The organism is Sphingomonas sp. RB1R13, assembly GCF_036663775.1.
Taxonomy (GTDB): domain Bacteria; phylum Pseudomonadota; class Alphaproteobacteria; order Sphingomonadales; family Sphingomonadaceae; genus Sphingomicrobium.
Genome location: NZ_JAXOJM010000001.1, coordinates 940,645 through 994,935, shown reverse-complemented (window position 1 = coordinate 994,935; position 54,291 = coordinate 940,645). Strand labels below are relative to the sequence as shown.

At 66.0% G+C, this 54,291-nt stretch carries 63 protein-coding genes and 1 tRNA gene (2 of these 64 cut by a window edge); 39 read left to right on the top strand and 25 right to left on the bottom strand.

Annotated features, from left to right (window positions below; all coding sequences use genetic code 11):
* The 9 genes from U1700_RS04800 to hemE form a co-directional block, all read right to left on the bottom strand.
* Nucleotides 1–683 carry the 5' portion of a ParA family protein gene (locus U1700_RS04800; RefSeq protein ID WP_332750609.1) on the bottom strand. The gene continues 103 nt to the left of window position 1, outside the view, so the window shows 683 of its 786 coding nt (coding positions 1–683); it begins with the start codon at nt 681–683; its stop codon lies beyond the left edge, outside the window.
* Nucleotides 680–1,222 carry a 16S rRNA (guanine(527)-N(7))-methyltransferase RsmG gene (gene rsmG, locus U1700_RS04795; RefSeq protein WP_332750607.1) on the bottom strand — a complete coding sequence of 181 codons (543 nt, stop codon included), beginning with the start codon at nt 1,220–1,222 and terminating at the stop codon, nt 680–682. Before rsmG ends, U1700_RS04800 begins: the two co-directional genes overlap by 4 nt.
* 68 nt (nt 1,223–1,290) lie before the next feature.
* Entirely contained in the window at nt 1,291–3,093 is a 1,803-nt protein-coding gene (gene mnmG, locus U1700_RS04790; protein WP_332750605.1) for a tRNA uridine-5-carboxymethylaminomethyl(34) synthesis enzyme MnmG, read from the bottom strand.
* A 60-nt stretch (nt 3,094–3,153) separates the two neighbouring features.
* Entirely contained in the window at nt 3,154–4,431 is a 1,278-nt protein-coding gene (gene mnmE, locus U1700_RS04785) for a tRNA uridine-5-carboxymethylaminomethyl(34) synthesis GTPase MnmE (RefSeq protein WP_332750604.1), read from the bottom strand.
* Nucleotide 4,432: 1 nt separating this feature from the next.
* Nucleotides 4,433–5,065 carry a TerC family protein gene (locus tag U1700_RS04780; RefSeq protein WP_332750601.1) on the bottom strand — a complete coding sequence of 211 codons (633 nt, stop codon included), beginning with the start codon at nt 5,063–5,065 and terminating at the stop codon, nt 4,433–4,435.
* A gap of 54 nt (nt 5,066–5,119) precedes the next feature.
* Nucleotides 5,120–5,779, bottom strand: a complete 660-nt coding sequence (locus U1700_RS04775) for a YjbE family putative metal transport protein (protein ID WP_332750599.1) — start codon at nt 5,777–5,779, stop codon at nt 5,120–5,122.
* 67 nt (nt 5,780–5,846) lie between these two features.
* Entirely contained in the window at nt 5,847–7,103 is a 1,257-nt protein-coding gene (gene rho / locus U1700_RS04770; protein ID WP_332750597.1) for a transcription termination factor Rho, read from the bottom strand.
* 178 nt (nt 7,104–7,281) lie between these two features.
* Nucleotides 7,282–7,734, bottom strand: a complete 453-nt coding sequence (locus U1700_RS04765; RefSeq protein WP_332750595.1) for a CopD family protein — start codon at nt 7,732–7,734, stop codon at nt 7,282–7,284.
* Nucleotides 7,731–8,783 carry a uroporphyrinogen decarboxylase gene (gene hemE / locus U1700_RS04760; protein ID WP_332750593.1) on the bottom strand — a complete coding sequence of 351 codons (1,053 nt, stop codon included), beginning with the start codon at nt 8,781–8,783 and terminating at the stop codon, nt 7,731–7,733. The genes U1700_RS04765 and hemE overlap by 4 nt, the downstream gene beginning before the upstream one ends.
* 297 nt (nt 8,784–9,080) lie before the next feature.
* Here hemE and U1700_RS04755 point away from each other — a divergent pair, with 297 nt between their 5' ends.
* The 9 genes from U1700_RS04755 to U1700_RS04715 all read left to right on the top strand — a co-directional run bounded on the left by U1700_RS04755 (nt 9,081) and on the right by U1700_RS04715 (nt 14,746).
* Nucleotides 9,081–9,674, top strand: a complete 594-nt coding sequence (locus U1700_RS04755; protein WP_332750591.1) for a Maf family protein — start codon at nt 9,081–9,083, stop codon at nt 9,672–9,674.
* Nucleotides 9,671–10,480, top strand: coding sequence for a shikimate dehydrogenase family protein (locus U1700_RS04750; RefSeq protein WP_332750589.1), 810 nt, complete (start codon nt 9,671–9,673; stop codon nt 10,478–10,480). Before U1700_RS04755 ends, U1700_RS04750 begins: the two co-directional genes overlap by 4 nt.
* Nucleotides 10,477–11,073: a dephospho-CoA kinase gene (coaE, locus tag U1700_RS04745; protein WP_332750588.1), complete on the top strand. Its 597-nt coding sequence runs from the start codon at nt 10,477–10,479 to the stop codon at nt 11,071–11,073. Before U1700_RS04750 ends, coaE begins: the two co-directional genes overlap by 4 nt.
* Before the next feature lie 7 nt (nt 11,074–11,080).
* Nucleotides 11,081–11,773 carry a DNA polymerase III subunit epsilon gene (dnaQ, locus tag U1700_RS04740; protein WP_332750587.1) on the top strand — a complete coding sequence of 231 codons (693 nt, stop codon included), beginning with the start codon at nt 11,081–11,083 and terminating at the stop codon, nt 11,771–11,773.
* Nucleotides 11,774–11,804: 31 nt separating this feature from the next.
* Entirely contained in the window at nt 11,805–12,395 is a 591-nt protein-coding gene (gene hpf, locus U1700_RS04735) for a ribosome hibernation-promoting factor, HPF/YfiA family (protein ID WP_332750586.1), read from the top strand.
* A 78-nt stretch (nt 12,396–12,473) separates the two neighbouring features.
* Complete coding sequence (locus U1700_RS04730; RefSeq protein ID WP_332750585.1) at nt 12,474–12,938, top strand: PTS sugar transporter subunit IIA; 465 nt, start codon at nt 12,474–12,476, stop codon at nt 12,936–12,938.
* 15 nt (nt 12,939–12,953) lie between these two features.
* The gene (locus U1700_RS04725; protein WP_332750583.1) at nt 12,954–13,292 is read left to right on the top strand and encodes a DUF1491 family protein; all 339 of its coding nucleotides are present in this window, start codon (nt 12,954–12,956) and stop codon (nt 13,290–13,292) included.
* Nucleotides 13,293–13,500: 208 nt separating this feature from the next.
* Nucleotides 13,501–14,142 carry a cell wall hydrolase gene (locus tag U1700_RS04720; RefSeq protein WP_332750582.1) on the top strand — a complete coding sequence of 214 codons (642 nt, stop codon included), beginning with the start codon at nt 13,501–13,503 and terminating at the stop codon, nt 14,140–14,142.
* A 103-nt stretch (nt 14,143–14,245) separates the two neighbouring features.
* A complete protein-coding gene (locus U1700_RS04715) occupies nt 14,246–14,746 on the top strand; it encodes an MmcB family DNA repair protein (RefSeq protein WP_332750580.1) in 501 nt (166 codons plus the stop codon).
* 14 nt (nt 14,747–14,760) lie between these two features.
* On the opposite strand, the gene U1700_RS04710 is transcribed toward U1700_RS04715, so the two are convergent.
* Nucleotides 14,761–15,363, bottom strand: coding sequence for an ankyrin repeat domain-containing protein (locus tag U1700_RS04710; RefSeq protein WP_332750579.1), 603 nt, complete (start codon nt 15,361–15,363; stop codon nt 14,761–14,763).
* A gap of 69 nt (nt 15,364–15,432) precedes the next feature.
* Between U1700_RS04710 and U1700_RS04705 the strand changes: the two genes are divergently transcribed.
* Together U1700_RS04705 and U1700_RS04700 are read left to right on the top strand one after the other, a co-directional pair.
* Nucleotides 15,433–15,870: a YcgN family cysteine cluster protein gene (locus U1700_RS04705; protein ID WP_332750577.1), complete on the top strand. Its 438-nt coding sequence runs from the start codon at nt 15,433–15,435 to the stop codon at nt 15,868–15,870.
* Entirely contained in the window at nt 15,851–16,555 is a 705-nt protein-coding gene (locus tag U1700_RS04700) for a M48 family metallopeptidase (protein ID WP_332750576.1), read from the top strand. Before U1700_RS04705 ends, U1700_RS04700 begins: the two co-directional genes overlap by 20 nt.
* Here U1700_RS04700 and U1700_RS04695 read toward each other — a convergent pair.
* Nucleotides 16,505–18,637 (bottom strand): transglycosylase domain-containing protein, encoded by a 2,133-nt coding sequence (locus U1700_RS04695; RefSeq protein ID WP_332750575.1) that lies wholly within the window; start codon nt 18,635–18,637, stop codon nt 16,505–16,507. The two genes, U1700_RS04700 and U1700_RS04695, sit on opposite strands and share 51 nt — an antisense overlap.
* 73 nt (nt 18,638–18,710) lie before the next feature.
* On the bottom strand, nt 18,711–19,133 hold the full coding sequence (msrB, locus tag U1700_RS04690) for a peptide-methionine (R)-S-oxide reductase MsrB (RefSeq protein ID WP_332750573.1): 423 nt from the start codon (nt 19,131–19,133) through the stop codon (nt 18,711–18,713).
* A 72-nt stretch (nt 19,134–19,205) separates the two neighbouring features.
* Between msrB and U1700_RS04685 the strand changes: the two genes are divergently transcribed.
* The 6 genes from U1700_RS04685 to U1700_RS04660 all read left to right on the top strand — a co-directional run bounded on the left by U1700_RS04685 (nt 19,206) and on the right by U1700_RS04660 (nt 26,446).
* A complete protein-coding gene (locus tag U1700_RS04685; RefSeq protein ID WP_332750570.1) occupies nt 19,206–19,721 on the top strand; it encodes a DUF4402 domain-containing protein in 516 nt (171 codons plus the stop codon).
* 154 nt (nt 19,722–19,875) lie between these two features.
* Nucleotides 19,876–20,406, top strand: a complete 531-nt coding sequence (locus tag U1700_RS04680; protein ID WP_332750568.1) for a DUF4402 domain-containing protein — start codon at nt 19,876–19,878, stop codon at nt 20,404–20,406.
* 224 nt (nt 20,407–20,630) lie between these two features.
* Nucleotides 20,631–21,146, top strand: a complete 516-nt coding sequence (locus tag U1700_RS04675; protein WP_332750566.1) for a DUF4402 domain-containing protein — start codon at nt 20,631–20,633, stop codon at nt 21,144–21,146.
* A gap of 160 nt (nt 21,147–21,306) precedes the next feature.
* The gene (locus tag U1700_RS04670) at nt 21,307–22,137 is read left to right on the top strand and encodes a molecular chaperone (protein ID WP_332750564.1); all 831 of its coding nucleotides are present in this window, start codon (nt 21,307–21,309) and stop codon (nt 22,135–22,137) included.
* Between the two features lie 27 nt (nt 22,138–22,164).
* Nucleotides 22,165–24,879: a carboxypeptidase-like regulatory domain-containing protein gene (locus U1700_RS04665; RefSeq protein ID WP_332750562.1), complete on the top strand. Its 2,715-nt coding sequence runs from the start codon at nt 22,165–22,167 to the stop codon at nt 24,877–24,879.
* A gap of 142 nt (nt 24,880–25,021) precedes the next feature.
* On the top strand, nt 25,022–26,446 hold the full coding sequence (locus U1700_RS04660; protein WP_332750560.1) for a hypothetical protein: 1,425 nt from the start codon (nt 25,022–25,024) through the stop codon (nt 26,444–26,446).
* Between the two features lie 31 nt (nt 26,447–26,477).
* On the opposite strand, the gene U1700_RS04655 is transcribed toward U1700_RS04660, so the two are convergent.
* A tRNA-Leu gene (locus U1700_RS04655) sits at nt 26,478–26,563 on the bottom strand.
* Between the two features lie 161 nt (nt 26,564–26,724).
* Here U1700_RS04655 and U1700_RS04650 point away from each other — a divergent pair.
* Nucleotides 26,725–26,958: a hypothetical protein gene (locus U1700_RS04650; RefSeq protein ID WP_332750559.1), complete on the top strand. Its 234-nt coding sequence runs from the start codon at nt 26,725–26,727 to the stop codon at nt 26,956–26,958.
* A gap of 126 nt (nt 26,959–27,084) precedes the next feature.
* On the opposite strand, the gene U1700_RS04645 is transcribed toward U1700_RS04650, so the two are convergent.
* Nucleotides 27,085–27,912, bottom strand: coding sequence for a zinc-ribbon domain-containing protein (locus U1700_RS04645; RefSeq protein WP_332750557.1), 828 nt, complete (start codon nt 27,910–27,912; stop codon nt 27,085–27,087).
* A gap of 90 nt (nt 27,913–28,002) precedes the next feature.
* Between U1700_RS04645 and ftsE the strand changes: the two genes are divergently transcribed.
* The 4 genes from ftsE to U1700_RS04625 are packed head-to-tail and all read left to right on the top strand — an operon-like array spanning nt 28,003 to nt 30,789.
* Nucleotides 28,003–28,713, top strand: coding sequence for a cell division ATP-binding protein FtsE (ftsE, locus tag U1700_RS04640; RefSeq protein WP_332751133.1), 711 nt, complete (start codon nt 28,003–28,005; stop codon nt 28,711–28,713).
* On the top strand, nt 28,710–29,582 hold the full coding sequence (locus tag U1700_RS04635; protein WP_332750555.1) for a hypothetical protein: 873 nt from the start codon (nt 28,710–28,712) through the stop codon (nt 29,580–29,582). The genes ftsE and U1700_RS04635 overlap by 4 nt, the downstream gene beginning before the upstream one ends.
* Nucleotides 29,579–30,109, top strand: coding sequence for a YdcF family protein (locus tag U1700_RS04630; protein WP_332750553.1), 531 nt, complete (start codon nt 29,579–29,581; stop codon nt 30,107–30,109). The genes U1700_RS04635 and U1700_RS04630 overlap by 4 nt, the downstream gene beginning before the upstream one ends.
* Nucleotides 30,106–30,789, top strand: a complete 684-nt coding sequence (locus tag U1700_RS04625; protein WP_332750551.1) for a lysophospholipid acyltransferase family protein — start codon at nt 30,106–30,108, stop codon at nt 30,787–30,789. The genes U1700_RS04630 and U1700_RS04625 overlap by 4 nt, the downstream gene beginning before the upstream one ends.
* 39 nt (nt 30,790–30,828) lie before the next feature.
* On the opposite strand, the gene pheT is transcribed toward U1700_RS04625, so the two are convergent.
* Genes pheT through U1700_RS04610 form a run of 3 tightly spaced genes read right to left on the bottom strand, consistent with a single transcriptional unit; the run spans nt 30,829 to nt 35,717 of the window.
* Nucleotides 30,829–33,198, bottom strand: a complete 2,370-nt coding sequence (pheT, locus tag U1700_RS04620; RefSeq protein WP_332750549.1) for a phenylalanine--tRNA ligase subunit beta — start codon at nt 33,196–33,198, stop codon at nt 30,829–30,831.
* Nucleotides 33,195–34,253: a phenylalanine--tRNA ligase subunit alpha gene (gene pheS / locus U1700_RS04615; protein ID WP_332750547.1), complete on the bottom strand. Its 1,059-nt coding sequence runs from the start codon at nt 34,251–34,253 to the stop codon at nt 33,195–33,197. Before pheS ends, pheT begins: the two co-directional genes overlap by 4 nt.
* Nucleotides 34,254–34,304: 51 nt before the next feature.
* The gene (locus U1700_RS04610) at nt 34,305–35,717 is read right to left on the bottom strand and encodes a helix-turn-helix domain-containing protein (protein WP_332750545.1); all 1,413 of its coding nucleotides are present in this window, start codon (nt 35,715–35,717) and stop codon (nt 34,305–34,307) included.
* 131 nt (nt 35,718–35,848) lie between these two features.
* Between U1700_RS04610 and U1700_RS04605 the strand changes: the two genes are divergently transcribed.
* Nucleotides 35,849–36,052: a DUF4170 domain-containing protein gene (locus tag U1700_RS04605; protein WP_332750543.1), complete on the top strand. Its 204-nt coding sequence runs from the start codon at nt 35,849–35,851 to the stop codon at nt 36,050–36,052.
* A gap of 75 nt (nt 36,053–36,127) precedes the next feature.
* Here the strand turns inward: U1700_RS04605 and U1700_RS04600 are convergent, their stop codons facing one another.
* The 4 genes from U1700_RS04600 to U1700_RS04585 all read right to left on the bottom strand — a co-directional run bounded on the left by U1700_RS04600 (nt 36,128) and on the right by U1700_RS04585 (nt 38,368).
* Nucleotides 36,128–36,604, bottom strand: a complete 477-nt coding sequence (locus U1700_RS04600) for a GNAT family N-acetyltransferase (protein WP_332750541.1) — start codon at nt 36,602–36,604, stop codon at nt 36,128–36,130.
* A 75-nt stretch (nt 36,605–36,679) separates the two neighbouring features.
* Nucleotides 36,680–37,069 (bottom strand): 50S ribosomal protein L20, encoded by a 390-nt coding sequence (gene rplT, locus U1700_RS04595; RefSeq protein WP_332750540.1) that lies wholly within the window; start codon nt 37,067–37,069, stop codon nt 36,680–36,682.
* A 13-nt stretch (nt 37,070–37,082) separates the two neighbouring features.
* Entirely contained in the window at nt 37,083–37,286 is a 204-nt protein-coding gene (gene rpmI / locus U1700_RS04590; RefSeq protein ID WP_332750539.1) for a 50S ribosomal protein L35, read from the bottom strand.
* 146 nt (nt 37,287–37,432) lie between these two features.
* Nucleotides 37,433–38,368 (bottom strand): ribose-phosphate pyrophosphokinase, encoded by a 936-nt coding sequence (locus tag U1700_RS04585; protein ID WP_332750538.1) that lies wholly within the window; start codon nt 38,366–38,368, stop codon nt 37,433–37,435.
* A gap of 121 nt (nt 38,369–38,489) precedes the next feature.
* Here U1700_RS04585 and U1700_RS04580 point away from each other — a divergent pair, with 121 nt between their 5' ends.
* The 8 genes from U1700_RS04580 to ribH all read left to right on the top strand — a co-directional run bounded on the left by U1700_RS04580 (nt 38,490) and on the right by ribH (nt 46,044).
* Nucleotides 38,490–40,151 (top strand): NAD+ synthase, encoded by a 1,662-nt coding sequence (locus U1700_RS04580; protein ID WP_332750537.1) that lies wholly within the window; start codon nt 38,490–38,492, stop codon nt 40,149–40,151.
* On the top strand, nt 40,151–41,476 hold the full coding sequence (locus tag U1700_RS04575; RefSeq protein WP_332750535.1) for a glutamate--tRNA ligase: 1,326 nt from the start codon (nt 40,151–40,153) through the stop codon (nt 41,474–41,476). Before U1700_RS04580 ends, U1700_RS04575 begins: the two co-directional genes overlap by 1 nt.
* A gap of 188 nt (nt 41,477–41,664) precedes the next feature.
* Nucleotides 41,665–42,339 (top strand): energy transducer TonB, encoded by a 675-nt coding sequence (locus U1700_RS04570; protein WP_332750533.1) that lies wholly within the window; start codon nt 41,665–41,667, stop codon nt 42,337–42,339.
* Nucleotides 42,340–42,360: 21 nt separating this feature from the next.
* Nucleotides 42,361–42,681: a hypothetical protein gene (locus U1700_RS04565; RefSeq protein WP_332750531.1), complete on the top strand. Its 321-nt coding sequence runs from the start codon at nt 42,361–42,363 to the stop codon at nt 42,679–42,681.
* The gene (ribD, locus tag U1700_RS04560) at nt 42,678–43,682 is read left to right on the top strand and encodes a bifunctional diaminohydroxyphosphoribosylaminopyrimidine deaminase/5-amino-6-(5-phosphoribosylamino)uracil reductase RibD (RefSeq protein ID WP_332750529.1); all 1,005 of its coding nucleotides are present in this window, start codon (nt 42,678–42,680) and stop codon (nt 43,680–43,682) included. The genes U1700_RS04565 and ribD overlap by 4 nt, the downstream gene beginning before the upstream one ends.
* Nucleotides 43,682–44,281 (top strand): riboflavin synthase, encoded by a 600-nt coding sequence (locus tag U1700_RS04555; RefSeq protein ID WP_332750527.1) that lies wholly within the window; start codon nt 43,682–43,684, stop codon nt 44,279–44,281. The genes ribD and U1700_RS04555 overlap by 1 nt, the downstream gene beginning before the upstream one ends.
* A 45-nt stretch (nt 44,282–44,326) precedes the next feature.
* Nucleotides 44,327–45,628: a 3,4-dihydroxy-2-butanone-4-phosphate synthase gene (ribB, locus tag U1700_RS04550; protein ID WP_332750525.1), complete on the top strand. Its 1,302-nt coding sequence runs from the start codon at nt 44,327–44,329 to the stop codon at nt 45,626–45,628.
* Nucleotides 45,628–46,044: a 6,7-dimethyl-8-ribityllumazine synthase gene (ribH, locus tag U1700_RS04545; RefSeq protein ID WP_332750523.1), complete on the top strand. Its 417-nt coding sequence runs from the start codon at nt 45,628–45,630 to the stop codon at nt 46,042–46,044. Before ribB ends, ribH begins: the two co-directional genes overlap by 1 nt.
* Here the strand turns inward: ribH and U1700_RS04540 are convergent.
* Nucleotides 46,041–46,688: an SOUL family heme-binding protein gene (locus U1700_RS04540; RefSeq protein ID WP_332750521.1), complete on the bottom strand. Its 648-nt coding sequence runs from the start codon at nt 46,686–46,688 to the stop codon at nt 46,041–46,043. The two genes, ribH and U1700_RS04540, sit on opposite strands and share 4 nt — an antisense overlap.
* A 31-nt stretch (nt 46,689–46,719) precedes the next feature.
* The gene (locus tag U1700_RS04535; protein ID WP_332751131.1) at nt 46,720–47,808 is read right to left on the bottom strand and encodes an alkene reductase; all 1,089 of its coding nucleotides are present in this window, start codon (nt 47,806–47,808) and stop codon (nt 46,720–46,722) included.
* Nucleotides 47,809–47,888: 80 nt separating this feature from the next.
* Between U1700_RS04535 and U1700_RS04530 the strand changes: the two genes are divergently transcribed.
* The 5 genes from U1700_RS04530 to ssb are packed head-to-tail and all read left to right on the top strand — an operon-like array spanning nt 47,889 to nt 52,179.
* Nucleotides 47,889–48,812 carry a DMT family transporter gene (locus tag U1700_RS04530; protein ID WP_332750519.1) on the top strand — a complete coding sequence of 308 codons (924 nt, stop codon included), beginning with the start codon at nt 47,889–47,891 and terminating at the stop codon, nt 48,810–48,812.
* Between the two features lie 5 nt (nt 48,813–48,817).
* Nucleotides 48,818–49,468, top strand: coding sequence for a COQ9 family protein (locus U1700_RS04525; protein WP_332750517.1), 651 nt, complete (start codon nt 48,818–48,820; stop codon nt 49,466–49,468).
* Nucleotides 49,469–49,513: 45 nt separating this feature from the next.
* Nucleotides 49,514–49,768 (top strand): FeoA family protein, encoded by a 255-nt coding sequence (locus U1700_RS04520; protein ID WP_332750515.1) that lies wholly within the window; start codon nt 49,514–49,516, stop codon nt 49,766–49,768.
* A gap of 10 nt (nt 49,769–49,778) precedes the next feature.
* Nucleotides 49,779–51,632 (top strand): ferrous iron transporter B, encoded by a 1,854-nt coding sequence (feoB, locus tag U1700_RS04515; protein ID WP_332750513.1) that lies wholly within the window; start codon nt 49,779–49,781, stop codon nt 51,630–51,632.
* 28 nt (nt 51,633–51,660) lie between these two features.
* Complete coding sequence (gene ssb, locus U1700_RS04510; RefSeq protein WP_332750512.1) at nt 51,661–52,179, top strand: single-stranded DNA-binding protein; 519 nt, start codon at nt 51,661–51,663, stop codon at nt 52,177–52,179.
* Nucleotides 52,180–52,325: 146 nt separating this feature from the next.
* On the opposite strand, the gene U1700_RS04505 is transcribed toward ssb, so the two are convergent.
* Complete coding sequence (locus U1700_RS04505; protein ID WP_332750510.1) at nt 52,326–52,589, bottom strand: DUF3572 family protein; 264 nt, start codon at nt 52,587–52,589, stop codon at nt 52,326–52,328.
* Nucleotides 52,590–52,625: 36 nt separating this feature from the next.
* Between U1700_RS04505 and U1700_RS04500 the strand changes: the two genes are divergently transcribed.
* Nucleotides 52,626–53,105, top strand: coding sequence for a response regulator (locus tag U1700_RS04500; RefSeq protein WP_332750509.1), 480 nt, complete (start codon nt 52,626–52,628; stop codon nt 53,103–53,105).
* A gap of 1 nt (nt 53,106) precedes the next feature.
* On the opposite strand, the gene rpmG is transcribed toward U1700_RS04500, so the two are convergent.
* On the bottom strand, nt 53,107–53,274 hold the full coding sequence (gene rpmG / locus U1700_RS04495) for a 50S ribosomal protein L33 (RefSeq protein ID WP_332750507.1): 168 nt from the start codon (nt 53,272–53,274) through the stop codon (nt 53,107–53,109).
* A 212-nt stretch (nt 53,275–53,486) separates the two neighbouring features.
* Between rpmG and U1700_RS04490 the strand changes: the two genes are divergently transcribed.
* Nucleotides 53,487–53,795 carry a hypothetical protein gene (locus U1700_RS04490; protein WP_332750505.1) on the top strand — a complete coding sequence of 103 codons (309 nt, stop codon included), beginning with the start codon at nt 53,487–53,489 and terminating at the stop codon, nt 53,793–53,795.
* Between the two features lie 280 nt (nt 53,796–54,075).
* Nucleotides 54,076–54,291, top strand: the 5' portion of a protein-coding gene (locus U1700_RS04485) for a TPM domain-containing protein (RefSeq protein ID WP_332750504.1). It continues 315 nt past the right edge of the window; only the first 216 of its 531 coding nucleotides appear in the window; it begins with the start codon at nt 54,076–54,078; its stop codon lies off the right edge, out of view.

The following is a 54,291-nucleotide window of genomic DNA, read 5'->3' as shown; positions in this document are numbered from 1 at the left end:
GGAAGCCCGTGACTGGGGGCTTCTGACAGCCGCACGTTGCGCGGCACGACGGTGTCGAACACCGCCACACCAAGGCAGGCGCGAACGTCTTCGGAGACGGCCTGGCTAAGGTTGTTGCGACGGTCGAACATGGTCAGCGCGACCCCGAGGATGGCGAGCCCGGGATTGAAGGCGACGCGAATTCGCTCGACCGTCTGCAACAGTTGCGACAAGCCTTCGAGCGCAAAAAACTCACACTGCAATGGGACGAGCAACTGCTGCGCCGCCACCAGCGCGTTGACCGTGAGCAGCCCGAGGGACGGCGGACAGTCCATCAGGCAGATATCCCATCGCCCCAGCGGGACGGCGTCGAACGCCTTGGCGAGGAGGTGAGTCCGTTCCGCCATCCCGACCATCTCGACCTCGGCACCTGACAGGTCGACCGTCGCGGGGAGGAGATCTAACCGCGGAACCTTGGTCGCGATGACCGAATCGACGATGCTCGCCTCTCCCATCAGCACATCGTAACTCGACCACTCGCGCGCCGATTGCGGGACGCCGAGCCCAGTCGAGGCATTGCCCTGCGGATCAAGGTCGGCGAGCAGCACTTTCCAGCCGATCGCGGCGAGCGCGGTGGCAAGGTTGATCGCGGTCGTGGTCTTGCCGACCCCACCTTTTTGATTGGCGATTGCAATCCGGATCACCGTCTTCCCCTCGGCCTGATGCCGCTGGCGAGCAGGATCGACGCATCAGGGTCGGTCAGGCTCGGCTCCAGCCGGATGCTACCCTGCCATGCGCCGCGCACTTCATCCAGTTCCTTCTGCGCATTGCGACCCTTGGGAAGCACCCAGACGGTCTCGGGACGGGACAAATGGCGTGACATGGTGAGGAGCTCGCTGGCGGAGGCAACCGCGCGGGCAGTGATGTGGCGATATTTGGTGGTCAGGACGGTGGTCTTGCCCTGGACGAGCGTAACGTTGGCGAGCGCAAGGCGATCAATCACCGAGGCGAGGAATTCCACGCGCAGGCGGCGGGGTTCGAGCAGGGTGACGGGGCCCGGGTCGAGGATCGCGATGACAATGCCGGGGAGCCCCGCCCCTGCCCCGATGTCCAGCCAGGAGCGGCTTGGTTCTGCAAACCTAAGCAGTTGAGCACTATCAATAATGTGGCGCTCCCACACTTCATCGACGGTCGATTTTGCGATGAGGTTATGGGTCGCGGATGCCTCGAGCAGAAGCGCCACATAGGCCTCTAGACGGCCAAATGTTTCACGTGAAACACTGCGACCGCTGACGTGCTCGAGTCGATCGATCACGCGGCTTTGGCGATGGCGAAGTGCAGCGCGGACAGGGCTGCCGGGGTTATGCCGCGCACTCGCGCTGCCTGGTCGATTGTCGCGGGGCGCGCGTCAGAAAGGAGTTCGATCATCTCGGTCGAAAGACCCGGGACCGCAGCGAAGGAGAAGGCCGCTGGAAGGGCCAGCGCGCGGTCGCGGTCGAGCGATTGCCATTCGGCGCGTTGGCGTTCGAGATAAGGGGCGTAATCGGCATCGGCGATCGCCTCGTCGAGCGCGTCGTCGAGAGGGCCGAGCCGGTCGAGTGCGGCATGGCGGGTAGCGGGACGGCGGAGCCACTCGGCAAGTGAACGCTTGTCCGCGCCCGTACCGCCCAATTCATGCTCGGGGGCGAGGATAGTCAGACGGTCATGCGCGAGTTTGATCGCGCGCGCGGTCGCCTCGATCGCATTGCGGCGTGCATCGCTGATGCAGGAGGCCGCGATCGCGGCGGCGCCGAGGCGGGTCATGGCATTGTCGGCGCGCAAATGGAGGCGGAATTCGGCGCGGGCGGTCATCATTCGATAGGGTTCGGTGACGCCATGGAGAGTCAGGTCGTCGACCATGACGCCAATATAGCTTGATGCCCGGTCGAAGATGACCGGCGCAAGGTCGATCGAGTGGGCTGCGGCGTTGAGCCCGGCAACAAGTCCCTGCGCCGCGGCCTCCTCGTAACCGGTTGTGCCATTCACTTGGCCGGCGAGGAACAGGCCCTCGACGTCGCCATGGCCGAGCCGGGCATCGAGCCGCCGGGGATCGCAATAGGCATATTCGACGGCGTAGCCGGGCTTGGTGATCGTGGTCCGTTCGAGGCCGGGGATGGTGCGGACGAACGCTTGCTGAACGTCGGCGGGGAGCGAGGTCGAGATGCCGTTGGGGTAGACGTCTGACGAGCCAAGTCCCTCGGGTTCCAGGAAAATCTGGTGAGACTCGCGCTCGGCGAAGCGTTTGACCTTGTCCTCGATCGACGGGCAATAGCGCGGACCCCGCCCCTCGATCACGCCCGCGAACAAGGGCGACTTATCGAAATTCGCGGCGATCAGCGCGTGGGTTTCGCTGGTCGTGCGGGTCACGGCACAATCGACCTGCGGGAGACGACGGGCTGGGCGCAGCGCCGACATCGACCAAGTAGCAGGCTCCGACGTCTGGCGCTCAAGCACCGCCCAGTCGATCGTCCGTCCGTCGAGGCGCGGCGGGGTGCCGGTCTTGAGCCGTCCTTCGGCAAGGCCAAGCTCGGCAAACTGGTTGGCGAGGCCCAAGGCCGATCGCTCGCCCACTCGCCCGCCCGCGACCCGGTGCATCCCGCAAAAGAGCGTCGCGCCGAGGAAGGTTCCGGTGGCGATGACGAGTGCCCGACAAGCAAGATGGTCGCCAGTCGCAAGATCGACCCCGACGATGTGGCTGCCGACGACGACCATGCGCGCGACTTCGCCTTCGACATTGGTGACCCCTGCCTCGTCGACCATCCTGGAAATGGCTGAACGGTAAGCCGGGCGATCGGCCTGGACGCGAGGGCCGAAGACCGCGCTGCCCTTGCTGCGGTTCAGCATTCGCCGGTGGATGGTCGCTTCGTCGGCGGCGCCAGCCATGAGACCATCGAACACGTCGAGTTCGCGGACGAGGTGCCCCTTCCCGACTCCGCCGATCGACGGATTGCACGACATTTGCCCAAGGTTGGTGGCGTCGAAGGTGACCAGTCCGACGCGCGCGCCTCGCCGCGCCGCTGACGCCGCCGCCTCGCAGCCGGCGTGGCCTCCACCAAGGACGATGACGTCGAACATGCCGCGCCCTACCCTACCGACGGGCCTGCGGACAAGCGCGGCGATGTTTCACGTGGAACATCATTTGCCGAGGCAGAAGCGCGTAAAGAGCGCGTCGATCGCGTCCTCCACTCCTGCGCGGCCAGTCAGGCGGTCAAACGCAAGCCGGGCGCTGCGAAGTGTTTCCGCAAGGAGGACGATGTCGGCGGGGTCGCTTCGCAGAAAGGTGGACGCCTGTGCTATGGCTTCGGCCTGGCGACGGTTGAGGGGCAGACTGCCATCGGACGGGAGCAGCTGGGCGCCAGTGTCTCGCAACGTGATGATCAGGGCACTCATCCCTGCCCCCGTATGCGCGGATACCGGTAGGCCGGGCGCTTCGCCGCTGTTCGCAAGATCGGCCTTGGCGCGGATGAGGACTGCGCGCGAGTGTGGCGGACAGTCATCGGGGTGACCGAGCCAAAGAAGGATGTCGGCGAGCGCCGTCTCGCCGTGCGCACGCTCGACACCGAGGCGTTCGACGAGATCATCCGAATCGCGCAGCCCAGCAGTGTCGACCAGGGTAAAAGGCATCCCGTCGATCGCCAGCGGGACTTCGATCGTGTCCCGCGTCGTGCCGGCAATATCGGTTACGATGGCGCGCTCACTTCCGGACAAGCTATTGATCAGGCTCGACTTACCGGCGTTGGGTGGCCCGGCGATGACGACGCGAATTCCCTGTTTCAGCGGTTCGGCGCGCGGGCGGGCAAGCCACGCATCGAGTTCATCGGCGAGCAGGTGAGCCTGGGCGATCAGCCGGGCCGTATCGGTCGCGGTCTCATCCTCGTCGCCGACATAATCGATCGCGGCCTCGGCCTGCGCCGACAAGGCTAGCACTCGCCCCTGCCATTGTTCAACCACACGCGACAGGCCACCGCTGGCGAGGGCAAGCGCGGCGCGACGCTGGGTCTCGGTCTCGGCCTCGAGCAGGTCGGCCAGCCCCTCGGCCTCGGTCAGGTCAATCCGGCCATTGCCAAGCGAACGGCGCGTGAATTCCCCCGGTTCGGCGTGCCGAAGTCCGCATGACGTCAAGGCGTCAATTACGGCGGCGACCACCGCACGACCTCCATGGCACTGATATTCAACGATATCTTCACCCGTTGAGCTGTGCGGTGCATCGAAGCGGATAACCAGCGCCGAGTCGATCGGCTGGCCATCTCGGGGATCATGCAAGATCCGCAACGCCGCGAAACGTGCCTCAGGAAGCGACCCCGCCAGCCGCTCGCCAACGCTGTGCGCCATCGGGCCACTGGTCCGGACGATCGCAACGGCTGCTGGGGGGCGGCCGCTGCTCAGCGCGACGATCGTGTCGCCCGGCCGCATGTCAGACGAGGTGGGGAGCGACTTCGTGCCAGCCTTCCCAGATCATCTTGCCTGCGACATAGACAATCACGGCCAGCCCGACCCAGGCAATCCAGCGGAATCGCTCGATATATTTGGCGATGATGTTGGCCGCCACACCCATGAGGATGACCGAAAAGACGAGCCCGAAGGCGAGGATCCACGGATGATCGCGCGCTGCGCCCGCCACTGCGAGGACATTGTCGAGACTCATCGAGACGTCGGCGAGCGCCACTCCCCAAGCGGCGGCAGCGAAGGTCTTGGCGGGCTTGACCCCGCTACGCTCGTCGCCCGCGACCTCGGGCGAACCCGGGCTTGTCGTGGCATGGCGCAGCTCGCGGTACATTTTCCACGCCACCCACAGGAGGAGGAAGCCCCCCGCGAGGATGAGTCCGACAATCTGGAGCAGTTGCGACACGAGCAGCGCGAAAACGATCCGCAGCACCAGAGCCGCCGCGACGCCGATCGCGATGACCTTTTTGCGCTGGTCGGTCGGAAGCCCGGCGGCGAGCGCCCCGACGACGATCGCATTGTCGCCGGCAAGGACGATGTCGATGAGGAGAATCTCGACCAGCGCAGTGAGCGCGGCAGGAGTGATCAGCGAGGCAAAATCCATCGCCACGTCATGGGCGAGCAGGCCGCGTCATGCAAACCCCATCGCGCATGGAAATCAACCCAGCAGGCTGGTCAGCCCCTTGATATGGGCGTCGCCGACCCAGCCATCGTGGATCATGTTGCCCGCGACCCAGATGATCACGACAAAGCCGATCCAGCTGATCCAGTGGTAACGCTGGACGAGCCTGGCGACGAGATTGGCGGCGAGGCCCATCAGCAGGACCGAAAAGGTCAGCCCGATGAACAGCAGCGCAGGATTGTCGCGCGCGATCGAGGCGACGAGCAGGACATTGTCGAGGCTCATCGACAGGTCGGCCAGCGTGATCTGGATCGCTGCCTTGAGGAAGGATTTGCTTTGCGGCGGACCCTCGATGGCGGCCGTATTGGGATCGTCGGCGATCACCGTCTTCTTCGGTCGAAGCTCGCGGTACATGTTGAACGCGACCCACAGCAGCAGCAGCCCGCCGGCGAACAGCAGTCCGGTAACCTTGAGCAATTGCGTCGCGATCAGCGCAAAGCCGATCAGGAACACCAGCGCGATCGAGACGCCGAGGAGGAGTACCTTGCGGCGCTGCTTGTCCGGCAGGCCGGAGGCGATCGTCCCCATGATGACGACATTGTCGCCCGCCATGGTGAGGTCGCCAAGGATGATCTGGCCGAGGCTGGCGAGCCCGGTCGGGGTCAGTGCGGAGGCGAAATTGAGGGTCGGGAGCATCGAAGGGCCTTAGCAAGAAACCGGCAAACCGACACGCATGAAGCGTGCCGGATTTGCCGGCTCAGCTCTATTGGTTCATGCTCGCGAAGAAGTCCTCGTTCGACTTGGCGTCCTTCATCTTGTCGAGGAGGAACTGCATCGCGTCGATCGTGCCCATCTGCATGAGGATCCGGCGCAGCACCCACATCTTGGAGAGCGTAACCTGGTCGACCAGCAGCTCTTCCTTGCGGGTGCCCGACTTGCCGACGTCAAGGCTCGGGAAAATGCGCTTGTCGCTGACCTTGCGGTCGAGGACGATTTCGGAGTTGCCGGTGCCCTTGAACTCTTCGAAGATGACCTCGTCCATCTTGGACCCGGTATCGATCAGCGCCGTGGCGATAATCGACAGCGATCCGCCTTCCTCGATGTTGCGCGCGGCACCGAAGAAGCGCTTCGGCCGCTGCAGCGCATTGGCATCGACGCCTCCGGTCAGGACCTTGCCCGACGATGGCACGACGGTGTTGTAGGCCCGGCCGAGGCGGGTGATCGAATCGAGCAGGATGACGACATCCTTCTTGTGCTCGACCAGCCGCTTGGCCTTCTCGATGACCATTTCGGCAACCTGGACGTGGCGCGAGGCGGGCTCGTCGAAGGTCGAGGAGATGACCTCGCCCTTCACGCTGCGCTGCATGTCGGTGACTTCCTCGGGGCGCTCGTCGATCAGCAAGACGATCAGGAACACCTCGGGATGATTGTCGGTGATCGCCTTGGCAATGTTCTGCAGCAAGACGGTTTTACCCGTGCGCGGGGGGGCGACGATGAGGGCGCGCTGGCCCTTGCCCTGCGGCGAGACGATGTCGATGACGCGCGCCGACTTGTCCTTGACGGTCGGATCGAGCGTGTCGAGGCGCAGCTTGGAATTGGGATAGAGCGGGGTCAGATTGTCGAAATTGACCCGGTGGCGAACCGCGTCGGGCTCGTCGAAGTTGATCTGGGTAATGCGGGTCAGCGCGAAATAGCGCTCGCCATCTTTGGGTCCGCGAATCTCGCCCTCGATCGTGTCGCCGGTGCGCAGGCCGAAGCGGCGGACCAGTTGCGGCACGACGTAGATGTCGTCGGGGCCGGCGAGATAATTCGCCTCGGGGCTGCGGAGGAAGCCGAAGCCGTCGTTGAGGACTTCGATCGTACCCATGCCCATGATTTCAGCGCCCGATTCGGCGCGAACCTTGAGGATGGAGAACATCAGATCCTGCTTGCGCAGCGTCGATGCCCCCTCGATGCCCATTTCCTCGGCCATGGCGACGAGTTCGGCGGGGGTGTTTTTCTTGAGGTCTTTGAGATGCATATTGTGGCTCGATTGTCGGAGCTGAAAGGAAATTCGTCGCGCGACAGGACGCCGCTCGGAGGGGCGCGCACCAACGATTTCGTGAAACAAGCCGGCGCGGCCGAATAATTCGGCCCTAGGTCGCAGGTTTGGTCAAGTCAATATGGGGCGGGTTTCGCCCTTGTGAAGGGCAACGACCCTAAAATGGCTTCACAATCACCAGCACGACGATCAGCGCGGTGGCAATTCCCGGGACTTCGTTCAAGAATCGCAGTGTCTTGTTGGCGAGCGGGCGCTTTCCGTCGGCAAGCTTGCGACCATAACCGCCAAGCCACCCCTGATAACCCGTCAGCAGCACGACCAGCAGCAATTTGGCGTCGAACCAATGCTGGCCGAACGCGCCGATGTGGAACGCCAGTGCCAGCCCCAATATCCACACCACGACCATCGCCGGGGTCAGGATGATCGAGCGGACGCGGGCCTCGCGCTCGATCCAGTTGCGATCCTCGACCGATCCCGGGCTGGTCGCATGATGATAGACATAGAAGCGCGGCAGCAAGAACAGTCCCGCCATCCAGAAGATGACGAAGGTGACGTGCGCCGCCTTGACCCAGGGATAGGCGTTGCCGAGGAAGCCGATGAGATTGCTCATGCGGCTCCCTTTACCAGCGCGACGAGCTGTTCGACATGGGCAATCGGCGTGTCCTGCTGGATTCCGTGGCCGAGGTTGAAAATGTGCGGGCGCGTGGGGAAGGCATTGCGGATCCGCTCGACCGCGTGGCGCAGCGTCTCGCCCCCGGCGATCAGCGCCAGTGGGTCGAGATTGCCCTGCACCGGAAGCCCGGGTGGAAGCTCGGCGTCGGCCCACACCGGATCGACCGTCTCATCGAGCCCGATCGCATCGATCCCGGTCAACCGCGCATAAGCGGCAAGCTTGCCCCCGGCACCCTTGGGGAAGCCGATGATCGGGATATGCGGGTGGCGCTGCTTCAACGCCGCGACCAGCCGCGCGGTCGGCGCAATGACCCAGCGTTCGAATTCGGCCGGAGCAAGGCTGCCCGACCAGCTGTCGAACAATTGCAGCGCATCGACCCCGGCCTCGACCTGGCCTGTCAAATATTGAAGCGTGACTTCCTCGATCCGCTCGATGATTGCCTGGAATCGCGCGGGGTCCTGATAGGCCAGCCGGCGGGTGTCCGACTGCTCGCGGCTGCCCTGCCCCGCAACCATGTAGGTGGCAACGGTCCAGGGCGATCCGGCAAAGCCCAGAAATGTCGTCTCAGGCGACAAAGCGGCCTTGACCCTTCTCACGGTGCCGTAAATCGGATCGAGGTGCTCCATGGCCGGCTGGAGCGCCTCCAGCGAGCTATTCATCAGCGGTGGCGACAGCCGCGGTCCTTCGCCCGCGACGAACTCCAGATGCTGGCCGATTGCGTGCGGGACGATGAGGATGTCGGAAAACAGGATTGCGCCGTCGAAGGCAAAGCGGCGTAGCGGCTGGAGCGTGACTTCTGCTGCGGCTTCGGGATCATAGGCCATGCCCAGAAATCCGTCCTTGGTTGCCCTGAGCGCGCGATATTCAGGCAAATAGCGGCCGGCCTGGCGCATCATCCACAAGGGCGGCGGATCGCGTCGTTCGCCGCGCAGGACGGCGAGCAGGGGCTTGTCGGTCGTGACATTCGAACTAGGCGAGCTCGCCACTTATCTTCCTATCTTATAGATTCTTTAGAAATAGAATGAAGGAGTAGATGGCCGCTGGGTCGCGGGGTTTAGGGGCGCGTCCCGATTTTGCCAACAGCGCGTGCATCGGTGCGACTCAGCGGGGATGCGCGAGTCGCTCCTGATCGTCCCCATTATCCACAGCGTGGCGCCCGGCCAACACGGCCTGTGGATGGCGGTGGGAGTCAGCGGGGTGCCAAAAAGCGCCGATCGGTCCAGTTTGACCGCCCCCATGATCGCGCTACGGAACATCATGAGTTTTTCCACAGGGCTTTCCCGTTGACGGGCGCGACCACCATCTTGGCCTCGGGTAGCGCGATTCGGGCGGCGTTGCTCGACGGCGTCGGGCTCGATTACCGGGTCGAGCGGCCCGGGGTCGACGAGGAACTGCTCAAGGCGGGCTTCTCGGGGACGACCGAGGCGATGGCGACGATGCTGGCCGAAGCCAAGGCGGTCGAGGTGTCGGCGCGATTTGGCGGGGCGCTGGTCATCGGCAGCGATTCGATCGCCGAATGCCGCGGGGTTCGGTTCGACAAGCCCGTCAACCGCGACGAAGCCGCCGAGCATTTGCGCTTTTTTTCGGGGAAAGCGCTGAGCCTCGTCAGTGCGGTGGCGCTGGTCCGCAACGGGGTCGTCGGCTGGAGCCATGTCGAACGTGCCCGGCTGTGGGTGCGGCGATTGTCCGATGAGTTCATCGAAAGCTACCTCGCCGCAGAATGGCCCGAGGTCGGCTTTTGCGTCGGGGTGTTCCGCATGGAGGGTCGCGGGGCGACGCTGTTCGAGCGGGTCGAGGGGAGCCATTTCACCGTGCTCGGCCTGCCGCTGCTGCCGCTGCTCGAGGCGCTGCGCGAGCGCGGGGCGATGACGTCATGAGGGCGTACTCGGAAGTGATCGGCGATCCGATTGCCCAGTCCAAATCGCCGACGATCCACAATTTCTGGCTCGGGAAACTTGGCATTGAGGCGGACTATCGCGCCACCCGCGTCACGATCCAGGAGTTGCCGGATTATTTCGCAAGCCGCCGCACCGACTCCGGCTGGCGCGGGTGCAACGCCACCATGCCGCTCAAGCAGGGCATTGCTGCGTTGGTCGATGCGGTCGATCCCTTCGCCGCGCGCGCCGGGGCGATCAATATCGTCGTGCCTGACGAAGCAGGTTTGCGCGGTTCGAACAGCGACGGCGCAGGCTTTCTAGAACCGCTCGGAGAAATGATGCTCAGCGGCGGCCATGCCGCGCTCATCGGCACTGGCGGTGCGGCGCGGGCAATCGCCTTGGCGCTGACCGATGCCGGTTTCACACTCTCGGTCCATGGCCGCACCGCCGGATCCGCGAGCGCCTTTATCGAGGCGATCGGGATCGACGCCGATGCCTTTGCGATCGGCGAGAAAGGCCGCAACAGCGACGCAACACTGCTCATCAACGCGACCTCGCTCGGCATGACCGGCCACCCGCCCTTCCCGATCAGCCTCGCCGGCTTCGCCCCTGACACCGCCGTTTACGATATCGTCACCTCGCCGCTCGACACTCCGCTGCTTATCGACTCGAGGACGAGGGGAATGCGCAGCTTCGACGGATTGCAGATGCTGGTCGGCCAGGCAGCGGTGGCGTTCGCGCTGTTCTTCGGCCAGCCCGCGCCCCGTGAGCATGACGCCGAACTCCGCAGGTTGCTGACGTCATGACCATCAAGATCGCCCTCACCGGATCGATCGGAATGGGCAAGTCGACCGTGGCGGCGATGTTCGTCGCCGCCGGGATTCCGCTGTTCGATGCCGATGCCGAAGTCCGCCGGATGCAGTCTGACGGCGGCCCGCTGGTCGAGGCGATCGAGGCGCGCTTTCCCGGCACGACCCAGGGCGGCGCCGTCGACCGCGATCGGCTCGGCGCGCGAGTGCTCGGAAACCGTGACGACCTCGCCGCACTCGAAGTAATCGTCCATCCCGCCGTCCAGGCGGCGCGGGCCGCCTTCCTCGACGCGCACCATGGCGCGCCTGCGCTCCTGTTCGACATCCCCCTGCTGTTCGAAACCGGCGGCGAGGCAGCGTATGACAAGGTCATCGTCGTGTCCGCCCCGCCCGACGTCCAGCAAGCGCGGGTGCTTGCCCGGCCCGGCATGAACCGTGACAAGTTTGCCGGCATCATGGCCCGGCAAACTCCCGACGAGCAGAAGCGCGCCAGGGCCGACTTCATCATCGATACCGGCGGCAGCCTGGACCAGACAAGCGCCGAAGTGATCGCGATCCTTGCTTGTCTCGGGCTGCCAACGGGTCGATAGAAAGATCATGCGCGAAATTATTTTCGATACCGAAACCACCGGCGTCAATCCGGCGGGTGGTGACCGCATCGTCGAGATCGGCTGTATCGAGATGATCAACCGCGTCGAGACGGGGCGCGAATATCATGCTTATTTCCACCCTGAACGGTCGATGCCGAGCGAGGCCGAGGCGGTCCACGGCCTGTCCGACCGGTTTCTGAGCGACAAACCCTTGTTCAAGGACAAGGCGCAGGAGCTGATCGATTTCCTCGGCGACGCGCCGATGGTCGCGCATAATGCGGGATTCGACTTCGGCTTCCTCAATCGCGAACTGGCGCTGTGCGGGCGCGACCCGATCTGCCTGACACGGATGGTGTGCACCCTGGTCATCGCGCGCACCCGCCACCCTGGCGCCAAGCACAGCCTCGACGCGCTGTGCAGCCGCTTCGGGGTCGACCGCAGCCAGCGCGTGAAACATGGCGCACTGCTCGATGCGCAACTGCTGGCGCAAGTCTATATCGAGCTGACCGGGGGCCGCCAGATCGGGCTCGGCCTGGTCGCCGACGTCTCGTCCGACAGCGTTGCCGCGGCAGCCCCGGTCGACCGCCCACTGCGCCCCGCGCGACCTCATTTTGCGAGCGACGAAGAAATTACCCGCCACCGTGCGTTCATTGCCCGGCTCAAGCAGCCGTTGTGGGAGCGTTTCCTTACCGCAGCATGAGTCTTGACGCTGGCGCACCAGGAGAATGAATTTGGATATCAGGGTTTCAGGACACCAGGTCGACACCGGTGAGGCTTTGCGCACGCATGTCAGCGAGCGGATCAATGCGATCACCGACAAATATTTTTCCAAAGCGGTCGCCGCCAACGTGACCTTCGGGCGCGGGCCTTATGATGATTTCACGTGCGACATCGTCTCGCCCGTCTCGCAAGGCGTGGTGCTTAAAGCCTCCAACCGCGCCAACGACGCGCATGTCGCCTTCGAAGGCGCTGCCGACAAGATCGAGAAGCAGTTGCGCCGCTATGTGAAGCGGCTGCGCGAAAGGCGGAGCCAGTCGGCGCCTGACAACATCGCTGAAGCGCCCGCCGAAGTTCAGGCCAATGCCGGCTACACCATCTTCGCCGCCCCGCGAGAGGAAGAGGAGCCGATCAGCGACAGCCCGCCGATCATCGCCGAGACTCGAGTCGATATTCCCGAGGCCAGCGTCGGCGACGCGGCGATGATGCTCGACCTTCGCAACACCAACGCGCTGATGTTCAAAAATGCCAAGACCGGCGATTTCAACATGATCTATCGGCGGGACGATGGCACGATCGGCTGGGTTGAACCCGGCGGGGCCTGACAATCGTTGGCGACGGGCCTATCGGGCTTTCCGCAAGGAGAGGGCGAGGGCCTGTTCCAACGTATAAAGTGTCGGCTCATGCTGCTTTCCAATCTTCTCGATTTCGATTCGATCCGCATTGGCGTGTCCGCGCGGACCAAGCGCGGGCTGCTCAACCAGCTTGGGCTCGATGCTGCCCAGCGGCTTGGGGTCGATCCCGAAGCGGTCCAGAAATGCCTCGCCGAGCGCGAGCGGCTCGGCTCGACCGGCTTCGGCAATGGCGTTGCCATTCCGCACGGCAAGTTGGCCGCGCTCAAGACGGTCTTTGTCATGGTCGCGAAACTGGCCGAGCCAATCGATTTCAAGGCGATCGACGATGTCCCGGTCGATATCGTGTTCCTGCTGCTGTCCCCGACCGATGCCGGCGCAGAGCATTTGAAGGCGCTCGCCGCGGTCAGCCGGGTCGTGCGCAACGCCGCGACGCTCGAGAAATTGCGCGGCGCGCGAAGCCGTGATGCCTTTGCTGCTGTGCTGATGGAGGCCGACGAGCGTGACGCGGCCTGATCGCGCGGCTGGCCGGTGAGCATACCCCGGCTGTCGGCCAGTTTCGAGGCGACCGCGCTCATCCGGCTGACGCAAATCCACGGCGGATTCGGCACGGTCGTCCACAAGGGCGATGCCGAACGCGGCTCTTTGTTGCTGCTGATTGCCGAACGCGGGGTGCTGGCGACCGTGCTGGCACGGCAGTTCGACGGGCAAAATTATGCCTGGGCGACGCTTCCGATCGACTGCACCGATTCGGCCAAGACCCGATTGTTCCTCGAAAAACGCGCCCGCAACGACCCCGACGAATGGCAAATCGAACTGGACACCCCGTCCGCGCAACGACTCGTCGCCGAAATGACCGCGGCGGGTTGATCGCACCTGCTCCATGATGAACAGGAGATAACAGCTGCAAAGCGTAGGGCATTCCAGTCGGCCATATCGGGCCCGGAATGCCACGCAGACGGGGATCGGATCCGCGGGAATTTCTTGAAGGGCGCGTTTTCGCCCTCCTTTCCGCGCACGACGATCACCGCACGAAGAATTGGTTTGAATGTCCGTGTCGTTTCGCACCTCCTTGTTGGTGCTGGCCTCCCTGGCCTCCTCCTCGGTCGCTCCGGCGCAGGTTGTTCCTGCCGCGCTGACCGCCAATGTTTCGGCTCACGAGGCGCTGATTGCGTCGAACGAGCTTCCCCGGACCGTCGTTCCGGCCATCATCCAGTCGCTTCCCGAAGCCCAGCCGCTGCTTAGCGACTCGCCGGTCAAAGCCCCTTTCGATGATGAAAACGCCAATGAAATCAAATCGGTTCCGGGTGAAACGCTGAGCGCGATGGTATCGCGGCTGAAGAGCGTCACCCCGTCGAGCCGCGAGATCGAATGCCTTGCCGGCGCGATCTACTTTGAATCGAAGAGCGAACCGCTCGCCGGACAGCTGGCCGTCGGCGAAGTCATCGCCAACCGCGCCAAGTCGGGCCGCTTTGCCTCGACCTTCTGCGGTGTCGTGTTCCAGCGCGGCCAGTTCAGCTTCGTCCGCGGCCACTCGATGCCGGGGATCGCCCGTGCCGGTGCGCAGTGGAAGACCGCCGTCGCGGTCGCCAGCATCGTCGCCGCCAAGCTCAAGTCGTCGAGCGCCCCGCGCGCGCTGTTCTTTCACGCCACGCGCGTCTCGCCGCAATGGCACGCGACCCGCGTCGCGACGATCGGCAATCACATCTTCTACCGCTAGAATAGCGGAGATCAGGTCTCTGGGAGGGGACGAGCAGGGACCGGAAGCCAATGGCTTTCGGTCCCGCTTTGTTCTGGGGCTGCATTGGCCTAAAGGTGGCGCCATGAGCAGCGCTCCGATTCTCGCCGGGCCGATTCCCGATTGCTTCATCGACCTGCCGCCGATCGCGGGCGAGGTTGCGCGTGGGGTGACCCGACTATTCTGCCGCCGTGACTGGTTCGCGATGTGCGAAGTGCCGCTGCCCAACGGCCGCCGCGCCGACCTGATGGCGATCGATTCGAAGGGCCAGCTGACGATCGTCGAGATCAAGGTGGCCAAGGCCGACCTGCTCGGCGATGCCAAGTGGCGCGACTATCTCGACTATTGCGACCATTTCTTCTGGGCGGTCCCCCCGGCTCTCGCACACCACACCGACGCCGACAGCTTCCTGCCGAACGAGGCGGGGCTGATCGTCGCCGACCGCTATGATGCCGCAATCGTCCGCGAGGCGGCGCTGCGCCCGCTCGCCCCGGCGCGGCGCAAGGCCGAGATATTGCGCTTCGCCCGCCGTGCCGCCCGCCGCCTCTCGGCCCAGATCGACCCGACGCTGGGCGATATGAACTAACGGCGCTTCAAACTTTATTTGAAGACGGGTCCCGAGACGCTCTTCTTGGTCGACTTTACGCTGTCCATCATCCGCACCAGCTCGCCCGACCGCGCATCACGCCGAGCATAGTCGCGCGCGCTGTATCCCGCCGCCGAATCGCGCTTGTCGGGGTTGGCGCCATTCTCAAGCAGCACGCGAACAACCAGCGGCTGGCGCGCCTCGACCGCGACGATCAGCGGGGTTTCGCCAAGCTTGTTGGTGCGATCGACCCCGGCACCGACCGCCAGTAGCAGCCGCGTGCCCTCCAGCCAGCCCAGCCGAGCCGCGATCAGCAGCGGAGTCTCGCCGCGATTGTCGCCAACATTCATGTCCGCACCATGCTGCGCCAGGAAGCCGATCCAGCTCGCATCGCGCCGTCGCGTGGCAATGTGCATCGCCGCCTCGCCCTTGGCGCCGCGATAGTTGACGACGGTGGATCCCGTGCCTTCGGCCAGCGCGATCGCCTTGTTGGCGTCGGCATCGCGCACCGCGGTCAGGAAGCTTTCGCCGTTATTCGTGCCGAGTTGCGCCTGCCCCGGCACCGCGCCGCCGAGCAGCGCCAGCCCGATCACCGCCGCCAACATCTTTGCTCGCATCGAAAATTCCCCGTCTGGTCCGCACATGGCTTGAACCCCCGGCCATGCCAGCCCATTGCTGGCCCCGCCATGAATAATGCAACGCCTTTCTGGGAAAAGCCGCTGCGCGATCTCGATCGCGGCCAGTGGGAGGCGCTGTGCGACGGCTGCGGCCGCTGCTGCCTGCACAAGCTGGAGGATGAAGATACAGGCGAACTCCACCCGACCAATGTCGCGTGCAAGCTGCTCGACCGGCGCACGTCGCTGTGCACCGATTACAAGCATCGCCGCAAATATGTCTCGGATTGCGTAGTGCTCCACCGCGACCGGCTCGACGAGCTCGAATGGCTTCCGTCGACCTGCGCCTATCGCCTGCGCGCCGATGGCCAGCCGTTGTTCGACTGGCATTATCTGATCTCGGGCGACCGCGAGAGCGTCCATGCCGCCGGCCAGTCGACCCGCGGCTGGACGATCAGCGAAATCGACGCCGGCGAGCTTGAGCATCATATTGTCGATCGCCCCCTTTAAGGGAGAGGTCGTCGCGGGGGTCCCGCTGACGCTCAAGGTCCATCCTCGGGCGCGCCGGCTCAAGCTGCGCTTCGACGAGAAAAGCGGCGGCCTGACGCTGACCGTCCCGCCGCGCACCTCGCGCCGCGTCGCGATTGAATGGGCGACGAGCCAGGCCAAATGGGTCACGACCCAGCTTGCCCGCCAGCCCGGCGCGCAGCCGCTGACGCCCGGGGCAACCATCCCGTTCGATGGCGAGGAGGTGCGGCTGGCTTGGGCCGAGGGCACGCCGCGTATCGTCCGGCGCGAAGGCGATGCACTGGTCAGCGGCGGCCCGCGCGACGGCTATGGACGCCGCATCGAAACCTGGCTCAAGGCCCGCGCCCGTGACGCGCTGTCGACCGAAACCGCGATCATCGCCGCCGCCGCCGGGGTCGCGATCCGCAGCGTGTCGATCGGCGATGCCGATTCGCGCTGGGGCAGCTGCTCGGCGGCGGGGGCGATTCGCTACAGCTGGCGGTTGATTCTGGCCCCGCCGCACGTCCGTCGCTTCGTCGTGGCGCACGAAGTCGCGCATCGGCTGCACATGGACCACAGCAGCGCGTTCAAGGCTGCCGAGGCGCGCCTTTATGGCGGCCCGGTTGCGCCGGCCCGGCTATTGCTGCGCCGGCTGTCGCCCGTCCTGCGCCGGGTCGGCCGGGACTGACCCTGCCGGCGGCGGGGGTGTCGGCGGCCGCCGCTGCGCCCCGCGCTTGAGCACCTCGTCGAGGAAATCCTGGTTGGCCGACCCGGTCCCGTCGGAACGGACCCCCGGCTGGCCCGGCTGTTGCGCGGGCTGGCCCGGCTGGGGCATCCCTCCCGGGAAGGGCGCCGGGCGATCACCGGTCGGGATCGGATTGCCGTCGGCGTCGACCATCTGGCCCTCGGGCGCGATCAGATTATCGTCGATCGGCGCGCCCATCGCTTCCTCGTCGGGCTCCAATTGCCAGTCGGGCATCGGCACGACGGTGTCGAACTGCTCGACCGGACGATTGGCGGTCGCGACCAGCATGTAATCGTGGAACGCCCGCGCCGGGGCGGTGCCGCCCTGCAAGCCCGGGATTGGCCGGGCATCGTCGCGACCCATCCACACCCCGGTGGTCAACCCCGACGAGAAGCCGACAAACCAGCCGTCCTTGTTCGAGCTGGTCGTCCCCGTCTTGCCCGCGACCGGACGCCCGATCTGCGCCGCGCTGCCGGTCCCGGTAAGCACCGCCGACTGGAGCAGGTCTGTCATTTCGGCCGCGACCCACGGCGCAACCAGCACGCGATTCTCGTTCGCCTCGCGGTTGTAAAGCAGCCGCCCGTCGGCGGTGACGACCTTGCGAATGCCATAGGGCGACACCGCGATGCCATGATTATTGACCGACGCGAACGCCTTGGTCATCTCGATCAGGCGGACGTTGCTCGATCCCAGCACCATCGACGGGTAGGTCGAAATCTCGCTGGTGATGCCGAACCGCCGCGCCATGTCGGCAATCGTCGAAAAGCCCAGCTTGGCGCCGATCTGGGCCGAGATCGTGTTGATCGATCGCGAGAAAGCCTCGCGCAGCGTCACCTGGCCAAGATAGCCGCGGGTTGAATTGCGCGGCTTCCACCCCTGGATATCGACCGGCTGGTCGACCATCGTGTCGGTCGGCTTCATCCCGCTCTCGAGCGCGGCGAGATAGACGAACAGCTTGAACGACGATCCAGGCTGGCGTTCGGCCTGGGTCGCGCGGTTGTAGATCGACGAGACATAGTCGCGCCCGCCGACCATCGCCCGCACCGCGCCGTCGCGGTCGAGGCTGACCAGCGCCCCTTGCGCGCCACCCGGGGCATTCTTGTTGATCGCGGCGTCGGCGACCCCCTGCAACTTCGGGTCGAGCGTGGTCCAGACGTCGATCGGGTCGTGGGTCTCGTCAATCAGCGTGTCGAGCTGGGGCATCGCCCAGTCGGTGAAATAGCGGACGCTGTTCTGGCGCGGTGCGGCCTGCAACTTGACCGTCGCCGGGTCGACCCCGTCGGCAGCTTCGCGGCTGATGAAGCCATTGTTGACCATCGCCTTCAGGACGACGGCGGCGCGGCCCCGCGCGGCTTCGGCATCGGCGGTCGGCGAGTAGTTGGAGGGCGCCTTCACCAGGCCGGCGATGATCGTCGCTTCGCCCAGGCTTAGCTGGTCGGCGCCATGCCCGTAAAAGGTCCGCGCGGCGGCATCGATGCCATAGCTTCCGCCACCGAAATAAACCCGGTTGAGGTACAGCTCGAGGATCTGATTCTTGGAATATTTAATCTCCAGCGCCAGCGCCAGCACGGCTTCCTGGATCTTGCGCCCGAAGGTCCGCTTGTTGGTCAGGAAGATGTTGCGCGCCAGCTGTTGGGTGATGGTCGACCCGCCCTGCTTCCACTTGCCGGTCGAGACGCGCACCTGCAACGATCGAGCAATTCCGATCGGATCGACGCCCGGATGCGAGCGAAACCTCTTGTCCTCGACCGCAATCATTGCGGCGCGCATCGTCGGCGGGATTTCATCGTAGGTCAGCCAGCGCCCGAAGGTCGGCCCCAATGAGATCAGCACCGAACCGTCCGCGGCGCGCATGCGGATCATCTGGCCAAGGTCGCCGCGACGCTTGAGCTGATCGTAATCGGGCAGCTGCGATTCAGCGATCCCGACCGCAATTCCAAGGACGAGCAAGGCAAAGGCGAGGATCGCGCCCGCCCAGATGAAGAACCGCTTCGTGCGCGAGCGGGCGGTGATGATCGTGGCCATATCGGATGATGGTTAGGGGGCTCGGGCGCGGAAGGGAAGCACTGGTGCCACCCTTCCGTGCGGACGACGCGCGCTAAGCCTCGCCGTCCGTCGGCTTGAACCCGAGCGAAGCCGAGTTGATGCAATAGCGAAGCCCGGTCGGTCCCGGCCCGTCGGGGAAGACATGCCCCAGATGGCCCTCGCACTTGGCGCAGCGCACTTCGACCCGGGTCATGCCCGCGCTCTGGTCGCTATGCTCGTCGACTGCCTCGCCGACCGGCGCGGTGAAGCTGGGCCAGCCCGATCCGCTGTCATATTTTGTGTGGCTGTCGAACAAGGGCTCGCCGCACGCGCCGCAGACATAGGCGCCGTCAGCCTTGTTGTTGAGCAGGTCGCCGCTGAACGGGGCCTCGGTCCCCGACTTGCGCAGCACGCGATAGCGTTCCTCGCCGAGCAGGGCGCGCCACTCTTCTTCGGTCCGCTGCACTTTCGTCTCCGCCTCGCCGATGTCCGTCATGCTGCTCTCCGCTCGTCCGTGGTTACAAATTGCTTAACCCTCTTTCAACGCTTCGGGGCTAGCGATGGAGCCATGTTGGTCCGATCCCTGCTCGTTGCAATGCTTGGCCTCGCCGCTTCCACGCTTTCGGGCCCGGTCTCGGCGCAGTGCCGGCTGTGCACCGCGCCGACCAGCGAACCCGTCGCCGACACCACGCCCCCGGTCGCGCTCGAGGTCGAGGCCAACATCGATTTCGACCGCATCGTGCTAGCTGGAGTCGGCGAGGGCATGGCCACGCTTCGCCCCGACGGATCGCGCCAGACCAGCGGGACCATCGTCTCGATCGGCGGGCGGGCAATGGTCGGCAGCATCGTGGTGCGCGGCGAGGCCGGGCGCGTGGTGCGGGTCAGCCTGCCCAGCCGTATCGCGCTCCATGGCATCAACGGCAGCGAGATCGGGATCGAGCAGGTCGTCAGCGATCTTCCCGCCAGCCCGCGAATCGCCAGCGACGGCACCTTGTCGTTTCGCATCGGCGGCGCGCTGCACATCGTCGGTGATGTCGACGGCGACTATCGCGGCGACTTCAGCGTCGACGTCGATTACCTCTGATCCGGTCGGCAGATCGCTCCATTTCGCATTAATCCTTAACGGTCCGGCAACCGTGTCGTTGAGGAAAGGCGAAAGCCCGGACAGTTAACTGGGACCCCACGGATGACCGGACGAGCCGGCCGCCTGCCAGTTTTAATCACGTGGGGACTCAACGATGACCAATTTCAAGAAACTGCTGCTCGTCGCCGGTGCGACGACGATGTTCGCGTCGCCGGCGCTTGCCGGTCCGGGTTCGACAACCGCCGCCAGTGCCAACGCCACTCTCAAGGCCCAGATCGTCGAGCCGCTGACGCTGACCAAGAAGCAGGACCTGGATTTCGGTACGTTGGTCAAGACGCCGGCGCTGACCGCCACCGCTGTCACCGTACAGCTCGACAATAGCGGTGCCCTCGTCGGCGGTTGCCCGACCGGACTGCTGTGCAGCGGCACCACGACGGAAGCGCGCTTCGAGGCGTTCGGCACTCTTGGCCAGAACCTGTACGTCTACACGCCCGTTTCCGCCGTGATGACGAATGCCGCGGGCGACACGCTGACCTTCACGCCAAACGCGCGCACCGCACCTCTGCTGCTCAGCGCGTCGACCGGCCTGAACAACTTCGGCGTTGGCGGCAGCATTGCCGTTTCGTCGGCGACGAAGCCGGGCGTCTATAATGGCGCGATGAACGTCACCGTCGATTATAACTGATCGCTCGATCAGCCTGACGCCCGCTAGCCCGGGCGTGACCAGAAAGAAGGGGTCGCCAGTGATGGCGGCCCCTTTTTGGTCGTGACCCAGACAGTCCAATTCGGACCAACCGTAAACGTCGCGGTAACCATGATCCGAAGCGAAGCGGCAACCCGCGCTGGTTAATAGGACGGTGACCAAGCCGTGATGTCGCGGATGGCCCATACCAGTGGGGACTGTTTCACATGATCAAATTTGCTCGTTCGCTGACGGCCGTTGCCGTCGCCACCATCGCCTTCGCCGCGACCCCGGCGCTGGCCGTGCCGGTCGGCGCCACCGTGCCCGCCACCGCCAAGGCGCAGGTCGTCAAGCCGCTGACGCTGACCGCCAAGACCAATCTCGACTTCGGCACGGTCCTGCTGACCAGCCTGGTGGTCGGCACCACCTATAATGTCGCACTGACCAGCGCCGGCGCGCTCACCTGCACCGCCGGCCTGACCTGCTCGGCGACGGGCATTCCGGCAACCTTCACCGTCACCGGCTCGAACAATCAGAAGGTGTTCATCTATACCGCCGCGAGCAATTTCTCGAACGGCGTCACGACGCTCCAGATCACGCCGAGTGCGGCGGCGTTCGTGACCATGCCCAATTCGGGCAGCTCCGGGCTCGACTTCAACGTCGGCGCCGCCTTCCCGATCACCACGGCGACGACCGAAGGGGTCTACACCGGCAACCTCACCGTCACGGTCGACTATAACTGATTGATTACACCGACGATCCAGGTGGACAGCTTGGACTGAACGAGGGCTCGCCAGCAATGGCGGGCCCTTTTCGTTCGTCTGCTCACGCTGCGGCCGATGGTTAGCGGATTAATAACCATTTCAGAGGAAAAGCATCTCCACATTGGATGGAGATTTCCTCGTGACCCTTTTCCCGCGTTTCGCTGCCCGCTTCCTCGCCATTGCCCTCGTCGCCCCGCTGGCCTTTTCCGCGATTCCGGCCAGCGCCGGCATCGGCGACCTGCTCGTCGCGCCGACGCGGATCATCCTCAACGGCAGCCGCGGCACCCAGATCATCCTCAACAATATCGGCGATGACGTCGCCACCTATCGCGTCAGCCTGGAAATTCGCCGGATGAACCCCGACGGCTCGCTCAGCGACGTCGCCGCCCCGAGCGCCGCCGAAAAGGCCGCCGAGGACATGATCCTTTACGCCCCGCGCAAGATCACGCTTCCGCCCAACCAGCCACAGACGATCAACATTGCTGCGCGCGCGCCTGCCGGGCTCGCCGACGGCGAATATCGCGTCCATCTGCTGTTCCGCGCCATCCCCGCGCCGCACCCCGTCACCGCCCAGCAAAGCGCCGCCAAGGGCATCAGCTTCCAGCTCACCCCGGTCTATGGCGTGACCATCCCGGTCATCGTCCGGTTGGGCTCGCTCAGCGCCAAGGCCGGGATCGCCAATGTCCACATGGCCAAGGAGGGCGGCAAGCCCGCCGTGGCGATGGACCTGACCCGTTCGGGCAGCCGCTCGACCTTCGGCGAAGTGCGGGTGCTGAAGGCCGGGATCAAGGATCCGATCGCGGTCCAGCGCGGGATCGCCGTCTATACCGAAATCGGCCAGCGCAGCGTCTCGATCCCGGTCGCCGACAAGCTCGCGTCCGCCGCCACTGGCCCGGTCACCATCCAGTATATCGAAACCACCGAGGCCGGCCCGCAGGTCATCGCCGAGACCAGCGCGATCCTGCGCTAGGTCGCCGGGGGGATACGGACCAACCGATTGCGCCTGGCCAAAAGCCTGGTTCGCGGCCTCATCGCCGCGCTGACGCTCCCTGCGCTCGCCGCGGGGAGCGTTGCCACGGGTGCCGCCTCGTCCCCGGTCGGCCCCGCCTGGACTGCCGATCCCGACGACCAGTTCGTGCTCGAGGTCAATATCCGTCAGCTGCGCCTCGGGGACGGGGTGCGCGCCTATGGCACCCCCGAAGGCACTTGCGTCCTGCTCGGCGATTTCCTGACCACGCTCGACGTGCCGATGAAGATCGATGTCGGCGCGAAACACGCCAGCGGCTGGGCGTTCAAGGAAGGCAACCGCATCGACGTCGACCTTGGCACCGGCCGCGCGCGCTATGGCAGCGCGAAGGACGCAAAATCCGAAATGCTCGACAGCGGCACCGTCCGCCAGACCCCCGATGGCTGGTGCGTCGAGACCGCCGCGCTCGCCCGCTGGTTCGGAATTGGCGTCAAGCCGTCACTCGCCGGGTCGATGCTGATGCTCTCATCGGAGGTCAAGCTGCCGGTCGAGCTGGCCAAGGAACGCCATGATCGCGCCGCGCGGCTGATCCATGCCAGCGTCAGCCTCGGCGAACTCCCGCAGGTCCGGTTGCCCTATCGCCTGTGGCGCGCCCCCGCGCTCGATTTCGTCGTCAGCGGCGGCGCCACCTACAGCGCCAAGACCGGCGCCAGGTTCGATCGCCACGCCGCAATCCTTGCCGCGGGCGAGATCGCCAGCATGAGCTATGAGGCGCAGGCCAGCACCGATGCGCGCGGCCGCCCCGAAAGCCTCCGCTTCCGCGCCTACAAGTCAGATCCCGACGGCTACCTCCTCGGCCCGCTGCGCGCCACCCACTTCGGGGTCGGCGATGTCGCCGGGCTCGACAGCCGGCTGGTCGGCGCGGGCCGCGTCGGGCGCGGCGCGGTCGTCACCAACCGCCCGTTGTTCACGCCTACCGCCTTCGACCGCACCCATCTCGAAGGTGATTTGCCCGCCGGCTGGGAAGCTGAGCTCTATCGCAACGGCGAATTGCTCGCTTTTTCGCCGACCAGCAGCGACCAGCGCTATCATTTCGACGACGTCCAGCTGCGCTATGGCGAAAACCAGCTCGAAGTCCGCCTTTACGGCCCGCAAGGCCAGATGCGCACCCGGTCGGAGACGGTCAATGTCGCCGATGCCGCCGCGCCGCCCGGCACGACCTGGTATTGGGCGGGGGTCAACCAGCCCGCGCGCGACCTTATCCAGCTTCACGCCCGCCCCCCCGACAGCGGGGTCGTGCCAAAGCTCCAGGCGAGTGTCGCGCTGGAACATGGCCTCGACAAGCGCACCTCGATCGGGCTCGCCGCGACCATGCAGATGATCGACGACGAGCGTCTGACCTTTTTCGAGGGCACCGTTCGCCGGACCATCGGCGGCGCGCTGCTCGAAGTCGCCGGATCGCGTGACAATCATGGCGGGATGGCGGCGCGAACCTCGCTCCTCGCCAAAATCGGTGGGGTCGATATTTCGGGTGAAGCCCTCGCCGCACATAATTTCCGCGTCAATGGTGTCACCGAACGCTCGCTTCGCCAGGCGCAGCTGTCGCTCAGCGCCCCGCTGCGCCTCGGCCGCACCATCCTGCCCGCCAGCGCCTCGTTTCGCGTCGTCGACCGTAACGGCGCTCGCTCGCTCGAGGCCGCCGGGCGACTGTCGGCCAGCATCGGCCGCTTCAACCTCGGCAGCGACGTCCGCTGGCGCCACGACAGAAGCGCGACGGGCGGTTCCGACCGGGTCGAGGCAACGCTGATCGGCTCGGGCCACATCGGCCGCATCCGCCTGCGCGGATCGACCCTGTTCGAACTCAAACCGTCCGCAAGACTCAGCGCGGCCGACCTCTCGGCCTATTGGTCAGCCTCCGAAAAGGCCGATTTCGAGGGCGGCATCGGCTATGACAATCTTGCCCACCGCGCTCGTGCCCGGCTGTCCTACATCCGCCGCTTGAACACCATGGCGCTCGCGCTGACCGCCGAAGGCGCTAGCGACGGCGCGGTCGCGTTCGGCTTCAACCTGAACTTCTCGCTCGACCCGACGCGCGGCTTTCGCCCGTCGCGGCTGCCGATGGCCAGCGCGGGAATGATCCGCGCTCACGTCTATCGCGATCTTAACGATAATGGAATCAAGGACTTGGGCGAACCCGACGAGCCTGGCGCGCTGATCACCACCGGTCGCCGCGTCGCGCTCCAGCCGACCGACAAGCGCGGCTCGGCGACCGTCGCCGGGCTTACCAGCTACCAGCCGATCGCGGTCGGGATCGATCCGACCAGTCTCAGCGACCCCAATCTCGCGCCGCGCAAAGCGCTTCAGGTCGTCATCCCACGTGCCGGAATCGCCGCCGATGTCGATATCGGCCTTGTCGGCTCGGGCAGCATCGAAGGCATGCTGGTCAAGGACGGCGGCGGCGGCTGGGAAGGGGTCGAGCTCGAACTCATGGCGGCCGACGGCAAGCTTGCCAGCACATCGCAAAGTGATTTCGACGGCTATTTCGTGTTCGATCACATCCCCTACGGACATTATAATGTGCGTATCGCGGCATCCTCGGCCAAGGTCATCCACGTTGCAGTTGCACTCGGCGCTACCGCCACGGTTAGCGGCGACAGGCCAACCGTCCGCCTCGGCGCGCTTCGTCCCCTCCCAGCGGTCGAGGTCGCGTCCAACTCGAGCGCAACAAGCCACGCAAGCCCGTAACCGCTGCTACGCTTGCCCCCGGCCCGCAGAGATGCTGTGACGGGCCATCGACGCTCCCTCGCCCCCCGGCTCCCCGCCCTCTAACGTCGCGCCTTCCGGCCTCTGGCCGCGCCTTTCGCGTCACGCCGCTTGGCCGCTGCTCTTGCTCCTGCTCGTCGCCATCGCCTCGCGCGCGCCGGTCTTCGGTAATCCCCTCGTCAGCATCGACGAGCAATTTTATCGGCTGGTCGGGCATCGCATGCTCGCCGGCGCCCTGCCCTATGTCGACATCTGGGACCGCAAGCCGATCGGGCTGTTCCTGTTGTTCGCGGGCTTTGCCACTGCGGGCGCCTGGTCGGTCATCGCCAGCCAGTTGGTCGCTTTGGCCGCGACCGTGGCGACGGCGTGGCTGATCTTCGTCATGGCCCGCCGGATCACGACGCGCGGGGCCGCGCTGGCGGCGGCGTCGATCTACATCCTCTTACTCACCGTTGCCGGGGGGGAATCGGTCCAGTCGCCGGTGCTTTACAATCTGCCGATGGTCGCCGCCTTCGCGCTCCTGTTCTTCGCGAGCGAAGCGCGGGGTGGCCCCTCGCTGCGGACGCGGGGGACGGCGGCGATGCTGCTCGTCGGCGTCGCGCTGACGATCAAGTCGAGCGTGGTGTTCGAAGGGATTTTCCTCGGCCTCGCCTTCCTGTGGATCGCGCGGCGTGACGGGCGACCGTCCCGCGCCCTGCTCGGCGATGCGCTGCTGTGGATCGGGTGCGCGCTCGCCCCGACTGCAGCGGCGATGCTCGCCTACGCCGCGCTCGGCCATTTTCCCGACTGGCTATTCGCCAATGTGACCTCGATCCTGGCGCGGCGGCTCGAGCTGCCCGCCACCGCCGCGCATCGCCTCGTCACCCTCGCCGCGATCGTCGCCCCGCTCCTCCTGTGCTTTGCGCTGCGCTGGGCGACCCGGGCCGGCCCGCCCGTCGATCCCGAACGTGCCCGCCTGCGGCTGGTCGATGCATGGAGCGCGGCGGCGCTGCTTGGCGTGCTCCTGTTCGGCACCTGGTATATTCACTACGCCCTGCCGCTGTTCGCACCGCTCGCGCTCGGCGCGGCGGCGTTGGGACGGACCCGCTCCGGCCGCCTCTATCTCGCGCTGCTAATCGTCGGCGCGGCGATCGCCGGCCAGCTGACCATCGCTCGGCACGTCATCAGCCGCGGCGACGGCGCCGTGCTGGATGCGGCGGCAGCGGCAACGCGCGGGCATCGCGGCTGCATTTTCGTCTATGATGGCCCGACCGCGCTCTATGATGCCGCCAACAGCTGCCTGCCGACCACGCGGCCCTTTCCGGCGCATCTCCAGGATCTCAACGAAGGCGGCGCGACCGGGATCGACCAGCGTGGCGAGGTTTCGCGCATCATGGCTGCCCGCCCCGACCGGGTGATGACGATGGAACCCGCCTACGCCGACGAGAATCGAGCGGTGCGCCACATCGTCACGACCGCGCTCGCCCGCGATTATGTAGAGCTGTATCGTTACGCCGGGGGCAAGCAGCAGCTGGTCGTCTATGGACTCAGGCGCACGCCCCGGAATTAAGCGCTTCTTCCCCTCTTCCAGGGGTCGAAAATGGTGCGGTCGAGAAGACTCGAACTTCCACGGCCTTTCGGCCACAGCCACCTCAAGGCTGCGCGTCTACCATTCCGCCACGACCGCACGTGAACAGGCTCGACACTCACGAACCTTGGCAAGGCGCGGCCCCTAGCAGCGCCCGGCGGCGGGTGCAACGGCTTATGCTTGCGGCGCAAAACGTCCCAAATCAGGATAGATATGAATCGGATCTTTACCTTATCCGCGCGAGCGTCGTTACTGGCCTCATGCTGGCGCTGCTCATCACTGCCGCAATCGCGACCGCGCCCTCCAGTGGAGCCACGCGCGCGGCCTTTCGCGCGACCTCGGCGGTCGCCAGCGCGAGCGTCACGGTGCGCATCATCGAAGCTGCGACGATCGATTTCGATGAGAAGAAGGCGAGTGGCGGCGGCCAAAAGCATCACCGCACCCTGCTGATCAACGGCGAGCAACTCCCCGCCACCCTCGTCGAATTTCCTTAGTATCTGTCGCGTTCCGGCTTCGCTGGTTCTGTGCCAGCCCGCACCCCCACCCGGCCAACCCAATTAGTTTACCCTATGGGTTGGCCGGGTGGGGGTGCGGGCTGGCACAGTTCCTCGAAAGAAAACCTAAGACGCCCAGCGCAGCGTCAGGGAAGTTGCATTGGCGGGAACGCCAAGCTCGGCGGCATTGAAGCTCGCGCTTGCCCGCGGCGCCAGCCGGGCGGCGGGGGGCGGGATCATCCAGCTATAGACCAGCTTGCCCCCGCCGTCGCGCAGGTCGGCCTGCAGCGCGGGCACGGGCTCGCTCGCGTCGGTCGGGTTGATCACGCGCCCGCTCAGCGAGACAAGGTCATTGCCGCTCGCCAGCTTCTGCCGCGTCTGGCTCGTCACCATCAGTTTCAGCGGGCTGTCGGCGCTTGCCTGGGCCAGCCCGGCGCGCGCCATCCACTCGCGCGGTGCCAGGAAATAGGCCGCTGCCGCCAGCGCCGCGACCAGCACGACCAGCGCCAGCACGATCACCAGCCCCTTGCGCCGCGGTGCCGACACCTCGTCGCCATAGGGGGCGTCGTTCCAGCCGCTATCGTCGGCAACCGGCTCGGCGACCGGCTCCTCGACCACCGGCTCGGCAACGAACGCCTCGGCAATCGTCTCGGCCGGCTCCGGCGCGAAAACTTCCTCGACGGGCGCTATTTCAGGCTCGGCACCATCAGCGGCATCGCCCAGATCGCTCGCAACTTCGGGCGGCACCGGCTGCTCTTCGACCACCGCCTCATGCCGCTCTTCGTCGGACGCGACCGGCGCCGCCGACACCGCCGCCTCGGCCCCCGGCTCCTCTGCCCCAACCTGGTGCCAGCTATGCTTGCATGCGGCACAGCGCACGGTGCGCCCCTGCGGCGGGATCGCGCCGTCCTTGACGGTGTAGCTGGTGTGACAGGCGGGACAGGTCAGGATCATGCGCGCGCCGGCTCCGATATGTTGATCGCGGTAAACAGCAATCGCTGCTGCTTGGCAAGGCGGCGCCCCCTGTGCGACACAGGTCGGGTGATGGGGGAAAGCGCAATCGTCGAGTTCGAGCGGGTCGGGCTGCGCTATGGCACTGGCGGCGAGGTGCTGCGCGACCTCGATTTCCGGCTCGAAAGCGGCGGCTTCACCTTCCTCACCGGCCCGTCGGGCGCGGGCAAGACCTCGCTTCTCAAACTTCTCTACCTCGCCCAGCGCCCGACCCGCGGCGCGATTCGCCTGTTCGGCGAGACCATCAACGATGCCCCGCGTGACGCCATGCCGCCGCTCCGCCGCCGCATCGGGGTGGTGTTCCAGGACTTTCGCCTGGTCCGCCACCTGAGCGTGTTCGACAATGTCGCGCTGCCCTTGCGCATCGGCGGCGCGGGCGAGGCGGCGGTCGATGGCCCGGTTCGCGAGATGCTTGCCTGGGTCGGGCTGTCCGATCGCGCCAGTGCCCGCCCCGCGACCCTCTCGGGCGGCGAGCAGCAGCGCGTCGCCATCGCGCGCGCGGTTATTGCCGCCCCAGAACTGATCATCGCCGACGAGCCCACCGGCAACGTCGATTCAGCCATGGCCCAGCGCATCCTCAGCCTGCTCATCGCGCTCAATCGCCAAGGCACGACCGTGCTCGTCGCGACCCATGACCTCGGGCTCATCGCCGGCACCCCGGGGGCGCAGCTCATCCGGCTCGAAAACGGCAGCCTGGTCGATCCAACCGGATCGCTCCGCAACCCGCCGTCGCGCGCCTCATGATGCGCTGGCTGTTCCCTTCCGGTCCCGAACGGCGGCTGATCCCCGGGGGCGGCTGGCGCGGCGCGACCCCATGGGTGATCGCGATCATGACCTTCGTCATGCTGATCGTCGCCGCCGCCGGGATTGCGCTCGGCAACAGCGCCGAACTCGTCGCCGCCGGGGTCAGCGAGCGTTATTCGATCCAGCTCGCCGATGGCGCCGCGCACCAGCCCGCTGCCGAAGCCGCCGCCCGCGCAACCCCCGGCATTGCGGCAATCCGCCCCGTCCCCGTTGCCGAAATGCGCGCCACGCTCGAACGCTGGCTCGGCCCCGCCGCTGGCAATGCCGACCTGCCGTTGCCCGCGCTGATCGACGTCGATTTGAAACCCGGCGCTGACCCCGCCGCCATTGCCGCCGGAATCGAGAAGGCCGTCCCAGGCGCGCGCTTCGTCGCCCATGCCGACAGCCTTCGTCCGCTGCTCAAGGGGCTTCGCTCGCTCAGCCTGCTCGCCCTGGCGCTCGTCCTGCTCGTCGCGTTGGCCAGCGCCGCCTCGGTCGTCCTCGCCACGCGCGGCGCGCTCGACACCAACCGCGCGACGATCGAGATCTTGCACGGCATCGGCGCCAACGACCGTCAGATCGCCGATCTGTTCCAGCGCCGGATCGCGATCGATGCGCTCGCTGGCGGGATCGGCGGGGGTCTCCTTGCCGCGCTCGCTTTGCTGGTCATCGCCGGTAGCGGAACGGGCTGGATCGGCGAGCTTGCCGGGGGCAACGTCCTCCACGGCCGCGATCTCGCCCTGCTCGCCCTCCTCCCGCTGGCAATGGCCGCCATGGCTACGCTGGTCGCCCGCTCGGCGGTCCGAGCGACGCTCAGGAACAGCCTGTGACCCGCGTCGCCAGCCTCATCATCCTGATCTACGCGATGTTGTTCGCCCTGTTCGCGGTCACGCTGGGCAGCCCGGCGTCACCAAAAGCCACGACCGAGGCGATCGTCGTCATCACCGGCGGCGCGGGGCGGATCGAGGAAGGCATTGCCCGCCTCGCCGCGCATCGTGGCCAGCGGATGCTCATCGCCGGCGCCGACCCCTCGGTGACCAAGAAGGATCTCGCCGCGCGGCTTGGTGGCAGGCAGGCGCTGCTCGACTGCTGCGTCGATCTCGGCTCCGAAAGCGTCGACACCCGCTCCAACGCCGACGAAGCCAAGCGCTGGCTCGATGCCCATGGCTATCGCTCGCTGACCCTGGTCACCTCCGACTGGCACATGACCCGCGCGGAATATGAATTCCGCAGCCAGCTTGGCCGCCGTTACGAATTGACCCCGGACTCTGTCCGCACCGAACCCAACCTCATGACCCTGTTCGCCGAATATAATAAATATCTGCTGCGGCGAATGGCGGTATGGCTCGACGTATGAACCTTGTCCGCTCGTTGCTGTTCAACCTGATCTTCTACCCCGTCACCCTGCTCTACGTCCTCGCCGGGCTGGCCGTGTCGCTGGTCGGGGAGGCGCCGATGCGCGCCGTCGTCCACGGCTGGTCGAACTTCCATTTCTTTCTCACCCGCCACCTGATCGGGATCGAGGAGCGGTTTGAGGGCGAACTTCCGGCCGGCCCGCTACTGTTCGCGGTCAAGCATCAGTCGATGTATGAAGCCGTCGCCACGCTGCGCGTCTTCCGCACCCCGATCGTCGTGATGAAGCGCCAGTTGAGCCATATGCCCTTCTTCGGCTGGCTGACCCAGCGCTACGGAGTCATCGGGGTCGACCGCGACGCCGGCCCGACCGCGCTCCGCAATCTCGTCGCCGGGGGGAGGGCCGCCGCCGCCGACCGTCGCCAGGTCGTCATCTTCCCCGAAGGGACGCGAGTCCCGGTTGGCGAGCAGCCCGATCTCAAGCCCGGTTTCGCCGCCCTCTACCGCGCCACCGGCTACCCCGTCGTCCCGGTCGCGATCGACGCCGGGCTCGTCTGGCCGCGGGGGCTGGTCAAGCGCCCCGGGGTCGTCACCTGGCGGGTCGGCGAAACCATCCCGCCGGGCCTCAAACGCCCAGAGATCGAAGCGCGAGTCCACGCCGCGATCAACGCGCTGGAACGCTAGTCTCCGTTGGCGGGCCGGCACAGTTCGCCAAACAAGACGCTAGCCGCGCAGGCGGGCGCCGATCTTCTCTGCCGCCGCGACAATCTTCTTCGACACGTCGGCGATTTCGGCCTCGGTAAAACTCTTCTCGCCCGGCTGGAGCGTCACTTCGACGGCCAGGCTCAGCCCGGCCTCGCTGTCGAACCGGTCGAACAATCGCACGCCCGTAATCAGCGCCTTGTCGGCCCCGCGCACCGCCCGCACCAGCGCGTCGGCGCTGACGCCTTCGGGCATGAGGAACGCAAAGTCGCGACTGACCGGCTGCAACGCCGGAGGGCTGAACGACGCCCGCGCTCGCCCGCTCGCCTGTCCGCTGGAACGTGGCGCCGGGATCGCGTCGAGGTAGATCTCGGCCACCACCATCCCTGCCGGGGCGTCGATTTCCTTCGCCAGTCGCGGGTGCAATTCGCCGAATGCCGCCAGCACCGTCTTGGGCCCAAGCCCCAGCGTCGCCGACCGCCCCGGATGCCACAATTCCCCCGCGCCTGCGGTCAGCGTCAGGTTCGCGACCGGCGCTCCCGCCGCTTCCAGCAGCGCGATGGCTTCGGCCTTGGCATCATAGGCGTCATATCCCTGCGCCTTGCCCGACTGCCAGTCGCGCGGCACCTTGTCCCCCGCCAGCAGCACCGCCGCAGTCGCCCGCTCGCCCTCGGCCAGGTAGCGTCGGCCAATCTCGAACAAGCGGATCGCGCTTGCCCCGCGGTCGGCATTGCGCCGCGCCGCCGCGACCAGCCCGGGCAGCAGCGACGGGCGCATCGTCTTCATTTCCTCGCTGATCGGGTTGGCCAGCGTCCACGCCGCCCCGCCGAACCGCTCCGCATCGGCGGGCGCGATGAAGCTCCAGTTGATCGCCTCGTCGAGTCCCCTTGAAGCCGCCGCGCGTCGTACGCGCCGCTCGACCAGCTGCGACCGGGTCGCGGTCGGCTTGGCGACACCCTCAGCGCGGGGCAACGGGATCGACGGGATCCGGTCATAACCGACCATCCGGCAAACCTCTTCGACCAGGTCCGCCGGCCCATCGACATCACGCCGCCAGCTCGGCACGGCGACCTCGTTCCCGTCGAATATGAAGCCCAGCGAAAATAGGATTTCACGCTGCACGTTCGCCTCGATTTCCAGCCCGCCGAGCCGAAGCGTAAGTCCCGGATCGAATTGAATTTTCCTGGGGATGGAGGGAACGCTCCCCACCGTCTCCAACCGTGACGCCTCGCCGCCGCAAATCTCGACGATCAGCCCGGTCAAGATCGCCATCCCGTCGGCCAGGAAATCGGGATCGACCCCCCGCTCGAACCGGCTTCTGGCATCACTCGCCAGACCCAGCGCCTGTCCCGTCAGCGCGATTCGTTCGGGGGTGAAGTAAGCGACTTCGATCAGCGCCTCGGTCGTGCCGGCGGATACCCCCGACTCCTCGCCGCCCATGATCCCGCCAATGTCGTGGACTTGGCGCTCATCGGCGATCACCGTCATCGCCGGGGTCAGCGCATAGTCCTTGCCATTGAGCGCCCGGGCCGTTTCCCCCGCGACCGCCCGCCGCGCGACCAGCCCGCCGCTGAGCTTGGCTACGTCATAGGCATGACTCGGTCGGCCCAAATCAAACATCAGATAATTGGTGATGTCGACCAGCGCGTTAATCGGCTTCTGCCCCGCCGCCTTCAGCCGTGCGCGCATCCATTCTGGCGACGGTCGGCTATTGTCGATCCCGCGTACCGTCCGCGCGAAGAAGGCCGGGCAGCCCTCGCCATCCTCGATCCGCACGGGGACGACATTGTCGAAGCTCCCCTCGACCACCGGCACGTCGAGCGGCTTCAACGTGCCGAGCCCGGCGGCGGCGAGGTCGCGCGCAATCCCGCGCATTCCCATGCAATCCTGCCGGTTCGGCGTGATCGCGACATCGAACACCGGGTCGTCGAGCCCGGCATAATCGGCGAAGCGCGCGCCGACCGGAGCATCGGCGGGAAGCTCGATAATCCCGTCATGCTCCTCGCCGAGCTGGAGCTCGCGCGCCGAACACATCATCCCGTTGGACTCGACCCCGCGAATTTCCGCCTTCTTCAGCGTCATGTCGCTCCCGGGGACATAGGCCCCCGGCCCGCCGAACACCCCCAGCATCCCGGCGCGCGCATTGGGGGCGCCGCACACCACCTGGAGCGGCTCGCCCTCGCCGGTATCGACGCTCAGCACCTGCAACTTGTCGGCGTGCGGATGCGGCACGGCGCTCAGCACCTTGGCGACCTTGAATGGTGCCAGCGCCTCGGCGGGATTTTCAATCCCTTCGACCTCGAGCCCGATCTGGGTCAGCTTGTCGGCCAAGGCGCCGACATCGGCCTGCGTGTCGAGATGCGCCTTGAGCCATGACAGGGAGAATTTCATGCCCCGATCCCCCCGCTCAGCGTGGGCACGGTCAGCGCCGAGAAGCCATAATGCTTCATCCAGCGCAGGTCGCCGTCGAAGAAGGCGCGCAGGTCGCTCATGCCATATTTGAGCATCGCCAGCCGATCGACCCCGGTGCCGAAGGCGAACCCCTGCCACTCGTCGGGGTCGAGCCCGCAATTGGCGATGACGCGCGGGTGGACCATCCCCGCGCCGAGCACTTCCATCCAATTCTCCGACCCGCCGATGACGCGCCGCCCATTCTCGAACTTCCAGCCGACCTGGACGTCGGCCGACGGTTCGGTGAACGGGAAGTAGCTGGCGAACATCCGGATCGCGACATCCTCGCGCTCAAAAAACGCCTTGAGGAAGGTCAGCAGGGTCCATTTAAGGTGACCCATGTTGATCCCCTTGTCGATCACCAGCCCCTCGATCTGGTGGAACATCGGGGTGTGGGTCGCGTCGCTGTCGCTTCGATAGACCCGCCCCGGGGCGATGATCCGAATGGGCGGCTTGCCCGCCATCATCGTGCGGATCTGGACCGGCGAAGTGTGCGTGCGCAGGACCATCGGCGCCGCGTCTTCACCAGCTGCCGGCGTTACATAAAATGTATCGTGCATTGCCCGGGCGGGATGAGTTTCGGGAATGTTGAGCGCGGTGAAATTATGCCAGTCGTCCTCGATCTCGGGTCCCTCGGCGACCGCAAAGCCCATGTCCGCGAAAATCTCGGTCAGCTCGTCCATCACCTGGCTGACCGGGTGGACCGACCCCCGCGGCGTCTCCCGCGCCGGCAGCGACAGGTCAAGCTTCTCGGTCGCCAGCCGGGCATCGAGGATCGCCGCCTCCAGCGCGTTCTTGCGTGCAGTGATTGCCGCCGTCACTTCTTCGCGCCGGGCGTGGATCTTGGGCCCCTCGACCGACCGCTCTTCGGGGGTCATCGGCCCAAGCGATTTGAGAGCTGCGGTAATCTCCCCCGATTTGCCCAGCGCGGCAACGCGCAAGGCGTCGAGTGCGGCAAGGTCGGGGGCGGCGGCGATGTGATCGATCAGGGACATGGCCCGCGCTCTAGCCGTTTGCGCCCCGCAAATGCAAAGGTCGCCCGCTGCTCAGCCCGGAACGAACGGGTAGGGCGAGATCGTCTTACGGTTCTCGTCGACCGCCAGCGCCCGCCCGGCCGGCGCGGTCGCACGCTGCGGACAGTTCATCCGCGGGCAGATGCCGCACGCCGGCCCGACGGCGGTGATCGGCGGATTGCTCAAGTCGAACCCCGCCGCGCAATGCAATTTCTCGGCATAGCGAAGCTCGCAGCCGAGCCCGACCGCGAGCAGCGCATCGGACTGGATATCGGGCCGGATCGGCCGCTCGATCGTCCGCGAAATGGTGAAGTAACGCTGTCCGTCGGGGGTCTCGATGATCTGGCTGATTGCCTTGCCGGCATTCTGGAACGCCGCGTGCAAATTCCATCGGGGGCAAGTCCCGCCGAAGCGCGAGAAGGGGAAGCTTCCCCCAGCATAGCGCTTGGAGATGTTTCCGGCGGCATCGATTCGGATCATGAAGAAGGGCACGCCGCGCGCCCCGTCGCGGCTCAGCGTCGTCAGCCGGTGCGCGACCTGCTCGACGTTCATGCCATATTCGCCGCACAGCCGGTCGATTGAATAGTTATATTCGTTGGCCGAGGCGAGGAAGCGACCATAGGGCATGATGACTGCCCCCGCCGCATAGTTGGCCAGGCTGGCGTGGAGCAGGTGGCGCGATCCCTGGTCGGGCGGCGCGGCGGCGGCGACGATCTTCTCGATCACTTCGCGGAACTCGACCATCGCCAGCTGGTAGGCCAGCCCGAACGTCCGGTTCTCGCTCCGCAACAGCGACGACAGCATGAACACCCGCCGTTCGGGGTCATAGGCCTGGGTTGCCCCGTCGAGCTCGTTGGGGCCGACCACGCGGGCGGTGATACCCCACGCTTCCTTCAACCGGCGGCGGAGCGGCTCGGCAATCGACAGCGCGTCAGCCAGCGCGACCCCCAGCGTCTCGGCGCATTGCTCCAGCTCAGGGAAATGATTGCTCGATTCCTGGATATAGTCGCGCACCCACGTTTCGGGGGTGATCAGCGCCCGCGGGTCCTCGCCGTCTTCGGCATGAGTCCGCCGCTGGAGATCGCGCAGCGCGGTATAGAGCCGCGCCACTCCGTCGGCGACCGCGGGGGCATTGTCGGCCAGTTCGACCAGTTCGAACCGCGTGACTCCAAGGTCGGCGAACATCGGGTCGGAGAAAATCTCGCCAAGCTGCTCGACTCCGGCGGTCTCATTGCCCTCGGCGGCGAAGCTTTTGACATTGACGTCAAACACTTCGGCCAGCCGCAGCAGGATTCCTGCGGTCACCGGACGCTGGTTACGCTCGAGATGGTTGAGATAGCTCGCCGAAATGCCGAGCTGGGTCGCCATCGCGCTTTGCTGCAATTCCCGCTCGCGGCGGAGGCGCTTGAGGCGGGCCCCAAGGAAGAGTTTGCGTTGTACAACCATAGCCTAGCTTGTGAAGGATTTACACAAACCACAAGTCGCTTTGACACTGGTTTGCACTTTTCGACGCGACCGTGACAAGAATATGACGTTTGAGGGGTTCAACACCAAGCGAACGAATAAGGAGCTTTGCAATGGAACGGCGTTACTGGGTCATCGGCGGGGAATATTCGAACTGCGACTTCGGCGCGCTCGAGCCCGGCTCGGAGCAGATCAGTGGCCCGTTCAACTGCGAAGTAAAGGCGCGCACCGAGTGGCAGCGGCTGACCTTTCGCGACAAGGCGGCTGCCACCACCCGCTTCACCATCGCCGCCGAGCCCGACCGCATCTGGCAGTAAATCGAGATAGGAGAGGATGCCGGCAGAGCATCCGACTAGGAAGGGCGTCGCGAGCAGTCGTGGCGCCCTTTTCCGTCAGCGAACGAACTCCAACGCCCAGCACAACACGGGCCCATCCTCGGGATCGACCCGCTCGGTGTGAACCGCAAAGCCTGCGCGGGAAAGCGCGGCCTTCGATCCGTCATTGTCGACCGCCGATTCGGCGATGAACCCGGCGAAGCGCGGCCGGGCCAGTTCGATCAACGCCGCCACCGCCGCCGTGGCATGGCCGCGACGCTGGCGGGCTGGGGCAACGCCAAATCCGATTTCGGGGCGCTCGGGGTCGGCGACCTTGGTGATGCTGATCAGCCCGACGGCTTCCCCGCCCACGATCATCAGCCACGCAACGTCGCCGTCAAGCACCGACCCGACCGATGCACCCAGCCCGCGCAGCAGCCCCATCACCGCGTCGGGCGCAATCCCGCCCTCGGGCAGCGACGGCGCACCGGTCGGGCCTGCGCCTTCGCCCATCAGCCATGCAAAGCCCGCATCGTCGATCGGTTGAAGCTGCATCGCATTTCCCTCCAAACAAAAAGGGCGCCGCGGCTGGTGCCGGGCGCCCCTTGATGTCGTTCGCGTGTCGCGCGGTCAGGCGGCGACGGCTGCCGTGCGATCGCCCTCATTGGGGAGATGCGTCTTGGCCTGCGCGATCAGCGCCGAGAAAGCGGCGCCTTCGTGCATCGCAATATCGGCCAGCACCTTGCGGTCGAGGTCGATGTTGGCCAGCTTCATCGCGTGGATGAACTGGCCATAGGTCAGTCCCTCGGCGCGAACCGCAGCGTTGATGCGCTGGATCCACAGGGCGCGGAAGCTGCGCTTCTTAACCTTGCGATCGCGATAGGCATATTGCCCGGCCTTTTCGACGGCCTGGCGGGCGATGCGGATGGTGTTCTTGCGACGGCCATAATAGCCCTTCGCATTGTCCAGGATCCGCTTGTGCTTGGCGCGCGTCGTGACGCCGCGTTTGACTCTTGCCATGTCTTTTCAGCTCCTAGTTCAGGCCGTACGGCGACCAGAGCTTGACGCGCTGGGTGTCGGACTTGGCGAGCACTTCGGTGCCGCGGTTCTGGCGGATATATTTGCTATTGTGGCTGATGAGGCGGTGCCGCTTGCCAGCGACGCCATGCTTCAACTTGCCACTGGCGGTCAGCGTGAAGCGCTTCTTCACTCCGCTCTTGGTCTTGAGCTTGGGCATTTTCGTCTCCTTGTTACCCACGCGGTTTTGACACCGGGAGCGACGTTATCGAATTGCCGCGGCAGCCCTAACTGGCCGGACCATTCGTCTTTCCAACAATCTGGAAGAGCGGCGCCTATACGGGCGAGGTCCCGCGAAGGCAAGGCTCAGTCGAACAGACTCGACACGCTGCTCTCGTCCGCAATCCGCTTGATCGCCTCGGCGATCAGCGGGGCGATCGTCATTCGGCGGATCTTGCTGCCCGGCGCGTCGGCTTCGCCTGACCAGATGGTGTCGCTCACGACCAGCTCGGTCAGCTCGCTCGCCGCGACTCGCGCCGCCGCCGCGCCCGACAGCACGCCGTGACTGCAGTAAGCGATCACTTCCTCGGCACCTTGCTGCTTCAGCGCCGCCGCCGCGTTGCACAGTGTGCCCGCCGAATCGACAATGTCGTCGATCAGGATGCAGCAATGCCCCTCGACGTCGCCGATGATGTTCATCACTTCCGATTCGCCAGCCCGCTCGCGGCGTTTGTCGACGATCGCCAGCGGGGCATTGTCGAGCCGCTTGGCCAGGCTGCGCGCGCGCACCACGCCGCCGACATCGGGCGACACGACCATGATCTTGCGCCCGCGATAACGCGTCTGGATATCCGCCGCCATGACCGGAGCGGCCCACAGATTGTCGGTCGGAATGTCGAAAAAGCCCTGGATCTGCCCAGCGTGCAAATCCATCGACAGCACGCGGTTGGCGCCCGCCACGGTGATCAAATTGGCGACCAGCTTTGCCGAGATCGGGGTGCGCGGACCGGGCTTCCGGTCCTGCCTGGCATAGCCGAAATAGGGCACGACGGCAGTAATCCGCTTGGCCGATGCGCGCCGCAGCGCGTCGATGCAGATCAGCAATTCCATGAGGTTGTCGTTGGTCGGAAAGCTTGTCGACTGGATCACGAAGACATCCTCGCCGCGGACATTCTCGTTGATCTCGACGAAGACTTCCTCGTCGGCGAAGCGGCGCACGCTGGCACTCGTCAGCTGCATTTCGAGATAGTCGGCGATGGCGCGCGCCAGCGGCAGGTTCGAATTTCCGGCGAGCAGTTTCATGGTCGATCCCCTTGTCGCCCACTCCCATAGCGCCACTGTGCCAATAGCCAAGCGCTTGACGCGGCGCGACCGAATGACTCTCAAGCTTGCCGCGATCAATCGTGCCGACTAACCGAAACCGGTGACCGACAAACTCTCCATCGCCCTCGTCCAGATGAACCAGCGCGTCGGCGATCTCGCCGGCAATGCCGCCGCCATCCTTGGGTGGCGCGCCAAGGCCGCTCACGCCGACCTCGTCATGGTGCCCGAGCTTCAGCTGACGGGCTATCCGCTCGAGGATCTGGTGCTCAAGCCCGAGTTCGTGCGGCGCAGCGTCGAGGCCGCCGAACGGCTGGCCGACGCGACCGGCGACGGCGGCCCCGCCCTTCTGTTCGGCGCGCTGCACGTCGAGGACGGGCTGGTCTACAACGCGATGATCCTGGCCGAGGGCGGGCGCGTCGTTGCGCGGACCCTCAAGCATGAACTTCCCAATTACGGCACCTTCGACGAGAAGCGCGTCTTCGCCAGCGGCCCGCTGCCGACGCCGATCGACTTCCATGGCGTGAAGATCGGCGTTCCCATCTGCGAGGACATCTGGCGCGAACCCGTCTGCGCCGCGCTGGCCAGGGCCGGGGCCGAACTGCTGCTGGTCCCCAACGGCAGCCCCTATGAGCTTAACAAGGACGACGTCCGCCTCCGCCTCGCGCAGGACCGGACCAGCGAGACCGGGCTCCCCCTCGCCTATCTCAACCGCGTCGGCGGGCAGGACGAAGTGGTGTTCGACGGCTCGTCGTTCGTCATGAGCCGGACCGGCGAAATCCTGCTGCAGATGCCCGACTGGGACGAGACGCTGGTGATGACCAAATGGTCCCGCACCCCGACCGGCTGGACCTGCGCGCCGGGCGAAAAGCATGTCCTCGACCCCTATCCCGCCGATATCTACCAGGCGATGGTCGTGGGCCTGCGCGACTATGTCGGGGACAACGGCTTTCCCGGCGTCATCCTCGGCCTGTCGGGCGGGGTCGACAGCGCGCTCTCGGCTGCGGTCGCGGTGGATGCGCTTGGCCCCGATAAGGTGTGGTGCGTGATGATGCCGTCGAAGTTCACGTCGCGTGACAGCCTCGAAGATGCCGAGGGTTGCGCGAACCTGCTCGGGGTGCGGCATGACGTCATCCCGATCGCGCCGGGAGTCGAGGCGCTCGGCACCATGCTCGCTCCAGCCTTCGCCGGCACGAAGCCCGGCCTCGCCGAGGAGAATATCCAGTCGCGGTTGCGCATGGTCACGCTGATGGCGCTCTCCAACCGCTTCGGCCCCATGCTGCTGACCACCGGCAACAAGAGCGAAATGTCAGTCGGCTACGCCACCCTCTATGGCGACATGGCGGGGGGCTATTCGGTACTCAAGGACGCCTACAAGACCACCTGCTTCGCCCTCTCGCGCTGGCGCAATGCGACAAGGCCCGAGGGCGCGCTGGGCCCTGCTGGGCCAGTCATGCCCCAGCGGGTGATCGACAAGCCGCCCACCGCCGAACTTCGCGACAACCAGAAGGATGAAGACAGCCTGCCGCCCTACAGCCTGCTTGATCGGATCCTCGACGCGCTCGTCGAAAAGGAGCTGTCGGTGCGTGAAACCGCCGCGCTGACCGGCGCCGACGAAGCCCTCGTCTCGGAGATCGAGCATAAGCTGCTCCGCGCCGAATATAAGCGCCGCCAGTCTCCCCCGGGGGTCAAGCTTGGCGCCCGCAACTTCGGCCGTGACCGCCGCTATCCGATCAGCAACGCCTTCCACACCGGCAAGCCCTGATGTCCGGTGCCTCGGTCGTCACCCGTTTCGCGCCGTCCCCGACCGGGCGGCTCCACGTCGGCAATATCCGCACCGCGCTTCACAATAGGTTGTTCGCGCTGCGCCACGGCGGGCGCTTCCTGCTCAGGATCGACGATACCGACGCCGCACGCTCGACCGCCGAAAACGACCAGTCGATCCGCGACGATCTCGCTTGGCTCGGGCTCGTCCCCGACGCCATGGTCCGCCAGTCGGACCGCTTCGCCCTTTACGAACGCGAATTCGACCGCCTCCGCACGGCGGGCCGGGTCTATCCCTGCTACGAGACCTCTGAGGAACTCGACCTGCGCCGCAAGGTCCTCCTGGGCCGCGGTCTTCCCCCGGTGTATGAACGCAAGTCAATCGACGACCCCGCCCCCGACGGCGTCGCCCCCCACTGGCGCTTCCGCCTCGACCATGGTGCGCCGATCGTCTGGCACGACCTCGTGCGCGGCGACCAGAAGTTCGACCCTTCGCTGATCAGCGACCCCGTCGTCCGCCGCGCCGACGGCAGCTGGCTCTATCTCCTGCCCAGCGTGATCGACGACATCGATCTTGGCATCAGCCATATCGTGCGCGGCGAGGACCATGTCTCGAACAGCGCGACCCAGGTCCAGATGTTCGAAGCGCTGGACGCCCTAGTCCCGCATTTCGCCCACGAGGCTCTGCTCGTCGCGGCAGAAGGCAAATTGTCGAAACGCTTCGGCGCGATCGGGGTCGGCGAAATGATCGAAGCCGGGCTCGAGCCGATGGCCCTGCTTTCGCTCCTCGCGCGGCTTGGCACCTCGCAGCCGGTCGAACCCAAGGCGACCCTTGCCGAACTCGCCGCCGGATTCGACTTCGCCCACTTCGGCCGAGCCCCGGCGCACTTCGACTTCGCCGACGTCGAGCAGTTGAACGCCCGTTTGCTGCACCACCTCGATTTCGCTCAGGTCGCCGACCGCCTCCCCGCCGGCGCCAGCGAGGCCGACTGGCTGCTCCTGCGCGGGAATCTTGCCCATTTGTGCGAATATGACGACTGGCTCCCGGTGCTCGACGGCGACCTCGATCCGCCCGAAATAGCGCCGGAAGACCGCGCCTTTCTCGCCGAAGCCGCCCAAGTCGCTGCCGCCCTCGACTGGACCGCCGACCCGTGGCCCACGCTCACCACCGCGCTCAAGGCCAGCACCGGCCGCAAAGGCAGGGCCTTGTTCCACCCCCTGCGCCTCGCCCTGACCGGCCGCGACTCTGGCCCCGAAATGGCCCCGCTCCTCAAACGCATCGGCCGCGACCGCGCCCTCGCGCGACTGGATGCATTCGCCGCCTAACTCCCACAAACGTCGTCCCGGCGAATGCCGGGATCCCAGTCGTCAAACGAACGAAGCAGTCAAGCGATTGAACCGGTCCTCCCCTGACCGGGATCCCGGCATCGCCGGGACGACGACCGCGGTCATTTTCCTGCTTGTCACCTTAATGTAATGATGTATCATCCCAATATCCAGCAAGGAGGTCCGCGATGCTTGCCTATGCCGCCAACGCCACCACCCGCCGCGACGCCGGTCGCCCCAAATTGCTCATCCCCATCGTCGCCGCGCACGTCGTGCTGATCGGCATCGTCATGACTGCGCGGATGGATGTCGTCCGCACCGCTCCGCCGCCGATGATCGTGGAGACTTACCGCCTCCCGCCGCCGCCCCTTCCGCCCGAGCCGACCCCCCAGAAGCAGGCCAAGCCCGACCCGCAACCCGCCCAAACCACCGTCAATCCGCTCGTCGACATTGCGCCGACGCCACGCTTCCCGACGCAGGTTCAGCCGCATGACGTCGGCACGATCACCGACGGCACCGGCCCGTCGCCGCTCCCGCTTCCACCGTTCATCATCCCCGAGCCGCCCCACGCCATCGTCCGCACCCTGCCACGGCTCGCGACCGCCGAGGAGCTCCTGCGTCCGCCCTATCCCGCAGCGAAACGCGACGCCGGTATCGAGGCCGCGCTGGTCCTTCGCCTGTCGATCGACGAGCGCGGCCGGGTGACGTCGGTCGAGCCCGTCGGCAAGGCCGATCCCGCCTTCCTCGCCAGCGCCCGTGCCCATCTCATCCGCGCCTGGCGCTTCGATCCTGCGACCGAAGACGGCAAGCCAGTTGCCTCGACCAAGACCATCACGCTCCGCTTCGAACTTGGCGAAGGCTGAGAAGCCCCCTATCTTGGGGGCATGTCCGTCATGCCCCCTCCGGTCGGCCCGATCGCCGCGCTTCGTGATCTTGCCGCGGTCTTCCGTCACGGCACGCAGGAGAAGTTGATCGGCGCCGCGCTGGCGATCCTCTCGACGATCATCATCGTCATCCTGTTCCTCGTCGATCCGCAGATCAACACCGCGCCCCCCGAACAGATTATCTATGCCGAATCCTATGGCCCCGGCCGAACCGATGCCGACATCAAGCGCGACCAGATCCGCGACCAGAAGGCCAGGGACGACGCCAAGGAAGCGCGCAAGAAGGAATTCCAGAACCTCGAGAAAAAGCTCGGCATGTGACCGCCGCCGGGGGGCAGTCGGCTGATGACGAACGCTGGATGGCCCAGGCGATTGCGCTCGGCGACAAGGCGCGTGGCCGAACCGCGCCCAACCCCAACGTCGGGTGCCTGATCGTCCGCCACGGCGAGATCATCGGGCGTGGCGCGACCTCGCCCGGGGGCCGCCCTCATGCCGAGGCCAATGCGCTGGCCGACGCCAACAGCCGCACTGTCGGCGCCACCCTCTACACCAGCCTCGAGCCTTGCGCGCACCTGAGCAAGCGCGGCCCAACCTGCGCTACCTCGATCATCGCACACGGCATTTCGCGAGTCGTCATCGCCATCGAGGATCCCGACCCGCGCACCGCCGGGCAAGGGATCGCCGCGCTCCGCCACGCCGGAATCGAAATTGTCATTGGTGTCCTGCCCGCGACCGCCGCTGCCTCGATGGCCGGCTATCTCACCCGTCTCGCGCTCGGCCGCCCCCGCATCACGCTCAAGCTGGCGCTCTCGATCGACGGCAAGATCGCGCTTCCCTCGGGCGAATCGAAGTGGATCACCGGTGAGGATGCCCGCGCCCATGTCCACCTCGGACGCGCCCTCTCGGACATGATCCTCGTCGGTCGCGGCACCTATCTCGCCGATGCGCCCCGGCTCGATGTCCGCCTCCCCGGGCTCGAGCAGCACAGCCCGCGCCGCGCCCTCCTCACCCGCGGCGAGGCGGTCGACGGGTGGGAGGCACTCTCATCACCCCAGGACGTGTTCCGCCTTCATGACGTCAACGACCTGCTCGTCGAAGGCGGCTCGGCGACCGCCACTGCCTTCCTCGCCGCCGACCTCGTCGACCGCATCCTCATCTACCGCGCCCCGATCATTGTCGGCGAGGGCAAGAACAGCGTCGGCTATATCGGGCTCGACGCGATTGCCGACGCCCATGGCCGCTGGGTCAGTGCCGGCGCCGCCAACCTTGGCATCGACCGGCTCGAAGTCTACGAGCGCGAACGACTGCGGCAGGAGCCCTGATGTTCACTGGAATCGTCACTGCCATCGGCACCGTCCGCTCGGTTGAACAGCGCGGCGACCTGCGCCTCGTCGTCGCTTGCGACTATGACATGGCCGGGGTCGATCTCGGCGCCTCGATCGCCTGCTCGGGCGCCTGCCTGACGGTGGTCGACAAGGGCGGCGACTGGTTCACCGTCGATGTCTCGGCCGAAAGCGTCGCGCGCACCGCCGCTGGCCTGTGGCAGGAGGGCGCCCGCCTCAACCTCGAACGCGCATTGCGGATGGGGGACGAACTTGGCGGCCACCTCGTCACTGGCCATGTCGACGCCGTCGCGCGCGTCGCCGAAGCGACCGTCACCGGTGGCTCGCTGCGCGTTGGCATCGATATCACTACCGATCTCGGCCGGCTCGTCGCGGCCAAGGGGTCGGTCACGCTCGATGGCGTCTCGCTGACCGTCAACGAGGTCGAGGACGGCGCCGCGGGCACGCGCTTCTGGATCAACCTAATCCCCCACACCGCCGACCAGACCACGCTCGGCAGCATCACCGTCGGGCGCGAACTCAATATCGAGATTGACGTGCTCGCTCGGTATTTGCAGCGCATGACCAAGATAATGTGATCAGCCGCTCTTGCGATCACAATAAAATGTGATAATGCTCGTGCCATGTCCAGCACCCTCATCGATCGCCTGACCTCGATTATCGAGACCGGCGAAGTCAGCCGCGCGGGCCTTGCCCGCGCCGCCGGCCTCCACCCCAACAGCCTGCGCAAGCTTGGCACGGCAGAGTGGAACCCTACCGCCGACACCCTCGGGCGGCTCGAAAAACTGCTCCTGCGCGGCACCACCGATGTCCTCGTCGGGCCCGAGGCGATCATCGACGAGGCCCGCAACGGCCGCATGTTCATCCTGGTCGACGACGACGATCGCGAAAATGAGGGTGACCTCATCATACCGGCGCAAATGGCGACCCCCGACGCGATCAATTTCATGGCCCGCCACGGTCGCGGGCTGATCTGCCTCGCATTGGCCAAGGAGCGCGTCGACCAGCTCGGCCTCGCCCCGATGGCGCCCAAGAACGGCACCCGCCATGAAACCGCCTTCACCATTTCGATCGAGGCGCGTGAAGGCGTCACCACCGGCATTTCCGCCGCCGACCGCGCGCGCACCGTCGCCGTCGCGATCGACTCGAGCCGCGGCAAGGACGATATCGTCTCGCCCGGCCACATCTTCCCGCTCGTCGCGCGCCCCGGTGGAGTCCTCGTCCGCGCCGGCCATACCGAGGCTGCGGTCGACGTCTCGCGCCTCGCCGGGCTCAATCCGTCGGGCGTGATTTGCGAAATCATGCGCGAGGACGGGACCATGGCCCGGCTAGACGACCTTATGGAATTCGCCGCCGCGCACGGGCTCAAGATCGGTACCATCCGCGACCTCATCGCCTACCGCCTCAAGAAGGATAATATGGTCTCGCGGGTGGCCGAGAGCAGCTTCGTCACCACCAGCGGCGCGACCTGGGTCGCCCAGGTGTTCCGCGACAAGAGCAATGGCGTCGAACAGGTCGCAATGGTCCACGGCACGCTCGATCCGACCCAGCCCGCCCTCGTGCGGATGCACTCGCTCGACATACTGACCGACATTTTCGGGGAGCGCAGCGTCCGGTCGGGGCTGCTTCAAGGCGCCATGCGGATGATCGAGGAACATGGCTCGGGGGTGGTTGTCGCGCTGCGCGTCGTCTCGGCCGCGGCCTTCTCGCTCGCCATCGACCGCCGCGAGGGGAAAGCCGTCGAGGGCGGGGACGAGCTTCGCAACTATGGCGTCGGCGCGCAGATGCTGGCCGCGCTCGGCATTCACGACATGGTCCTGCTGACCAATACGCGCCATGCCCCGGTCGGGCTGTCGGGCTATGGCCTCACGATTGTCGAGGAACGCCCCATTTCCGCCGCCTCCGACCCAGGTAGCGCATCCTGATGGCCCATCTCCTCATCGCCGAAGCGCGCTTCTACGCCCACCTCAACGACATGCTCCTCGCTGGTGCGCGCGCCGCGATCGAGGCGGCCGGCCACACCCACGAAACCGTCACCGTCCCTGGCGCGCTCGAGCTTCCCGCCGCGATCGCGCTCGCCTCTGAAGGCGACACCTTCGACGCCTTTGTCGCGCTCGGGGTCGTCATCCGCGGCGAGACCTATCATTTCGAGATCGTCGCCGGCGAAAGTGCGCGCGGCCTCATGGCGCTGACCCTCGATGGGGTCGCGGTCGGCAACGGCATATTGACGACCGAAAATGAAGCCCAGGCCATCGTCCGCGCCGACCCCGCCCAACTCGACAAGGGCGGCGACGCGGCGAAAGCGGCGTTGGCCCTCCTCGGCCTTCAAACCCGCTTTTAATCCAGCGCCAGCCACACCTCGTTGCGCCGCAGCGGTCCCGGGATCATCGGCGAATTATAGAAGGCATATTCCGGCTCGGCCTCGCTTCGCTCGCCATTGCGCGCCAGCCAGCCGCGCAGCCGGTCCTCCTGCTCGGCCAGGTCGCGATCATCGGGGCGACCGGCGAACGAGACCACCGCCACTCGCCGCGCGGGCATCGTCAGCAGGTCGATCTCGTCGGGTGGGGCGGGCAAATCCTGCTCCTCGCGCCCGCTCGGCATAACGAAGCGCGTGCGCCACCCTCCCTGCATCTCGTCATCGAACAGCGGCGGATCGCTCGCCATCGGGTCGCCTGCGTCCTGCATCACCGGAACGGTCATCGCCAGTTCCTCGCCCGGTCGTGATTTGGCGAAGATATAATCGGCGATCCGGCGAAAGCCTTCGCTCAGCGCCTGGCGGCGCGCGCCGTGGACGATCGTTTCGGCAATGACGATCTCGGGATAGTCACGGACCTGGAAATCGCCGTCGGTCCGCAGCGTCCGGTAATCGGGCTCCTCGGTCGCCTTTTCCTTGAAATAATATAGCGCCGCGCCGCCGAGCAGCGCCGCGCCCGCCGCCGCGCCAATGCCAATCCACGTCTTCCGCCCGGTCCACGTCTTGAGCATCGTCTCTCTCCTTGACGAAGCGACTAACTGGTCAGGCCGCGACCTGTTCCTTAACCACCGGATAGTCGGTGTAGCCTTCGGGTCCTTGCGAGTAGAAGGACTCGGGATTGGGGCTGGCGAGTGGCGCCCCGTCGCGGATCCGCGCTACCAGGTCGGGGTTCGCGATAAACGGTCGCCCGAATGCAATTGCGTCGGCCACGCCCTCGTCGATCCGCGCCTGCGCCGTCTCGCCGACATAATCCGAATTCAGCACGATCCGCCCCGAATAGAGCGCGCGCATTGCCGGGCTGACAGGTGGATGCGACGGCTTGCCAAAGCTCGACCCGGGACCCGGTTCGCGAAGCTCGATCCACGGCAGTTTGCGCATTTCCAGTTCGCGAGCGACTGCTTCGAACAGTGGCTCGGGCGCCGGATCGTCGACCCCTTGGGACAATGAATTCGGCGAAAAGCGGATCCCGGTCCGCTCGATCCCGACCTCGCCCGCCACCGCGTCGACCACCTGGAGCGCGAATCGCATGCGGTCGTCGATCGACCCGCCAAAGTCATCGTCGCGATGATTGTCCGACGCGCGCAGGAACTGGTCGATCAGATAGCCATTGGCGGCGTGGATCTGGACCCCGTCGAACCCGGCGAGCATCGCATGGCGCGCGGCGACGACATAATCGCCTGTAATCCGCGCAAGGTCGTCGACGGTTGCGGGACGCGCCAACTCATAAGGCTGATTGCCATCGTACGTATGGGCATGGTGGGGCGCGGTGGTCGCCGACGACGATACCGGCTGACCCCCGCCAACGCTGGAATGGACCAGCCGCCCCATGTGCCACAATTGCGCGACGATCCGCCCGCCGGCCTGATGGACGGCATCGATCACTGGCTTCCATCCCTCGACCTGGGCCGAGGTCCACAGCCCCGGCGCATGGGGCCAGCCGAGCCCCTCGCGCGAAATCCCGGTCGCTTCGCTGATGATCAGCCCGGCCGATGCCCGCTGGCGATAATAGTCCACCGCCAATGCGCCATGGACTCCCTCGCGATCCGCCCGGCCGCGGGTCAGTGGCGCCATGATGATCCGGTTGGGCAGGGTCAGCGCGCCCATCGTCAGCGGGTCGAACAAGGAAGGAATGGCGGTTCTCCGGAAAGAAAATCATCGTGCTTGTGCCGCGGCACGAGACAGTGAACAGGCGACACAGATAGGGGGCGGCGGTGGCGAAACAAGCGCAGCATGAGCAAGCCGGCCCCCAGGCCCGCTCCGCCGATCGCGGTCCGCACCGGCTCGCCTTCGCTGCCCTGCTCGTTGCCAATGCCGCCTTGTCACTCGGCACCTGGCTGGTGCGGCTGGCCGATACCGGGCCGGTCGCGGCGGGTTTCTGGCGGATGGCGCTGGCTGCCCCGATGCTTGCCGTGCTTGCCGTTGCGGTGGGTCAGCCGGTGCGCTGGCCGGGCTGGCGCATCTTCTGGATCATCGCCGTCGCTGCACTCTTCTTCGCCGCCGACCTGGCCGCGTGGCACGCCGGGATCCGCCTGACCAAGCTTGGCAACGCCTCGCTGTTCGGCAATTTCGCCAGCTTCGCCTTTGCCGCCTGGGGGCTGTGGCTCGCCCGCCGCTGGCCCGCCCCGGTCCAGGCGCTGGCGCTGCTCCTCGCCGCGATCGGCTGCGCCTTGATGATGAGCGAAAGTGCCGAATTCAGCGCTGCGCACCTCCGCGGAGACCTGCTCGCCCTGCTCGGCGGCGCGCTCTATTTCGTTTATCTCGTCGGGGTCGAACGGATCAGCGGCGCCATCCGCCCACTCGCCCTGCTCGCCTTCGCCAGCAGCCTTGGCGCGCTCTTCCTGCTCCCCGCCGCCCTCGCGCTCGGCGAGCAAGTCATGCCCCACGTCTGGTGGCCGCTGATCGCCCTGGCGATCGGATCGCAGGTCATCGGTCAAGGCCTCCTCGTGTTCGCCATCGGCCAATTGTCCCCGCTCGTCGTCGGCCTCGCTTTCCTCACCCAGCCGGCGACTTCGGCGGCGATCGGCTGGCTCGTTTATGGCGAGCGCCTGTCGTTGCGCGACTGGACCGGCGCCATTGCCATCGCCATCGCGCTGATCCTCGTGCGCTTGCGCCCCGCCTCGCCAATCGCCACTTAGGGGCGATGGAAGACACGCCGCTCACCGCAATCCGCCGCAGCCTTGCGCTGCCTGTTGGCGACAATGCCGTGTTCGACGGGTGGAACGACGCCGCCGTCGTCAGCGCCGCGACCGCCCTCGGCATCGACCCCGCCGTCGCCCGACTCGCCTTTCCCAAAAAGCCTGCCGACATGATCGCCGCTTATGTCGCAGGTGTCGACGACGCGCTTCTCGCCGCCGTCCCGCCCGAAACCCTCGCCACGCTTCGAGTCCCCGCCCGCATCCGCATGCTCCTGCTCACGCGGCTCGACATCATGTCCCCCGCACGCGAAGCCGTCCGCCGCGCGCTCGCCATCCTTGCCCAGCCGCAGAATATTCCCGCCGCCGCCCGCCTCGGCTGGCACAGCGCCGACCTGATGTGGCGCGCCGCGGGCGATACCGCGACCGACTTCAACCACTACAGCAAGCGCGCCATCCTCAGTTCAATCTATGCCGCGACCCTGCTGGTGTGGATCGATGACGACAGCGAGGGCCAGGCCGATACCGCTGCCTTCCTCGACCGCCGCCTCGCCGGAGTCGCGCGGTTCGAAAAGGCCAAGGCCAACTGGGCCGGCTCGTCCGAGCGCCGCCCCAGCATTGCGCGCTTCGTCGGCCGACTGCGCTATCCACCGAGTTGAGAACACACCCTTTCCAATTGCTCCTGTTAATGATAATCAGTCGCAATGGCGCACCCATCGACCCTCGATGAGCTCAAGCTCGGCACCCCGGCCCAGATCGCGTCGATCGACTGGGCGTTGCTCGGCGAAAGCGAGGCGTGCCGCCTGCGCCACTTCGGCTTCGATGAGGGGGTCAAGGTCGAGCCGCTCCACCTTGGCCCGTTCGGCAAGGATCCGCTTGCGGTCCGCGTCGGTCGCATGACCGTCGCGATCCGCCGCGCCCACGCCCGCGCGGTCCAGGTCGTTCCGATCGCCGCCTGAGGCCAGCGACGTGAAGCGCGTGCCCCTGGTCGCGGTCGTCGGCAATCCCAATGCCGGCAAGAGTGCGCTGTTCAACGTCCTCACCGGCGCCCGCCAGAAGGTCGGCAACTACCCCGGCGTCACCGTCGAACGAAAGACCGGCAAGACCCTGCTGCCCGACGGCGCCCCGGTCGAACTGGTCGACCTGCCCGGCGCCTACAGCCTCGATCCGACCAGTCCCGACGAGGCCGTCACCCGCGACGTCCTCCTCGGCAAGCAGGCCGGCGAGCGCCTCCCCGACGCGCTGCTCATCGTCATCGACGCCTCCAACCTCGACAATCACCTCCGCTTTGCGCTGCAATTGATCGAGCTCGGCCTGCCGACGGTGATCGCGCTCAACATGGTCGACCTCGCGAAACGCGACGGCCTCGTCCTCGACCCCGCAAAACTCAGCGCCGAACTCGGCGTCCCCGTCGTCGAGACCGTCGCCGTCCGCAAGCGCGGCATCGACCAGCTTCGCACCGAAATCGCCACCCTCGTCACCGCCCCGCGCCAGATCCGCGCCGGTGCCGGCCCCAGCCACGACGGCTTCACCCTCCAGCGTCGCGCCCGCGAGATCGCACTCGGCGCGATCCTCTCCGAAGCCCCTGCACGCCGTTTCAACCACAGCCTCGATTCGGTCCTGCTCCACCCGCTGATTGGCCCGATCATCCTGGCGGTGATCCTGTTCACCATGTTTCAGGCGGTATTCACCGGCAGCGCGATTCCCGCCGACGCCATCGCCGCCGGTGTATCCGACCTCGGCCAATGGCTCGCCCCCCTGCTCCCCGCAGGCCTCTTCCGTTCGCTGATCGTCGACGGGATCATCTCCGGGGTCGGCGCCGTGCTCGTCTTCCTCCCTCAGATCCTCATCCTGTTCCTCTTCATCCTGCTGCTCGAATCGACCGGCTACATGGTCCGCGCGGCGTTCCTCATGGACCGGCTGATGAGCAGGGCCGGTCTCTCGGGCCGCGCCTTCATCCCCTTGCTGTCGAGCTTCGCCTGCGCCGTCCCCGGAATCATGGCGACCCGCACGATCGAGGATCCCAAGGATCGCCTCACGACCATCCTCGTTGCCCCGCTGATGACCTGCTCGGCGCGGCTTCCGGTCTACGCCCTCATCATCGCCGCCTTCATCCCGCGACGCGATGTCCTTCCCGGCATCGGCCTCCAGGGGCTCGTCCTGTTCGGCCTCTATATCGTCGGCGTGATCGGCGCGCTCCTTGCCGCGCTCGTCCTCCGCCGCACCGTGGTCAAAGGCGGCGGCGGCGGCTTCATGATGGAGCTGCCCAAATATCAGTGGCCCCGCGTCGCCGACATCGCCATCGGCCTGTGGCAGCGGGTGATGATCTTTCTCAAGCGCGCGGGGACGATCATCCTCACTACCACGGTCATCCTGTGGGCCTTGTCCTCCTTCCCCCACGCCGGCCCCGGCCAGAAGCAGAGCGAAGTGTCGATCGCCGGCCATATCGCCAGCGGGATCGAGGTCGTCGTGGCGCCGATCGGCTTCAACCACGACATCTCGCTCGCGCTGCTCCCCGCCATGGCCGCGCGCGAAGTCGCCGTCGCGGCGATCGCCACGGTGTACGCGATCGACAATGTCGACGACGCCAAAAACGTCCAGACCCTCGCTCAACAAATGCACAGCCGCTGGTCTCTCGCCACCGCGCTCGCCTTCCTCGCCTGGTTCGTGTTCGCGCCGCAGTGCATTTCGACCATCGCCGTCACCCGGCGCGAGACCAATGGCTGGAAGTGGCCGCTGTTCATGGTCAGCTACCTCTTCGTGCTCGCCTATATCGCGGCCGGGATCACATATTGGCTGGCAGTCGCGGCGGGGCTTGGCTAGGCTCCGTTTGTATCAAACGGAGAGCGAAATGGCTGGCAGCGTGAACAAGGTGATCCTGGTCGGAAACCTCGGCAAGGATCCCGAATCGCGAAGCTTCGCCAATGGCGGCAAGGTCGTCAGCTTCTCGGTCGCAACGTCCGAGAATTGGAAGGACAAGAGCTCGGGCGACCGCAAGGAAAAGACCGAGTGGCACAATGTCTCGATCTTTTCTGAGGGCCTCGCCCGCGTCGCCGAGCAATATCTCAAGAAGGGCTCGAAGGTCTATCTCGAAGGCCAGCTCGAAACCCGCAAGTGGCAGGACCAGTCGGGCAACGACCGCTACACGACCGACGTCGTGCTCAGGAACTTCAACAGCTCGATGGTCCTCCTCGACGGCCGTGAAGGCGGCGGCGGGGGAGGCGGCGGTGCGCGTGGCGGCGGCTATGGCGATGAATTTGGCGGCGGCGGCGGATCGAGCTTCGGCGGTGGCAGCGGCAACGCCCGCCCGCAGTCACGCCCCCAGCCGGCAGCGTTCGACACCGACCTTGACGACGACGTCCCGTTTTAATTTGAGGTCGGTGCCAGCCCGCACCCCCACCCGGCCAACCCAGTCAGTGTATTCTATGGGTTGGCCGGGTGCCTAAGCTAAAAGTCCCCCGGACTTTTCGCCACTCGGCACGGTGCGGGCTGGCACCGTTCTTCGCATAAAAGACTCTAGACCGATCTACCGGCGGCGACCAATGCCGCCGGGGTCGTCCCGATCTCCTCGGCGACCGCGACCAGATCGGGTTCATGACTTTCCAGAAACCCCACGACCGCACTTAACAAACTCTCATCCCCCAGCCGCTCCCGCAACTGGTCCGCATCCAGCCCGGTCAGTGCCAGGAACCGCTCGGCCCGCTTCGGCTCGCTCAGCGTCGCGGCCAGCGCGCGCAATATCAATGCGGTCGGATCATGGTTTGTCGCGGGCTCACGCATCGCCTATCAGCGCCTTGAATAGTGGGACAAAAGCTCTTGGCCAGGATTTTGGTAGTCGAGGACAATGCGCTGAACATCAAGCTGTTCTGCGATCTCCTCGCCGCCCACGGCCATCTGACCGAGGCCGTGACTGACAGTCGCGAAGCGATTGCCACCGCGCAATCCTTCCGCCCCGACCTCGTCATTACCGACATCCAGCTGCCCCACGTCAGCGGGCTTGAGCTGATGGCCCTGCTCGGCGCCGATCCGGACCTCAAGGACGTCCCGATCATGGCGGTCACTGCTTACTCGGCCCAGGGCGACGACGAACGCATCCGCGCGGCGGGGGCCAAGGCCTATGTCTCCAAGCCCATCTCGGTCGCGCGCTTTGCCGAAACGGTCGATTCCCTCCTGAATCCCGCGCCGGACCCGGCCCCAACGGAAACGGGCGCCCCCGCGGTTGCGGCGACGCCCGATGTCCTCGATCCCGATACCCTCAAACAAGGTCCGGAAGAAACTCCCGCACCCACCGCTTGAGTTACTTGATCTTGGCTTCCTTGAAATCGACATGCTTGCGCACGACCGGGTCGTACTTGCGGAACGACATCTTCTCGGTTGTGTTGCGCGGGTTCTTCTTGGTGACGTAGAAAAAGCCGGTGTCGGCAGTGCTGACGAGCTTGATCTTGACGGTTGCCGGCTTGGCCATCGGATTGTCCTACGGATCTTGAAAACGATATGATCTTGAAAACGATACAGGCGGCCCAAAGACAAATGCCTAGGCCGCCCGAATGGGGCTCCCTTGGCCAGCGGGGGCAAATTTGTCAAGCGCGAGTGACCATTCCCCCTACAAATCCGGAGGCTTTGACCCGTCGTTAACCGAATCGGGCGACAAGGGGCGGGTCAACGGAGAATCAAGCCATGGCCACCGATTCGCTCAACATCGTCCGCACCCGCATCGGCGAGCGGATTGCCGAGATCCAGGCCCGTGCCCGCACGCTCAAGCCGGTCGACATCTGCGCGAAGATGGCTGCGATCCGCAGCCTCGCCGCCGAACATGGCCTGATCGCGCTCGAAGGCCTCGCCGATTATGGCGAACATCATGCGATGATGCCCGGCCACCACGCCGCCACCCGCTGCGCCCTCGACCACATCGACGCCGCCCTCGCCAGCAACTCCCCCAGCGACCGCCAGACCGTCCTCGCCGCCATGGCGCTAAGACTGCACTAGGAGCTTCTACTTCTCCCCCTGGGAGAGGGCGACTCAGCGAAGCTGAGCGGGGTGAGGGCGCCTGGACAAGTCGCACACGCCCACCCCAACAGCGTCACCTCGGGCTCGACCCGGGGCCCGCCTGAACCTTTGCCTCCCCGTCATTCCCGAGAAGGCGGGAACTCAGCGCGAAGCCAAACGCGCTTTCGCTCAAGAAGCTGGGTCCCACCTCCCGGGGATGGCGGCTAACGACCCAATTGCCGTCGTTGACCTATCGGCGCGGGCGCATCAAGATTGCTCAATGAGACACCTCCTTCAAGCCATTGCCGTCAGTTCACTGCTAATTACCCCTGCATGTTCCGACGGGTCAGTCAGAGCGCAACAGCCGGACAGCAAAAAGCAGGTTGTCATGGCGGCCAAGCGTTCCGCGTTGGCTTTGTCGGGGCGAGTGACGGATGCTGCCCACGTCCTGAGCGCCGAGGAAACGGTTCGTCTGACGCTGCAACTCCAAGAATTT

What these genes read in the sequence shown, in the direction of transcription:
- U1700_RS04625 (WP_332750551.1), top strand. Translation starts at nt 30,106, where the DNA reads ATGAACCTTGTCCGCTCGTTGCTGTTCAACCTGATCTTCTACCCCGTC.
- U1700_RS04765 (WP_332750595.1), bottom strand. Translation starts at nt 7,734, where the DNA reads ATGAGCAATCTCATCGGCTTCCTCGGCAACGCCTATCCCTGGGTCAAG.
- mnmE (WP_332750604.1), bottom strand. Translation starts at nt 4,431, where the DNA reads ATGCGGCCGGGCGACACGATCGTCGCGCTGAGCAGCGGCCGCCCCCCA.
- dnaQ (WP_332750587.1), top strand. Translation starts at nt 11,081, where the DNA reads ATGCGCGAAATTATTTTCGATACCGAAACCACCGGCGTCAATCCGGCG.
- U1700_RS04490 (WP_332750505.1), top strand. Translation starts at nt 53,487, where the DNA reads ATGGCCACCGATTCGCTCAACATCGTCCGCACCCGCATCGGCGAGCGG.
- U1700_RS04505 (WP_332750510.1), bottom strand. Translation starts at nt 52,589, where the DNA reads ATGCGTGAGCCCGCGACAAACCATGATCCGACCGCATTGATATTGCGC.
- U1700_RS04695 (WP_332750575.1), bottom strand. Translation starts at nt 18,637, where the DNA reads ATGGCCACGATCATCACCGCCCGCTCGCGCACGAAGCGGTTCTTCATC.
- mnmG (WP_332750605.1), bottom strand. Translation starts at nt 3,093, where the DNA reads ATGTTCGACGTCATCGTCCTTGGTGGAGGCCACGCCGGCTGCGAGGCG.
- U1700_RS04650 (WP_332750559.1), top strand. Translation starts at nt 26,725, where the DNA reads ATGCTGGCGCTGCTCATCACTGCCGCAATCGCGACCGCGCCCTCCAGT.
- ribB (WP_332750525.1), top strand. Translation starts at nt 44,327, where the DNA reads ATGTCCAGCACCCTCATCGATCGCCTGACCTCGATTATCGAGACCGGC.
- rplT (WP_332750540.1), bottom strand. Translation starts at nt 37,069, where the DNA reads ATGGCAAGAGTCAAACGCGGCGTCACGACGCGCGCCAAGCACAAGCGG.
- U1700_RS04730 (WP_332750585.1), top strand. Translation starts at nt 12,474, where the DNA reads ATGCTGCTTTCCAATCTTCTCGATTTCGATTCGATCCGCATTGGCGTG.
- U1700_RS04710 (WP_332750579.1), bottom strand. Translation starts at nt 15,363, where the DNA reads ATGCGAGCAAAGATGTTGGCGGCGGTGATCGGGCTGGCGCTGCTCGGC.
- pheT (WP_332750549.1), bottom strand. Translation starts at nt 33,198, where the DNA reads ATGAAATTCTCCCTGTCATGGCTCAAGGCGCATCTCGACACGCAGGCC.
- msrB (WP_332750573.1), bottom strand. Translation starts at nt 19,133, where the DNA reads ATGACGGACATCGGCGAGGCGGAGACGAAAGTGCAGCGGACCGAAGAA.
- rpmG (WP_332750507.1), bottom strand. Translation starts at nt 53,274, where the DNA reads ATGGCCAAGCCGGCAACCGTCAAGATCAAGCTCGTCAGCACTGCCGAC.
- ssb (WP_332750512.1), top strand. Translation starts at nt 51,661, where the DNA reads ATGGCTGGCAGCGTGAACAAGGTGATCCTGGTCGGAAACCTCGGCAAG.
- U1700_RS04565 (WP_332750531.1), top strand. Translation starts at nt 42,361, where the DNA reads ATGTCCGTCATGCCCCCTCCGGTCGGCCCGATCGCCGCGCTTCGTGAT.
- U1700_RS04775 (WP_332750599.1), bottom strand. Translation starts at nt 5,779, where the DNA reads ATGCTCCCGACCCTCAATTTCGCCTCCGCACTGACCCCGACCGGGCTC.
- pheS (WP_332750547.1), bottom strand. Translation starts at nt 34,253, where the DNA reads ATGTCCCTGATCGATCACATCGCCGCCGCCCCCGACCTTGCCGCACTC.
- ftsE (WP_332751133.1), top strand. Translation starts at nt 28,003, where the DNA reads ATGGGGGAAAGCGCAATCGTCGAGTTCGAGCGGGTCGGGCTGCGCTAT.
- U1700_RS04610 (WP_332750545.1), bottom strand. Translation starts at nt 35,717, where the DNA reads ATGGTTGTACAACGCAAACTCTTCCTTGGGGCCCGCCTCAAGCGCCTC.
- U1700_RS04540 (WP_332750521.1), bottom strand. Translation starts at nt 46,688, where the DNA reads ATGCTCAAGACGTGGACCGGGCGGAAGACGTGGATTGGCATTGGCGCG.
- ribH (WP_332750523.1), top strand. Translation starts at nt 45,628, where the DNA reads ATGGCCCATCTCCTCATCGCCGAAGCGCGCTTCTACGCCCACCTCAAC.
- coaE (WP_332750588.1), top strand. Translation starts at nt 10,477, where the DNA reads ATGACCATCAAGATCGCCCTCACCGGATCGATCGGAATGGGCAAGTCG.
- U1700_RS04635 (WP_332750555.1), top strand. Translation starts at nt 28,710, where the DNA reads ATGATGCGCTGGCTGTTCCCTTCCGGTCCCGAACGGCGGCTGATCCCC.
- U1700_RS04715 (WP_332750580.1), top strand. Translation starts at nt 14,246, where the DNA reads ATGAGCAGCGCTCCGATTCTCGCCGGGCCGATTCCCGATTGCTTCATC.
- U1700_RS04600 (WP_332750541.1), bottom strand. Translation starts at nt 36,604, where the DNA reads ATGCAGCTTCAACCGATCGACGATGCGGGCTTTGCATGGCTGATGGGC.
- U1700_RS04555 (WP_332750527.1), top strand. Translation starts at nt 43,682, where the DNA reads ATGTTCACTGGAATCGTCACTGCCATCGGCACCGTCCGCTCGGTTGAA.
- U1700_RS04705 (WP_332750577.1), top strand. Translation starts at nt 15,433, where the DNA reads ATGAATAATGCAACGCCTTTCTGGGAAAAGCCGCTGCGCGATCTCGAT.
- U1700_RS04520 (WP_332750515.1), top strand. Translation starts at nt 49,514, where the DNA reads ATGGCGCACCCATCGACCCTCGATGAGCTCAAGCTCGGCACCCCGGCC.
- rpmI (WP_332750539.1), bottom strand. Translation starts at nt 37,286, where the DNA reads ATGCCCAAGCTCAAGACCAAGAGCGGAGTGAAGAAGCGCTTCACGCTG.
- U1700_RS04575 (WP_332750535.1), top strand. Translation starts at nt 40,151, where the DNA reads ATGTCCGGTGCCTCGGTCGTCACCCGTTTCGCGCCGTCCCCGACCGGG.
- rho (WP_332750597.1), bottom strand. Translation starts at nt 7,103, where the DNA reads ATGCATCTCAAAGACCTCAAGAAAAACACCCCCGCCGAACTCGTCGCC.
- U1700_RS04645 (WP_332750557.1), bottom strand. Translation starts at nt 27,912, where the DNA reads ATGATCCTGACCTGTCCCGCCTGTCACACCAGCTACACCGTCAAGGAC.
- U1700_RS04605 (WP_332750543.1), top strand. Translation starts at nt 35,849, where the DNA reads ATGGAACGGCGTTACTGGGTCATCGGCGGGGAATATTCGAACTGCGAC.
- U1700_RS04750 (WP_332750589.1), top strand. Translation starts at nt 9,671, where the DNA reads ATGAGGGCGTACTCGGAAGTGATCGGCGATCCGATTGCCCAGTCCAAA.
- U1700_RS04570 (WP_332750533.1), top strand. Translation starts at nt 41,665, where the DNA reads ATGCTTGCCTATGCCGCCAACGCCACCACCCGCCGCGACGCCGGTCGC.
- U1700_RS04780 (WP_332750601.1), bottom strand. Translation starts at nt 5,065, where the DNA reads ATGGATTTTGCCTCGCTGATCACTCCTGCCGCGCTCACTGCGCTGGTC.
- U1700_RS04680 (WP_332750568.1), top strand. Translation starts at nt 19,876, where the DNA reads ATGACCAATTTCAAGAAACTGCTGCTCGTCGCCGGTGCGACGACGATG.
- U1700_RS04685 (WP_332750570.1), top strand. Translation starts at nt 19,206, where the DNA reads ATGTTGGTCCGATCCCTGCTCGTTGCAATGCTTGGCCTCGCCGCTTCC.
- U1700_RS04525 (WP_332750517.1), top strand. Translation starts at nt 48,818, where the DNA reads ATGGAAGACACGCCGCTCACCGCAATCCGCCGCAGCCTTGCGCTGCCT.
- U1700_RS04585 (WP_332750538.1), bottom strand. Translation starts at nt 38,368, where the DNA reads ATGAAACTGCTCGCCGGAAATTCGAACCTGCCGCTGGCGCGCGCCATC.
- U1700_RS04675 (WP_332750566.1), top strand. Translation starts at nt 20,631, where the DNA reads ATGATCAAATTTGCTCGTTCGCTGACGGCCGTTGCCGTCGCCACCATC.